Annotated in this window: 53 protein-coding genes (2 of these 53 running past the window's edge); 24 read left to right on the forward strand and 29 right to left on the reverse strand. The window is 32.6% G+C overall.

Translation table 11 applies throughout. The features are described 5' to 3' along the window. From DM444_RS17015 to DM444_RS17050, 8 genes are all read right to left on the reverse strand, one after another. Positions 1-569, reverse strand: the 5' portion of a protein-coding gene (locus tag DM444_RS17015) for an NHL repeat-containing protein (RefSeq protein ID WP_239455703.1). Its footprint begins 439 nt before the window's first position; 569 of the gene's 1,008 nt are visible here — the first part of the coding sequence; it begins with the start codon at positions 567-569; the stop codon falls past the left edge of the window. Positions 570-583: 14 nt separating this feature from the next. Further along, positions 584-1,798, reverse strand: a complete 1,215-nt coding sequence (locus tag DM444_RS17020; RefSeq protein ID WP_111288804.1) for a hypothetical protein — start codon at positions 1,796-1,798, stop codon at positions 584-586. Between the two features lie 153 nt (positions 1,799-1,951). Next, positions 1,952-3,073 (reverse strand): N-acetylglucosamine-6-phosphate deacetylase, encoded by a 1,122-nt coding sequence (gene nagA / locus DM444_RS17025; RefSeq protein ID WP_111288806.1) that lies wholly within the window; start codon positions 3,071-3,073, stop codon positions 1,952-1,954. A gap of 88 nt (positions 3,074-3,161) precedes the next feature. Then, entirely contained in the window at positions 3,162-3,965 is an 804-nt protein-coding gene (locus DM444_RS17030; protein ID WP_111288807.1) for a DUF2490 domain-containing protein, read from the reverse strand. 472 nt (positions 3,966-4,437) lie between these two features. Continuing rightward, on the reverse strand, positions 4,438-5,835 hold the full coding sequence (locus tag DM444_RS17035; RefSeq protein ID WP_111289258.1) for a TolC family protein: 1,398 nt from the start codon (positions 5,833-5,835) through the stop codon (positions 4,438-4,440). Between the two features lies 1 nt (position 5,836). Continuing rightward, positions 5,837-7,189: an HlyD family secretion protein gene (locus DM444_RS17040; protein WP_111288808.1), complete on the reverse strand. Its 1,353-nt coding sequence runs from the start codon at positions 7,187-7,189 to the stop codon at positions 5,837-5,839. Between the two features lie 2 nt (positions 7,190-7,191). Beyond that, a complete protein-coding gene (locus DM444_RS17045) occupies positions 7,192-8,847 on the reverse strand; it encodes a peptidase domain-containing ABC transporter (protein ID WP_111288810.1) in 1,656 nt (551 codons plus the stop codon). Positions 8,848-8,948: 101 nt separating this feature from the next. Continuing rightward, positions 8,949-9,353 carry a hypothetical protein gene (locus DM444_RS17050; RefSeq protein ID WP_111288812.1) on the reverse strand — a complete coding sequence of 135 codons (405 nt, stop codon included), beginning with the start codon at positions 9,351-9,353 and terminating at the stop codon, positions 8,949-8,951. A gap of 353 nt (positions 9,354-9,706) precedes the next feature. Between DM444_RS17050 and DM444_RS17055 the strand changes: the two genes are divergently transcribed. After that, positions 9,707-10,168 (forward strand): DUF1810 domain-containing protein, encoded by a 462-nt coding sequence (locus DM444_RS17055; RefSeq protein ID WP_111289260.1) that lies wholly within the window; start codon positions 9,707-9,709, stop codon positions 10,166-10,168. 394 nt (positions 10,169-10,562) lie between these two features. Then, positions 10,563-11,276 carry an AAA family ATPase gene (locus DM444_RS17060; RefSeq protein WP_111288814.1) on the forward strand — a complete coding sequence of 238 codons (714 nt, stop codon included), beginning with the start codon at positions 10,563-10,565 and terminating at the stop codon, positions 11,274-11,276. Positions 11,277-11,598: 322 nt separating this feature from the next. Here the strand turns inward: DM444_RS17060 and DM444_RS17065 are convergent, their stop codons facing one another. Next, positions 11,599-13,044 carry a glycosyltransferase gene (locus DM444_RS17065; RefSeq protein WP_111288816.1) on the reverse strand — a complete coding sequence of 482 codons (1,446 nt, stop codon included), beginning with the start codon at positions 13,042-13,044 and terminating at the stop codon, positions 11,599-11,601. A gap of 530 nt (positions 13,045-13,574) precedes the next feature. On the opposite strand from DM444_RS17065, the gene DM444_RS17070 reads away from it, so the two are divergent. After that, positions 13,575-14,021, forward strand: a complete 447-nt coding sequence (locus DM444_RS17070; protein ID WP_111288818.1) for a response regulator — start codon at positions 13,575-13,577, stop codon at positions 14,019-14,021. A 12-nt stretch (positions 14,022-14,033) separates the two neighbouring features. Then, a complete protein-coding gene (locus DM444_RS17075) occupies positions 14,034-18,053 on the forward strand; it encodes a PAS domain S-box protein (protein WP_111288820.1) in 4,020 nt (1,339 codons plus the stop codon). Positions 18,054-18,157: 104 nt separating this feature from the next. Here DM444_RS17075 and DM444_RS17080 read toward each other — a convergent pair whose 3' ends face one another. Together DM444_RS17080 and DM444_RS17085 are read right to left on the reverse strand one after the other, a co-directional pair. Then, positions 18,158-18,571 (reverse strand): lipocalin family protein, encoded by a 414-nt coding sequence (locus DM444_RS17080; RefSeq protein WP_111288822.1) that lies wholly within the window; start codon positions 18,569-18,571, stop codon positions 18,158-18,160. 123 nt (positions 18,572-18,694) lie between these two features. Further along, the gene (locus tag DM444_RS17085) at positions 18,695-19,711 is read right to left on the reverse strand and encodes a hypothetical protein (RefSeq protein ID WP_111288824.1); all 1,017 of its coding nucleotides are present in this window, start codon (positions 19,709-19,711) and stop codon (positions 18,695-18,697) included. Positions 19,712-20,064: 353 nt separating this feature from the next. Between DM444_RS17085 and DM444_RS17090 the strand changes: the two genes are divergently transcribed. The 12 genes from DM444_RS17090 (at position 20,065) to DM444_RS17145 (ending at position 29,430) form a co-directional block, all read left to right on the forward strand. Beyond that, positions 20,065-20,253, forward strand: coding sequence for a hypothetical protein (locus tag DM444_RS17090; protein WP_111288826.1), 189 nt, complete (start codon positions 20,065-20,067; stop codon positions 20,251-20,253). Positions 20,254-20,379: 126 nt separating this feature from the next. Then, positions 20,380-22,005, forward strand: a complete 1,626-nt coding sequence (locus DM444_RS17095) for a tetratricopeptide repeat-containing sensor histidine kinase (protein WP_317048485.1) — start codon at positions 20,380-20,382, stop codon at positions 22,003-22,005. Positions 22,006-22,011: 6 nt separating this feature from the next. Next, positions 22,012-22,680 carry a response regulator gene (locus DM444_RS17100; protein WP_111288830.1) on the forward strand — a complete coding sequence of 223 codons (669 nt, stop codon included), beginning with the start codon at positions 22,012-22,014 and terminating at the stop codon, positions 22,678-22,680. A 152-nt stretch (positions 22,681-22,832) separates the two neighbouring features. Continuing rightward, a complete protein-coding gene (locus DM444_RS17105) occupies positions 22,833-23,063 on the forward strand; it encodes a hypothetical protein (RefSeq protein WP_111288832.1) in 231 nt (76 codons plus the stop codon). After that, entirely contained in the window at positions 23,064-23,345 is a 282-nt protein-coding gene (gene yidD, locus DM444_RS17110; RefSeq protein WP_111288834.1) for a membrane protein insertion efficiency factor YidD, read from the forward strand. A 10-nt stretch (positions 23,346-23,355) separates the two neighbouring features. Next, entirely contained in the window at positions 23,356-23,751 is a 396-nt protein-coding gene (locus DM444_RS17115; RefSeq protein ID WP_111288836.1) for a hypothetical protein, read from the forward strand. 3 nt (positions 23,752-23,754) lie between these two features. Then, positions 23,755-25,026 carry an ABC transporter permease gene (locus tag DM444_RS17120; RefSeq protein WP_111288838.1) on the forward strand — a complete coding sequence of 424 codons (1,272 nt, stop codon included), beginning with the start codon at positions 23,755-23,757 and terminating at the stop codon, positions 25,024-25,026. Position 25,027: 1 nt separating this feature from the next. After that, complete coding sequence (locus DM444_RS17125) at positions 25,028-25,927, forward strand: hypothetical protein (protein WP_111288840.1); 900 nt, start codon at positions 25,028-25,030, stop codon at positions 25,925-25,927. 156 nt (positions 25,928-26,083) lie between these two features. After that, positions 26,084-27,151 (forward strand): type I restriction endonuclease, encoded by a 1,068-nt coding sequence (locus DM444_RS17130; RefSeq protein WP_111288842.1) that lies wholly within the window; start codon positions 26,084-26,086, stop codon positions 27,149-27,151. Between the two features lie 82 nt (positions 27,152-27,233). Next, positions 27,234-27,647, forward strand: coding sequence for a hypothetical protein (locus tag DM444_RS17135; protein WP_111288844.1), 414 nt, complete (start codon positions 27,234-27,236; stop codon positions 27,645-27,647). A gap of 9 nt (positions 27,648-27,656) precedes the next feature. After that, on the forward strand, positions 27,657-27,866 hold the full coding sequence (locus DM444_RS17140; RefSeq protein WP_111288846.1) for a hypothetical protein: 210 nt from the start codon (positions 27,657-27,659) through the stop codon (positions 27,864-27,866). 211 nt (positions 27,867-28,077) lie between these two features. Further along, positions 28,078-29,430: a GH1 family beta-glucosidase gene (locus DM444_RS17145; protein ID WP_111288848.1), complete on the forward strand. Its 1,353-nt coding sequence runs from the start codon at positions 28,078-28,080 to the stop codon at positions 29,428-29,430. A gap of 126 nt (positions 29,431-29,556) precedes the next feature. On the opposite strand, the gene DM444_RS17150 is transcribed toward DM444_RS17145, so the two are convergent. The 3 genes from DM444_RS17150 to DM444_RS23900 all read right to left on the reverse strand — a co-directional run bounded on the left by DM444_RS17150 (position 29,557) and on the right by DM444_RS23900 (position 30,922). Then, positions 29,557-29,922 (reverse strand): hypothetical protein, encoded by a 366-nt coding sequence (locus tag DM444_RS17150; protein WP_111288850.1) that lies wholly within the window; start codon positions 29,920-29,922, stop codon positions 29,557-29,559. Between the two features lie 366 nt (positions 29,923-30,288). Next, positions 30,289-30,732, reverse strand: coding sequence for a hypothetical protein (locus DM444_RS17155; RefSeq protein WP_239455704.1), 444 nt, complete (start codon positions 30,730-30,732; stop codon positions 30,289-30,291). Then, a complete protein-coding gene (locus DM444_RS23900; protein ID WP_239455706.1) occupies positions 30,704-30,922 on the reverse strand; it encodes a hypothetical protein in 219 nt (72 codons plus the stop codon). Before DM444_RS23900 ends, DM444_RS17155 begins: the two co-directional genes overlap by 29 nt. 581 nt (positions 30,923-31,503) lie before the next feature. Here DM444_RS23900 and DM444_RS17160 point away from each other — a divergent pair. The 3 genes from DM444_RS17160 (at position 31,504) to DM444_RS17170 (ending at position 35,246) form a co-directional block, all read left to right on the forward strand. Further along, positions 31,504-31,689, forward strand: coding sequence for a hypothetical protein (locus DM444_RS17160; RefSeq protein ID WP_111288852.1), 186 nt, complete (start codon positions 31,504-31,506; stop codon positions 31,687-31,689). Positions 31,690-31,747: 58 nt separating this feature from the next. Beyond that, positions 31,748-33,463 carry a tetratricopeptide repeat-containing sensor histidine kinase gene (locus DM444_RS17165; RefSeq protein ID WP_111288854.1) on the forward strand — a complete coding sequence of 572 codons (1,716 nt, stop codon included), beginning with the start codon at positions 31,748-31,750 and terminating at the stop codon, positions 33,461-33,463. Positions 33,464-33,566: 103 nt separating this feature from the next. Beyond that, on the forward strand, positions 33,567-35,246 hold the full coding sequence (locus tag DM444_RS17170) for a tetratricopeptide repeat-containing sensor histidine kinase (protein ID WP_239455707.1): 1,680 nt from the start codon (positions 33,567-33,569) through the stop codon (positions 35,244-35,246). A gap of 61 nt (positions 35,247-35,307) precedes the next feature. Here the strand turns inward: DM444_RS17170 and DM444_RS17175 are convergent, their stop codons facing one another. The 5 genes from DM444_RS17175 to DM444_RS17195 all read right to left on the reverse strand — a co-directional run bounded on the left by DM444_RS17175 (position 35,308) and on the right by DM444_RS17195 (position 42,129). Next, on the reverse strand, positions 35,308-36,747 hold the full coding sequence (locus DM444_RS17175; RefSeq protein WP_162614990.1) for a TolC family protein: 1,440 nt from the start codon (positions 36,745-36,747) through the stop codon (positions 35,308-35,310). Then, a complete protein-coding gene (locus DM444_RS17180) occupies positions 36,740-39,907 on the reverse strand; it encodes an efflux RND transporter permease subunit (RefSeq protein ID WP_111288858.1) in 3,168 nt (1,055 codons plus the stop codon). Before DM444_RS17180 ends, DM444_RS17175 begins: the two co-directional genes overlap by 8 nt. A gap of 34 nt (positions 39,908-39,941) precedes the next feature. Further along, a complete protein-coding gene (locus DM444_RS17185) occupies positions 39,942-41,024 on the reverse strand; it encodes an efflux RND transporter periplasmic adaptor subunit (protein ID WP_111288860.1) in 1,083 nt (360 codons plus the stop codon). 177 nt (positions 41,025-41,201) lie between these two features. After that, complete coding sequence (locus tag DM444_RS17190) at positions 41,202-41,582, reverse strand: hypothetical protein (protein WP_111288862.1); 381 nt, start codon at positions 41,580-41,582, stop codon at positions 41,202-41,204. A 139-nt stretch (positions 41,583-41,721) separates the two neighbouring features. Continuing rightward, positions 41,722-42,129 (reverse strand): GNAT family N-acetyltransferase, encoded by a 408-nt coding sequence (locus DM444_RS17195; protein ID WP_111288864.1) that lies wholly within the window; start codon positions 42,127-42,129, stop codon positions 41,722-41,724. Between the two features lie 176 nt (positions 42,130-42,305). On the opposite strand from DM444_RS17195, the gene DM444_RS17200 reads away from it, so the two are divergent. After that, positions 42,306-42,869 (forward strand): outer membrane beta-barrel protein, encoded by a 564-nt coding sequence (locus tag DM444_RS17200; RefSeq protein WP_111288866.1) that lies wholly within the window; start codon positions 42,306-42,308, stop codon positions 42,867-42,869. A 41-nt stretch (positions 42,870-42,910) separates the two neighbouring features. Here the strand turns inward: DM444_RS17200 and DM444_RS17205 are convergent, their stop codons facing one another. The 4 genes from DM444_RS17205 to DM444_RS17220 all read right to left on the reverse strand — a co-directional run bounded on the left by DM444_RS17205 (position 42,911) and on the right by DM444_RS17220 (position 47,815). Next, entirely contained in the window at positions 42,911-43,519 is a 609-nt protein-coding gene (locus DM444_RS17205) for a hypothetical protein (protein WP_111288868.1), read from the reverse strand. Between the two features lie 165 nt (positions 43,520-43,684). After that, positions 43,685-45,562 carry a M1 family metallopeptidase gene (locus DM444_RS17210; protein WP_111288870.1) on the reverse strand — a complete coding sequence of 626 codons (1,878 nt, stop codon included), beginning with the start codon at positions 45,560-45,562 and terminating at the stop codon, positions 43,685-43,687. Between the two features lie 287 nt (positions 45,563-45,849). Next, a complete protein-coding gene (locus DM444_RS17215; protein ID WP_111288872.1) occupies positions 45,850-47,430 on the reverse strand; it encodes an NADP-dependent glyceraldehyde-3-phosphate dehydrogenase in 1,581 nt (526 codons plus the stop codon). A gap of 73 nt (positions 47,431-47,503) precedes the next feature. Beyond that, on the reverse strand, positions 47,504-47,815 hold the full coding sequence (locus DM444_RS17220; RefSeq protein ID WP_095929060.1) for a rhodanese-like domain-containing protein: 312 nt from the start codon (positions 47,813-47,815) through the stop codon (positions 47,504-47,506). Positions 47,816-48,193: 378 nt separating this feature from the next. Here DM444_RS17220 and DM444_RS17225 point away from each other — a divergent pair, with 378 nt between their 5' ends. Next, entirely contained in the window at positions 48,194-48,820 is a 627-nt protein-coding gene (locus DM444_RS17225; RefSeq protein ID WP_111288874.1) for a Crp/Fnr family transcriptional regulator, read from the forward strand. A 272-nt stretch (positions 48,821-49,092) separates the two neighbouring features. Beyond that, the gene (locus DM444_RS17230) at positions 49,093-49,878 is read left to right on the forward strand and encodes a sulfite exporter TauE/SafE family protein (protein ID WP_111288876.1); all 786 of its coding nucleotides are present in this window, start codon (positions 49,093-49,095) and stop codon (positions 49,876-49,878) included. 90 nt (positions 49,879-49,968) lie between these two features. Here DM444_RS17230 and DM444_RS17235 read toward each other — a convergent pair whose 3' ends face one another. From DM444_RS17235 to DM444_RS17260, 6 genes are all read right to left on the reverse strand, one after another. Beyond that, positions 49,969-50,355 (reverse strand): helix-turn-helix transcriptional regulator, encoded by a 387-nt coding sequence (locus DM444_RS17235; RefSeq protein ID WP_111288878.1) that lies wholly within the window; start codon positions 50,353-50,355, stop codon positions 49,969-49,971. A 229-nt stretch (positions 50,356-50,584) separates the two neighbouring features. Continuing rightward, the gene (locus DM444_RS17240) at positions 50,585-50,989 is read right to left on the reverse strand and encodes a hypothetical protein (protein ID WP_111288880.1); all 405 of its coding nucleotides are present in this window, start codon (positions 50,987-50,989) and stop codon (positions 50,585-50,587) included. 293 nt (positions 50,990-51,282) lie between these two features. Then, positions 51,283-52,131 (reverse strand): hypothetical protein, encoded by an 849-nt coding sequence (locus tag DM444_RS17245; RefSeq protein ID WP_162614991.1) that lies wholly within the window; start codon positions 52,129-52,131, stop codon positions 51,283-51,285. A gap of 263 nt (positions 52,132-52,394) precedes the next feature. Further along, positions 52,395-53,471 (reverse strand): cytochrome d ubiquinol oxidase subunit II, encoded by a 1,077-nt coding sequence (gene cydB / locus DM444_RS17250; RefSeq protein ID WP_111288884.1) that lies wholly within the window; start codon positions 53,469-53,471, stop codon positions 52,395-52,397. Between the two features lie 2 nt (positions 53,472-53,473). Next, positions 53,474-54,820: a cytochrome ubiquinol oxidase subunit I gene (locus tag DM444_RS17255; protein WP_111288886.1), complete on the reverse strand. Its 1,347-nt coding sequence runs from the start codon at positions 54,818-54,820 to the stop codon at positions 53,474-53,476. Between the two features lie 324 nt (positions 54,821-55,144). Then, positions 55,145-55,735, reverse strand: a complete 591-nt coding sequence (locus tag DM444_RS17260; RefSeq protein WP_111288888.1) for an HD domain-containing protein — start codon at positions 55,733-55,735, stop codon at positions 55,145-55,147. A gap of 204 nt (positions 55,736-55,939) precedes the next feature. On the opposite strand from DM444_RS17260, the gene DM444_RS17265 reads away from it, so the two are divergent. Together DM444_RS17265 and DM444_RS17270 are read left to right on the forward strand one after the other, a co-directional pair. Beyond that, positions 55,940-57,355, forward strand: a complete 1,416-nt coding sequence (locus DM444_RS17265) for an MBL fold metallo-hydrolase (RefSeq protein WP_111288890.1) — start codon at positions 55,940-55,942, stop codon at positions 57,353-57,355. Positions 57,356-57,451: 96 nt separating this feature from the next. Beyond that, positions 57,452-57,671, forward strand: the 5' portion of a protein-coding gene (locus DM444_RS17270; protein WP_111288892.1) for a YeeE/YedE family protein. 344 nt of this gene lie beyond the right edge of the window; 220 of the gene's 564 nt are visible here — the first part of the coding sequence; it begins with the start codon at positions 57,452-57,454; its stop codon lies beyond the right edge, outside the window.

Here is a 57,671-nt window from a genome sequence, read left to right on the forward strand (position 1 = left end):
TTTAAAGTATTTAATTTAGCAATTGGCTTTAAATCCCAAGTACTTGTTTCTGTAATTTGAGTAGCGTCAAGCACTTTTATGCTATTTTCTTTTTCTTTTACAAACACCAATCCGTCTTTGGCAACAACACCAAAAACGTGTACAAAAGTCTGCCACCATTGTCCGTTTCCAACGGTGCTGATTCCAGCATTTGTTATTTCGTCAAAAATAAATAATCTTGATTCGGTGCTTCCAATGTAAATTCGGCCATTATCTACACTAACCGATGTTAAACTCGTTAACGGAATAATAGTTGTACCTTTTGTATATTCTTTAATCGTTTTAATATGTTCAAGGGTTAATGCATTAAAAATTTCTAAAACATTTCCGTTTATGACATATAATTTTTCATTTGATATTGCAATTCCTTTTGGATCAAAAGCTTCTGTACTTCCTGGAATATTTGCATTTGTAATAGAAGCTTCATCTGTTGGATAAAAATACGTGTAATCTTTTGTGGCAACATTATCATCTTTACTGCAATTTGTAAAAAAACAAATTACAAGAATAAGCGGCAAAATATGTTTCATGAGTGATTTATAGTTTAGTTCCATTTTCCTTCACCTTTATATTTCAGCAAAAATGGATTTTTAGGATTAATAGTAAATACTGGTTTTTTATAAGTTCCTGTTACATAACTTGTTTTTGCATAGGTTTTTAAAACCTCTGGATCTGTAAAAGGAAGATCATTTAAATAAATTAAATACTTATAAAAATGAGTCAGCATTTCTTGTTGTCCTCCGCCTTCGCCACTATTGGCTAAATTACTGCTGTGGCTGAAACCAATATGATGCGAATATTCGTGCGACCAAACCGACATTTCTCCAACCCAATGTCCGGTTACATATCCCGATTCCCATTGCGATGCTAGATTTCCTCCGCCCCAGGCAGAATCGCCGCCTACCATTGCCATCCAAACGGTTCTTTTATCTAGATAATTCCAATATATTTTTTCGATTTCTTCTTTCGAATAATAATCATAAACTCCATCGACATCATCAGCATTTCCGTGCCAATTAAAAGCGCCATTTATTTCCGTTCCTGCTGTAGTTGCCTGTTCTTGCTTATATCTATCAAAATTGGTAAAAGTGTCATAATACAAAGGATGGCTCAAAGCATAAGAATAATTGATGATCATGGTTATCGCTTCTTTTGCCAAAGCTGGATTCATTGGTAGAAATTTACCATATTCATTGATGTGATAGCCATCATGAAACTGAACTAAATGTGTTGATTTTATTTTTTTGAATTTTTGAAATAATGGATCATCAGATTCAACAGAAAATTCTATTGCTCCTGAAGAAAATCCTTCAATTTTATCAATCGTTACGGTATTTCCTGTTTCTAACAAATAATCGTTTTTCTGCTCCGTTAAAGGTAATTTATGAAACGAACGATGAAAAGCTGGAACTTTTGAAAAACTGTAAATTAAAAATCGTTTATCATAATTAGGCAGTTTTGCATACACTTTCACATTTGTCAATCCGACTGGAGAATAAAGCGAAACTTGTACAGAATCTTTTCCTTTTTGAATAACTTGAAATGGTTCATTTACTCTAAACCAGCGATCAGCTTTATTGTACATTATTGAAGGATCTTCATCATCTTCAAACATTGCCATTGGATGATTTCCGTCTGGTAAAGCTGTTGCATCAATGCTTGGCAGATAATTTGGCTGGTACGAATCGCTATCGTCACTACAGCCTAAAATTATACTTGAAAAAAGAGCAAGTAAAAAATAGTGAGTGTTTTTTCTCATTGTTAAGTAAGTAGGTTTGGGGTTAATTACGGTACAAAACTATCAATATGCTTTTTAAAAACAAGCATACTGAAAGAAAAGTATTAAACCTAAATATATCCAAAGTAAGTTTTCCTTAACAGAAACTATACTTAACAGTCAGATTTTAAAGCTTTATAAGGTTAAATCTAAAGTCTCGATTTTAGACAAATCAGAATTGAATTGAACAAAACTTGCCGGAAAACCAGATTTAATTTTTCCAACTTTATTTTCCACACCAATTGCAGAAGCTACTCTTGTAGTTGCCATTTTTATAGCTTCATCTGCCGAAACATTTAAATGATTATAAGCATTTTGCACAGCTTCTGTCATTGAAATTGTTGCTCCTGCAAGATTTCCATCTTCATTTCTATAGAAACCATCAACTAAATGAGCATCAAAATTGTCCCATTTGAAATTGGCAACCTTTCGTCCTAAAAATGTAGCATCGCTGATTAAGAAGAATTTTTCTTGTTTTAACTTATATGCAATTTTAGCAGCAGCATAATCGCAATGCATTCCGTCTAAAATTACTGGAGCATAAACTTTTTCGTTTTCAAAAACAGCTCCCACTAAACCTGGTTCGCGGTGACCAAATTGCGTCATGGCATTAAACAAATGCGTTACCAAATTTATTCCTTTCGAAAAATAGTGTTTTGCTTCTTTATGTGTTATCGTCGAATGTCCGATAGAAATTGTTATTCCACTCTCGATCAACATATTCAATTGTTCTTCAGTAAAACATTCTGGAGCAATGGTAATCACTTTTATAACGTCTTTTCCTTTGCTGATAATTTCTTGAAGTTCTTCATCAGTAGGCTTTCTAACTTGATCTATACTGTGCGCGCCACGTCTTTCTGGATTTAAAAATGGTCCTTCTAAATGCATTCCGATCACGCCATTCTGATGTTTTTTCATGTAATCGCGAACAGCTTCGATTCCTTGAAGAATAGTTTCTCTAGAAGAAGAAATCAAACAAGGTAAAACGTGCGTTGTGCCGTATTTCATGCTGGCATCATAAATATCCTGAATCGTTTCTTCGTTTGGAGTCTGACTGAAATAATACTTTTCTCCGCCATTGATCTGGATATCTATAAATCCTGCCGAAAGATGATTTCCTTTTAAATCGATGCTTTTAATATCGTTTGGAATTTCTTTTTGTACCGAGATAATAGTTCCATTTTCTACAATTACAACTCCATTTTCTATTATTTCTTCTCCTGTGTGTACGACAGCATTTATAATCGCTTGTTTCATTTTGTTTATTTCTTATAACATTCCAAAGTTAAATATTATAAGTTTTAACCGAAACAAAGTCGTTTTAAAATCGCCAGAAATAATTTGGTTAATCTGCACCACCATCGACGCTATCAAATGTTTCGCGTTCTTTTGGTTTTACGCTGTATTTTAATGAAACCATTGGTCCGTAGTAAACATCAAATTGGGTTCCGTTTGTACGCAGCTGCATCTGCCCTATTATGCCTGCCAAAAAATGAATATTCGGCGTAATTCCCGCAGTATAATAAACCGATAATCTGAAGATATCAAAATGTTCATCGGCATAATCTTTAGAAGCAAATTTTAGCATCAATTCTGTGTAATATCCAATATTTGGTGCCAGAAAAATTGGCTTTTCTTTGCTTTGTCTTAAATAATGATTGACTCCAAAACGGGCTCTTATTCTGGGTATCGTCTGGTGATTGCCGTTTCTATCATCAAAAAATTTGGTTTCAAAACGCACTTGTTCGAAAATAGATCCTTTTGGCATTTCCTGAGTATAGGTTCCCATAACAATCAATCTATTTTCTAAAGTTTTGTAATTCCCCGCTTCTTCTACTGCATATTTTTGATTGTGGGCATATCCTAACCAAAGCTTCATATTTTTAAACCCAGAATAAATAATCCAAGGTCTTATTACTTTTCGTTGCGTATATTCAAAAGGATTTCCGTTGGTATAAGCACCTTGCGTTACGAGCTGCATATCTGCCTGACCGCTCAAATTCCACTTTTCTATTAACGGAAACGCAACATCAACTTCACTTATAGATGCTGGAATAAATCCTATTGTGTAAGGAGCGCCTTGGGCTTTTAAAATTTGAGACAGAATGATGCAACAGAATAAAAGAAAACTTTTTTTAAATAAACTCATAATCAGTCAATATTAAATTACACGGCTGCTAAATAGGAAAGTCTATCAAATTTAAATAAAGATGTTTTTAACTTTTTAAAAAAGCGGTTTCATGTTATAATTTGAAACCGCTTTTTTAAACATTTCTTCCAAACAAAAAAGCTTTAGAAAAATATCTAAAGCTTTTTTAAAATTTAAATTCTGAAAACTAATAATGCAGACAGGTACAAAGCTGACTGTTATTTTTGTGTACAAATGATATTTCGCCCCTCTGGGGCTATTTTAGAGATCAAACATACATTCCTATAAATATTTCGTCCCGCTGGAACTACCAACATTTCGTCCCGCTGGGACTTTTAAAAACCATCTTATAGCTCTGGAAGAGCGAAATATTTATAGCTAAAAATCTATGCTCCCTAATTTAGAAGCTCCAGAGGAGCGACATATTAGATTCTTCTAAATTTCAACAATTCGATTATAAATCGAAACCTTATTAATCTGGATTTGCCAATATTTTATACAATTCGGCATTCGACAGATAAAACTGATTCTCTAAACTTATTTGTGACAATTTTGCGCTAACCAAATTGTTTTCTCTTGAATTGATTAGGAAAATCGAACTCTCTCCAAATGAAAATAATTTTTCTTCTGAATTCAGCATCGTCATATAATCTTGTACGAGATTGTCGATTACGATTTTCTGTTTTCTTAACGAAGCAATTTCTGTCTGCTGCGCTTTGATTTTATTTTTAAGTTCCAATCGCTGCTGTCCAATATCATATTGCATATCCTGAATTTTCAGTTTAGCCATTTTCAAACTTCCGCGTTCTTTTCTTAAGAAAATAGGAAAGCTGAAATCGATGTTAAACTTATAATCATCGGCGTTGAAATTATTCCAATAATTGGGTTCTGAAATGTAATTGTAGCCCACATTTATTTTCGGAAGCAATGAATTAGCTTTTAGCTGGCGGTTGACTTCCAAAATATCCATTTTAGTTTCTAAAGACTGAATTTTTGGGTGCGAGTCTAACGATTCAACATCGACCATCATAGCATCTGTTTTCAAAGTTTCCTCAATGGTCTGAATTAGGTTTTGTTCTGGTTTTACCAAATCTCCCAATTCAACTGGAACATTTTCAATCCATAAAAAATTGGCTAATTTCAGTTTCGCTTTCGCTAATTTCAAATTTCCGTTTTCAACATTCAGTTCTCTGTTTCTTACGGTAATTTTAGCTTCAACGCTGTCAATTGCTGGCGCATCTCCTGCTGCGATTAGTTTTTTAACCCCTTCAAAACGAGTGCTCGCAAAGCCTAAATAGTTTTTATACAATTCTGCTTCGTTATAACTTCTTCTCCATTCAAAATAAGCTTCGCTCGCCTGATATAAAATTTCAATAGCTCTTAGTTTTCGTTGTGCATCACTCAGTTTTACCTGAAGTTTTCCTTCTCTAACATCGGCCATTCTTTGGTTAATAAACATTCCCTGCCCTAAAGCAACGTTAATTCCAAGCGAAGTTAAACCTGCCTCAGGCGTTTTGTTCTGCGGATTGTAATATTCTCCACTTGTATCGTCAAAACCTGCTTTAATCTCCACTCCATACCAAGTTGGAATTTTGAAACTGCTGTTTAATAACGAATAATATTCTGTGCCTTTAAATTCTTTCTTATTGTAATCTACTTCAAGTTTTGGATCAAATCCGCCTCGTGCCATCATCAGCTTTGCTTGAGCGTTTGTCACTTCAAGATTAGCTTGTTTAACCAAAGGATGATACTTTTTTACATATCCCAAAAACTCGATAAAAGTAAGTTCCTCTTGATTAAAATTCTGACTTTGCAGCGTAGAAAAACAAAATAGTATTAAGAAAGAAAACAGTTTTACTAGATTTCTCATTTTACTTTTTCTCCTTTCCTTTTTCTTCTTTTTCTCCTGAATTGTAATAATTTGGTGGGAAACCATTCAAGTTTCGCCAAATCTCGTACCATACCGAAACGGTTTCTAACAATGCAATACTTTGCGCACCAGCACCAATACTCAATTCTTTTGGCCAGTGACGGTCTTCTCCATCTGGTGAAACTAAAATTCTGTATTTTCCGTTCGGGCTTATAAAATTTTCTATCGCTACAACTTTACCGCCGTAAGTTCCATAAGATAATCCAGGCCATCCAGAAAATACGATTCTAGGCCATCCGTCAAACCAAACACGAACTTTTGCACCACGATGAACAAGCGGTAAATCGATTGGATCTACATAGGTTTCTACCGCAATATCGTATTTAGCCGGCATAATGCTTACTACAGGAGTTCCTTCTTTAATTGTTTCTCCAAGACCAGCCAATAATGCACGGTTTACATAACCGCTTTGTGGCGCTGTTATATAGTACAAACCATTTCTTAATCTGTAGTTTGTATATTGGTTTTCCAATTTATTTACCTGAGCTTCTGTATCGTATTGCGTACTTAAAGCGGTAAACTTATCACTTCTAGATTTTGATATTTTTTCGGCATATTCAGCAGTAATTCTATTGATTTCTACTTTCGCATTAATCAATTCGTTTCTACTGCTCAATAATTTATTTTCCTGAGTGATAATGTATGCTTCAGATTCCTGAAGTTTTAATCTTTTCTGCTCGACATCAGTCATGGGTTTAAGACCTTCTTTGTTTAAGGCAGTCGAACGGTCAAATTGCGTTTTAGCAATTCTCAATTGTGTTCTAACCGCAACAAGATCCATACTGTCGCTTTTTATTTTCAACTGTGCCTGACGAATTTTATTCTGAGCCTGCTGCAACTTCAATTGTCTTTCTGTAGTAAGCGATTGTGCCTGAACATCAAGCGAATTTACTTTATCACCGTACGATTCAGCAGCCATCTTTTTGGCATCAACTTGTTGTTTGGTATTTCCAACCAAATTTGGATCTAAGTAATCTTCTTTTATTTCCGAAATAAAAAGAATCGTATCTCCTTTTTTTACATAATCACCTTCTTTTACAAACCATTTTTCAATTCGTCCCGCAATTGCATTATGAACCGTTTGAGGTCTTTGATCTGGCTTTAAAGTTGTTACAGAACCACTTCCTGAAATATTTTGCGTCCAAGGCAGAAAAAGGCATAAGACAGCAAAAATCAAAAATCCAATTATGACTCTATTTAAAATTTTATAGTGAGGTCTTCGGGCAACGCTTGTAATCGATTTGTATTTGCCCGGCGTTATAAGTACGTTATTATCTTTAGATATATTGAGCATGATTAAAGCTTTATGTCGTTAATAATTTTTCCGTCATCAATCGTGATCATACGACTGCATTTGCTTTTCCAAATATCATTTTTAGAAGTTACAATAACAGTCCAGTCATTTTCTTCAGAAAGTAAAAAATCAACAATTTTACTCGAAGTCAATTCGTCCATTTTATCAACTGGATCTTCTAAGAATAAGATATTTGGCTTACTAACAATACTTCTTGCCAAAAGAATTTTTTGAACATCTGAAGCAGAAAGTTCACGACCTCCGGGATGAATTTGATTTTCCAATCCGTTCTCGAAAGTTTTAATGTACGGTGTAAGACCAACATTATCTAAAGCCCATTTTAAATCATCGCTATTTAATTCTTCATTTCCAAAAACAATATTCTCACGAATTGTTCCTGCAAAAAGTGTATCGCCTTGCAAGTATGTTCCCGCCTGCGCTCTGTATGTATCTTCGCTAAGGCGATTCATATAATTATCGGTCACATACATTGCTCCGCTTTCTGGTTCCAAAACGCCTGAAAGCAGTCGCAATAAGGTACTTTTTCCAGCACCATTTGTTCCTGTAAGAATGATTTTTTCTCCTTGAGATATTTTTAAATTGATATTCTTCAGTGATTTTTTGTTGTGTTGTGGATAATTGTAATTGATACTTTCAGTTTCTATATTGATTCCTTTTTCAGTTTTATCTGAAGTTTGAGGAATGCATGAAATTTCCATATCAGTAACTTGACCGATTTTTTCAACAGAAGTCAATACATCGTAGAAAGACTCTAATCCGAAAATGATTTTTTCTACCGAATTGATTAATAATACAATTACGATTTCAGCTGCTACGAACTGCCCTATGTTCATTTGGTGGTGAATTACCAGAAAACCACCGATCGATAATAAGGCAGCAGTAACAATTACTTTAAAAATAGTAAGCTGAATATATTGTTTCTTCATTACCTGAAAGTGCTTTTCACGGTAATTTACATAGTTGGTTGCATATTTGTCATTTCGTTCCAAAGCATATTCGAAAGCTCCTTTTCGTCGGAAACTTTCTCTGTTTCTAGCAATTTCCTGAAGCCAAGCCGCAACTTTATATTTAAATTTAGATTCGTTCAAACTGGTTTCTAAACCATCTTTGTACGAAAATTTAAAAATTACCCATAAAATCACAATAAAAAGAAGTCCAATAACCATAAAGAAAGAATGGTAAAGAACCAATAAAATAATCCCTAGACCAACTTGAAGAAATGCTGTACAGAAATCTAATAAAAGTTTTGCTGTTCCTTTTTGCACCATCAAAGTATCGAAAAAACGATTTGCTTTTTCTGGAGCGTACTCCGAGTACATTTCTTTAAATTTAATCAAAGGCATTCTGTAGGCAAATTCGAAAGAAGAACGAACGAAAATTCGCTGCTGCAGATTCTCTACAATACGCAGCTGTAAAATCGTTAAAACTCCTCCAAAACCAACTCCAACCGTAACTAGAATCACAAGAATGATCCAAGAAACACTGAGCTGTCCGCTTTGAATAAAATTAATAATAGCTTGGATTCCCAAAGGCAGAGAAAGATTTACTAACCCTGCAAAAGCAGCATAGAAGATAATTTGATATACATCGCGCTTATCGAGCTGCAATAAGTTATAAAAACGTTTAAATGGTGTCATGAATTTAAGTATAAATACAAGATTATTACATAGAATAAATATACGGCAAAAACCGCATTCAGGACGAAGATTTTTTATCCTAATCCCTAAAAAACAAGTATTTATGAATTCACCCGAGGAGGCGGTATATCTATTTTGCCATGAAAACCAAACGAGAATATTGTATTATCAATATATTCTTTCCCTTCTGATTCTATTAAAAAATAAAAATTAGGCATCAGTGATTCTGATGAAATCAAATATTCCATTAAAGGAATTCCTTTTGCTAATTTGGCTGTTTTGGTATCTTTTGTTTTGTAATCGTCCAATTCTTCTGGAATTCCGTCACATTTGAAGATTTTTTTTAGAAAGTTACACGTAATCCCTTTAACCGTGTAGGTTTCAGCGTTTGCATTGATGATTCTGCCTACACTATTTGAGATGTTTAAACTGCTTATTAGAAAATAGCCGACAAGTAACGCCTGAAGGCATTTACATAAAAAGCTATTTCTAATTTTATTCAACATACTCTAAAAAAGGCTTGAAGTTTAATCAAATCACATTAATTTAATTCAAAATCTCAGTGATTTAAGGCGTTTATTACAATTTTTCTGAGCGCGCAATTTAGAGCCAATTTTTTTGTAGAACATTAAAATAACATTAGAATTTAGAATCATTCAAAACTTTAGAATTATATTAACAAGGCATTCTTACAGGCTATCGGAATTATGTAACGACAAATTACAATTCTATAACTCATACCGTTTTTAGCGTTTTACTTTTGGTATTTGAAAAATTTGACAAAGTACAATAAAGAAATATAAAAGTGTTACCTATTAAAGAAACTCCATTTATAAACGATTTAATACAGAATCAAGACATGATTTACGCGAAAAATGATTTGACCCGATTTTTAGATGCTCAAAATAAACTGTATTTAACTGCTTTATCTGAAATTAAAAAAGGTAAAAAAGAAACGCATTGGATGTGGTTTATTTTTCCGCAGATTAAAGGATTGGGGAAAAGTACAATATCTGATTATTATGCTGTAGCAGATTTAAAAGAAGCGACAGAATTTTTAAATCATCCCATTTTATCCAAACATTTAATTGAGATTTCGAAAGTTTTGCTGACATTAAACAAAAAATCGGCTGAAGGAATTCTGGGAGAATTGGGAGCAAAAAAATTACATTCTTCTATGAGTTTATTTGTTCAGGTACAAAATGCGCATCCTGTATTTCAGCAAGTTTTAGATACTTTTTTCTTCGGACATTTGGATCAACTAACTTTAAATTTTACTCAAAAAACTGCTGTAAATTTGCCAATTGCAGTACTTTCTTAATATTCTTAGGACTCTAAAAAAGCGGTTATTTCAAATTGAAATAACCGCTTTTTTATTTTTATACATATCTCCTAATCATTCCGTAGGAATGTTTGATTGGTCTTATTATTAAAATGATGCAAAAATCAAACGTTCCTACGGAACGTAAACATCATAACAATATAATTTTTTCTACCGATCAAATGTTCCTACGGAACAAAAAAATTATTCGCCTTTTATTTTAACGGATTGGCTTTTACACCTTCATTGGTCAAAACAACAGGTTTGATAAAGCCATTTTCGTCAAAAAACATTTTAAAGTATTGAATCTGAGCAGAAACTTTTCCAGAAAAGCTATTTTTGAGAATGAGAACATTACAGAATAAAACTTAATTTTGCAGCAAATTAAACGCTGATGAACCTGAATGATCTTACTGTAATTGATAATGAAAAAATTGCTTTAGACGATTTATTTTTTAGTGCTGAAAATAAAGCTTCTTTGCTTCAAATTATCAAAGAGCATCAATATGTTGACGAATTAAAAAAGTATAATCTTAAAGTTGATAATAAAATTTTACTGCACGGAAGTTCTGGCTGCGGAAAAACGACAACAGCAAAAGCAATTGCCAATACTTTAAATAAAAAAATTATCATTGTCAACCTCAGCACCGTTATCGATTCTAGAATTGGTGAAACTTCTAAAAACTTAAAAGCAATTTTTGATAGAGCAATTCTAGAAAGAGCTGTTTTATTTTTGGATGAATTTGATCAAATTGGAAAAAGCCGAGACAGCGACGATAAAGATGTGGGCGAAATGAGACGTTTGGTAAACACTATAATTCAGCTTTTTGATTATTTCCCTTCTGATAGTTTATTGATCTGTGCAACCAATCATTACGAAATAATAGACAGCGCTTTATTGAGAAGATTTCAGCTTCGTTTGAAATATGAAATGCCTTCAGAAAAACAGCTGGATATTTATTATGATAAAATCTTAGGCTGTTTTCCAGAGCATTTCCAAAATATAGAAAGACGTTACGCTACCTCTTATGCTGAGGCTTTAGATTACATAAATACAACAATGAAAAAACAGATTATTGCTGCTTTAGATTCAAATAAAAATGCATAAAATTTCTCAAAAATTATTTGTTCTGTAAAAACATTTCATCGGTAGAAATTAATATTGTTATCGTTATTTTACGTTCCGTAGGAACGTTTGATTTAATATCATTTTTAAACAATCTGATATATCAGACGTTCCTACGGAACGTAATTGTGCGGTTTCCTTTTTTTACCGATGAAACGTTCCTACGGAACGTAAAATTGCTATGTGAATTTTAATTTTAGCCCCCAGACATTCCTTCGGAATGAAATGTTATTTAATCAAAAAACCCGCTGCATAATACAGCGGGTTTTCATTTGGCGGAGTTTTATATAGAATAGAATGAATATTATAATCCTCTTGTCAGCCATCCTTTTTTGTTTGCAGTTGCAATGGCATAAGGAGCAATCCAGAATAAACTGAAAGTGTAGAAAACACTATAAGAGTAAGCCCAGAAAGACTCTGACAAATTGTATCTTTTTGCGTAAAATAGCATTGAAAATGTTGAGAATATTAAAATCGCTGCTAATGTTGAACTTAAAAATAATACTGGGTGAACTGCAATAAAATAGAACATAAAAAGTATAAACGGATATGTCATTGCAATCTTAAAAAATTGGTTTAAGAATAACATTCTAGCTCCAAATTTTGATCCTTTTCTAAAATCTTTGAAAACAAATTTTGCCATCATAAGATTTTCACGAACGTTACTTCTCGCCCATCTGATAAACATTTTGTATAAACCTTTATATTCTTCAGGAACATTAGTTAATACTACTGCATTTCTTTGAAATTTAACTTCAAAACCTTGTTTCAAAATCATATTTGTTAAAGCGCGATCTTCTCCAATATCTGATGGTTCGCCCATAAATGTCTGGTTGATCCATTCTGGAAGACAGTTGAAAACTGCATCTCTTCTGTAAGCTGCCAATGCGCCTGGTGTACATAATACAGAACCCAATTCGCTTTCGGCAGAACGTTGGTATTCAAAGCTCATTACGAAACTTACATTCAGCATTTTTGGTAAAACTGCCGATTTGTTGTTTAAAACCTGAACGTTTCCTGCAACTGCACCACATTTTTTGTTTACCACAAATGGACTAACTAAGTTTCTTAAAGTATCTTTTTTCACAATAGAATCACTGTCTACCGTTACAAAGATTTCTCCCGTTCCTAATTTAAAACCTCTGTAAAGAGCTTGACGTTTTCCTTGATTTTTAGGCTGTTGAAAAATCGTAACACGATCTCCTAATTTTGCTTTTGCTTCTTGCATCCAATACCAAGTATCATCTTTACTTCCATCGTCGATTGCTAAAAGCTGTAATTTTTCTGCTGGATAATCACTTTCTGCAAGGCTTAATAAAGTGTCCCAAACTAATTTTCCTTCATTGTATGCCGGAACGATAATCGTACAAGTTGGCAACAAATCGTCTGATACAGATTCGATTGGTTTATATCTTAAATACAAATAAGAGCTGTACAAGAAAACTCCCGTTTGATAGAAGAATAAAATTGTTGTGATGATTAAAAATGGTAATCCCCAAGTTGAAGCGATTCTTTCAAAATGAAATTGTTCAAAATCGTCTTGAAATTGAAATACTAAATAAACACCAGAAAGCATCAATAAAAATGTAGCAACAAGAATTGCTAATCCAAATGGACTTGATGGTCTTTCTACGTGTACTTTTTGTGATTTTTCGTTGGTTCTGAAAAATGAACCAGTTAATGTTTTTTCGCTGATAGCTGAACTATTGTTTGCGTAAAATTGTTTTGAGATAATTGTTTCGCTTTCCATGCTTATACTCCTTTTTTTAATTTCCTTATTTGGCTTTTAGTAAAATCTTTCTTTTCTGATTTATTTGCTTCTCCTTTTCGAGAAACAATAAAAAAAACAAACACATCAAAGATTTGACATAAACACAATTTGCAAGCGCCGTGCCAACACGACTTTAGACTGGTATAGAGCTGTTTATAGAAATTGAAACAAAAAAGAGTGTATAATTATTTTACACTTTTAGGATACAGTAAACACTAAAATGGTGAATTTTTCGGATTGAAAAGTGAGATTTCAGAAGGCTTCCAGAAGATTTCTAATTTCTAATTTGAAAAGAAAACCTAATCTCAAGAATAGTTTTGCATCGAAAAAACGATAAGAATAAATTAAACGCAGTTTTTAGCAGAAAATTGCATTTGAGTATGAAAAACATATTTATATGCTATTTTTTTGTGTTTTAAAAAACATTCTTCACAAAAAAGCAGAAAATCTTACGGAAAAAAGTTAAATTTAACCAAACAAACTTAACCCTAAATTGAGGAGACTACAATATGAGTAAGGAGCATTACAATCTTTTATTGGCTGACGACGACGAAGACGACTGCCTTTTCTTTAAAGAAGCTCTCGATGAAATAGCTGTCAGCACTAATCTATCTATGGTTCACGATGGTGTACAATTGATGGATTATCTCAAAACAAATATTTCAAATTTTCCAGATGTTCTTTTTTTGGATTTAAATATGCCCCGAAAAAATGGTCTTGAATGTCTGGATGAAATTAAAAACGACGAAAAACTAAAAAACCTGTCTATTATTATTTTTTCAACTTCGCTCGATAGCGAAATTGTAAACAATTTGTACATAAAAGGTGCTTCTTATTATATTCGAAAACCTGGTGATTTTTCTAAACTTAAAACTGTTATCGAAAAAGCACTAAATGTAGCATCAGAAAATAATTTCAAACAGCCCGAAAGAGCAAAATTTATACTGCAACCTTAATCTTCTTTGGAAATGAACCGCAAAAAAAAGGAACATTATTTTCTTTCCGAAGGTGGCGAAATGGGAAGTTTAATTCGTTCTGCAGATTGGAGCAAAACACCTTTGGGCGATCCTGAAAAATGGCCACAAAGTTTAAAAACAATGACCGCAATGATGCTTGGCAATCCGTTTGGAATGTACATTGCATGGGGAAAAAATTATACTCAACTCTACAATGATGCTTTTAGACCTATTCTTGGGGCTTCTAAACATCCAGAAGCTTTAGGCGGAAGTTCCCGAAATACATTTGCTGAAATCTGGGAAACCATAGGTCCAATGTTTGCCAACGTAATGCAGGGACAAGCGGTAAGTCTTCCTGATTTTAAAGTTTCATTACATCGAAACGGTTATATAGAAGATTGTTTTTTTGATTTTTCATACAGTCCAATAAAAATTGAAGATGGGTCTGTCGGTGGTATTTTAGTGACTGTTATTGAAACCACAGAAAAGAAGATTGTTGCAGATGCTCTAAAAGAAAGTAATGCACGATTTGTAAATAATATTATGCAAGCTCCTATTGCAATGTGTATTTTTAGAGGTGAAAATCATATTGTTGAAATTGCTAATGACCAAATGCTCCAGCTTTGGGAAACAAAAGCAGAAAATGTAATTAATAAATCCATTTTTGAAGTTCTTCCTGGATTAAAGAAACAAGGTTTTGATGAAATTCTGCACAGCGTTTTTACAGACGGAAAAAAAATTAAGACAGACGAACTTTTTGTCCAATTAAATCGAAACGGAAAAACTGAAAATACTTATATCAATTTTGTTTACGAAGCTTTAAGAGAACCCGACGGAACTATTTCCGGCGTTGCAGCAATTGCTACAGAAGTTACTGCTCAAGTTTTGGCTCGCTCAAAAGTAGAAGAAAGTGAACAGAAAATAAGACAATTGGTCGAAAATGCACCTTTCCCTATTGCCGTTTATGTTGGAAAAGAAATGCGCATTGAACTTGCTAATGATTCAATCATTAAAGTTTGGGGAAAAGGTCCTGACGTGATTGGAAAAACATACACTGAAATTCTTCCCGAATTAAAAGATGAACCCATTTTTAAACAAGTCGAAACTGTTTATAAAACGGGACAATCTTTTCATTCTAAAAATACCCGAATTGATCTTGTTGTTGATAATGTTCTAAAAACATCTTATTTCAATTACAGTTTTACGCCGTTGTACGATCTAAATGGTAAAATTTATGGTGTAATGAATACCGCCGTAGATATCACCGACTTGTTCTTGGCCAAACAAAAAATTGAAGAAAGTGACAAACGTTTCCGTAACACAGTTAGACAGGCGCCTGTTGGTATTACCATTCTTCGAGGGCCAGAATATATTGTGGAAATGGCCAATGAAGCTTATCTTAAACTTGTAGATCGAGAAGAAAAAACTTTTATAGGAAGATCGTTGTATGATTCATTGCCTGAAGTAAAAGAAACCGTCAGCGCTTTCTTAGATGGCGTTTTAAAAACTGGAATTCCTTTTCATGGAATTGAAGTTCCTGTTCCTTTAAACCGATACGGAAAAATTGAAACTTCGTATTTTGATTTTCTTTATCATCCATTAAAAGAAGAAAATGGTGCAATCTCGGGAATTTTAGTAACCGTTACAGAAGTAAGCGAAAAAGTTGAAGCCAGAAAAAAAATCGAACTTAACGAAGAACGCTTAAGAATAGTAGTTGAAGCCAGCGAATTGGGAACTTGGGAATTGAATGTAAAAACGAGAATTCCAACTTATTCTCAACGATATCTTGAAATTATTGGCGGTTACACCGAATATGTACTGTTGACGCATGAAGAATTATTAGCGCATCTTCATCCTGACGATGTTCATATAAGGAACAAAGGTTTTAAGGAAGCGCTACGTTCAGGTTTACTAAATTATGAAGTACGGGTAATTTGGAAAGACCAATCGATACATTGGATTGAAGGAAAAGGAAAAGTTTTTTATGATGAAAATCATCAGCCTGAAAAACTAATTGGTACGATTCGAGATATTACCAAAGAAAAGAAATATCAGCAGAAAATTGAGGAAAGCGAAAAAAAACTGCGCAATCTTATTATGCAGTCGCCTGTTCCAAAAGCTATTTTGCGCGGAAATGATTTTGTTATCGAAATGGCCAATTTTGCCCTTTTGAAGAATATCTGGAAAAAAGAAGAATCGGAAGTTCAAGGAAAAAAAATATTGGAATTATTTCCAGAATTGAATAAACAGAAATATGCCAAATTATTAAAGAAAGTTTACGAATCAGGAAAAGTATATTCAGAATCTGAATCCTTACTTTTTATTGATAATGAAAAAGGCAGAAATCAGTTTTATGTTGATTTTGAATTTGCACCGCTTCGCGAAAGCGATAATTCGATTTCAGGACTTAGAATGACGCTTATCGATGTTACCGAAAAAGTCGAAGCCAGAAAAAAAATCGAAGAAAGCGAGAAAAGATTCCGTTCGCTTACAGAAAGTATTCCGCAATTAATCTGGGAAACAGATGCCGAAGGAAATGCACTATTTACATCAGGAAAATGGATGGAATATACTGGCATTGAACCTGGTATTGAAGGTTCGTGGCAAAAAATGATTCATCCTGACGATTTTGAAGAAAATGTCAAAATATGGCAGCACGCGCTCGCAACGGGCGAAATGTATCGCTGCGATGTGAGAATGCATAGAAAAGATGGCTCTTATAGATGGCATACCGTTATTGGCGAACCTGTTTTTGGTCCCGACAATAAAATTATAAAATGGGTTGGCGCTTTTACCGATATTCATACCGAAAAAGCTTTTACACATGAGCTTGAACAGCAGGTTACAGCTCGAACAAGAGAATTAATCCAGATGAATGAATCGCTTCGAAAAAGCGAAGAGCGTTATCATTTAATGGTTGAAGAAGTTCAGGAATATGCTATTTTATATCTAAATGCCTACGGAATTATTGAAAACTGGAATGCTGGAGCCGAAAAAATAAAAGGTTATAAAGCTGAAGAAGTAATTGGAAAATATTTTTCGATTTTCTATACCAAAGAAGATCAGCAAAAGAAACTGCCTGAAAAACTTTTACAGCTCGCAATCGAAAATGGAAAAGTCGTTCACGAAGGCTGGCGATCACGCAAAGATGGAAGTAAATTCTGGGCAAGTGTTGTAATAACTGCAATTCATAATAAGCAAAATGAAATTATCGGTTTCTCAAAAGTGACGCATGATTTAACAGAAAGAAAAAAAGCCGATGATAAATTAAAAATGAATGCACTCGAACTAGAGCAAAAAAACAATGAACTCGAAGAAATGAACAAAGAACTTCAGTCTTTTGCCTACATCTCGAGTCATGATTTGCAAGAACCGCTTCGAAAAATTCAGACTTTTGCTTCGCAGATTATCGAGAAAGAATCTGAGAATTTATCTGAAAACGGAAAAGATAAATTTAAACGAATGCAAAACGCAGCGCAGCGAATGCAGACTTTAATTAATGATTTATTGGCTTATTCGAGAACAAATGCGCATGAACGCACTTTTATAAAAACAGACCTCAGCCAGATTATCGAAGAAGTAAAAGAAGATCTAACGGAAGAATTAGAACAAAAAAATGCGATTATTGAAATTAAACAAACTTGCCACGTCGATATTATTCCGTTTCAATTCAAGCAATTACTTTATAATTTGATCAGCAATTCATTGAAATTTTCAAATCCAGAAATTCCGATTGTAATTAAAATTGAAAGCAAAACTGAATTAGGCAAAGATTTAGAAAATGAAAAACTGATCCCTGCCAAAAAATATTGTCATGTTAAAGTTTCAGATAACGGAATTGGTTTTGAAGCTCAATACAACAAAAAAATATTCGAAGTTTTTCAGCGCCTTCATGGCCGAGACCGCTACAACGGAACTGGAATTGGATTGGCAATTGTGAAAAAAATTGTAGAAAACCACAACGGAATTATCACTGCATCAGGAATCCAAAATGAAGGAGCGGCATTTGATATTTATATTCCTGTCAACTAAAATATTCGTGATATAATTTCATAAAAAAAAAAACGGAAACCACATTAAAGTCGTTTCCGTTTTCCATTTCAAAACAAATTGAAATTATCTCAAAACAAATTTTCTTATCTAGTATAAACTGTAATTACACCAGTTGTTTTGTCTTTTATTTTTAATTCTTTGTTCGTAAGATTCATAATATCGCTTACTGAACTAACGTTCCCAATTGTAATCGTTAAATCATTATGAGATCTTACATAAGTCCCTGTAGTTTCTGTCAAGGCGCAATCTGTACCATCATAATCTCCAATAACTGCTGCATTACTCACTCTTAAATCTAAATAATCTCTGTTACAGCCACTTTCGTTTTCTATTGCGTCAATTAAAACTTCTTGTCCGTTAACAATTGTTCCTGTTTTACTTAAATTGTATTTCCCTTGTATTGGAACTATTGTTTCCCCTTCGTTATCATCATTACTGCAAGAAATTGCAAAAAACCCGATACTTAATAATCCTAATAATAATGCTTTATTTTTCATGGTAGATTTTTGTTTAAAAATTATACTGCTAAATTAAAAGTATAATCCTACAGAAAATTCCATGATTTTAGGAATATTTTACATAAATCGCATTTTAACTTAAAATTAAGAGCTATAAAATCATTATTCGCAAATTTTCCCTTTCAGGTATTTACTAAACATATAGCCAGTCATAGGGTGTAGCGCTTTTTTATTCTCTGGATGCAACCCATTTCCATTATCATTAAAGAAATCTATTCCGTTTGCTGTTTTACCATACCAAACGATAGGATCTCCATTTGTTAGAAAACAAGTTGTAGTATCGCAAGCTTTAATTTTTCTAAAGTCCAATAGATCTTTATCTAGTCGAATTATTTCATTAAAATTACCTTCAATCTTCGAAGAACAATCTACAATCTCATAATGATCTTCTGACCATTGCATGCATTGTTTGTTAAAGAAAGCGAAGTAAATGACTGCAGCAACCAAACCAAAAACTACAAAAGTTACAATGCCTATATGTAATAGCTTAGTTGGTATTATATTTTCAGGCTTTTCTTTATCTTCTTTTACAACAGAAGTTACTGAAACAATTGGCATTGGCACTGATTCTAATTTCTGGTTTTGAATCAGTTCTGATTCCTGACTTTGAATTTGCTCTTGTTCTTCACTTTTTAAATCGGCAACTTTTTCAATTTCTACCTCATCAGTCAAATTATCAGAGAAAAAATCATTTTTCGGAAAATTAGTATCTCTTAATTCTTCAATTAATTTCAAATCTTCTGGATCAATTTCTTTTCTAAACTTATTAAAAGGTCTTGGTTGAAAATCTACTAAAATTGCGGCTAAATCTACAGTAGTAATATTGGCAGGATTTTTTTCTCCTCTATAAAACCCTCCTACTTTTTTAAACTTATCTGTGTATTTAGTAGAAGTATCTTCCTCCGATTTAAAATCAGTTCTGAAAAAATTACGATATACACTCAAATCTTCATCTTTTGGATTTGAGCTAAAAATTTCCCAACACAAATCCCTTAGAAGTGCTTGCGAAGGGTTACTTAAATAATGAGAGTGTTTTCCCTCAGTTTTTTCAATTCTAAACTTATTTCTTATAGCTTCTCTATAATCATTTTCAATTTTTTCTAAAGTATTTTTTCGCATAGGCCTTCAGGATTTTTCGGATTTCTTCTCGGATTTTTCGGTTTTTTTCGGATTGAACTGGAAAGATAGGACATCCAGGAATTCCGTACCAATACAGCTCTAACCCCCCTATATCTTTGCTCCAACAAAATTAGTTAACGTTTGATCTGCAGGTCAAAAACAAATGTACAAAACTAGTTAAGTCAACAAGTGTGGAAAACCGTAAAACAGAGTTTATCTGGGAAGTATAAATAATGTTTTATAGTTCTACACACTTCACTTCCCAAACAAAATTTGGTATTGCCATTCATTAACCAACCTGGAAAAATATTCCGGACAGCAATACCCATGTCCAACTTTTAAAATTTAAAAAAATGAAAACATTATATTTATGGGGAGCGTGTGCCCTGTTGTCAACTACATTATTTTCTTGCGCTGCTGACGAATTAGAAACAGCTGCTGACAAAACTGAAGTAAAAAAAGAAGTTAGTCCTATAAAAGGCGCACAAGCTGAAGGGCCAGAAGATGATCCAGTTGTGGTGCCGCCACCTAAAAAACCATAATTAAAAAAACAGTAAAATATAAATAAATTATTACTATTTTCGGGGAAAGTAACTTTTATGCTACGATCCCCGTTTTTTTGTCTGCTAATGGTTCTCTTCTTCTTTTCTTGTAAAGAAAAAACAACTGTGTCTCCTAAAGTCAATCTTCGCTTAGATGAAGCTTATCAAATAAGAGATAAAGGCATTGCCGATTTTCAAAACAAAAACTACAACAACGCTTTTTACAATTTTAATAAATCTAAAATACTTTCTGAAACTGTAAAAGACAGTTCCAATATTGTTTATAATTTAATTCAAATGGCTTCCATCCAACAAATAAATGGAGATTATTACGGAAGCAAAGAAACCTTAACAGAAGCGTTGCCATTCGTTAAAAAGAAAGATGTTTTCACCGTTTCTATCAATAACTTTTTTGGAATTGCAGACAAAGAACTTTCTCTTTATAATGATGCAATTTATTACTACAATGAAGCAATTAAAGATGCTGAGAATAATGTTTCTAAATTCTCCCCTTTAAATAATATCGCTGTTATTTATATCGAACAGAAAAAGTACAAAGAAGCCATTCAAATTCTAGAATCAATTCTAAAAGAAAAACAAATTTCAAAACAAAGTAAAGCAAGGGTTTTAGACAATCTTGGTTTTGCTTATTTTAGAATTGGCAATAACGAAAAGGGACTTGCATTAATGAATGAAGGTCTGAAAATTAGAACAGAGTCTCAAGATTTATATGCAACTATTGCCAGCAATCTTCATTTGGCTCAATTTTTCTCAAAAACTGATATTAAAAAATCAAATGAATATGCAGAAAAAGCGTATGAGATAGCTACAAAACTTCATAGTATTGACGAACGTTTAAAAGCGTTATCATTCTTAATATCAAATGATTCTGATTCTCAAAATGCTTATGCCCAAAAATTCATTTTCTTAAATGATAGCATTATTAAAATTCGCAACAATTTCAAAAACAAGTTTGCTAAGATTAAATATGATTCGAAAAAAGAAAAAGCCGAAAATGAAAAACTTCGTTTAGAAAAAGCCGAAAATTTAGTTGCTCTTAAAGAAGCTGAAAACGAAAAAATCATCTTTATTGCCGCTTTCACCATATTGCTGTTTTTATTGGCATATTTGAAAAAGCATTATGACAACAGAAACCGAATGGAGAAAATAAAAACAGCGTATGATACTGAAACCAGAATTGCAAAAGACATTCACGATGGTTTGGCAAACGATGTATTTCACGCTATTACTTATACTCAAACCCAGCCTTTAACCAACGAGAATAACAAAGACAACTTATTGGAAAAATTGGATGATATTTATTCGCGAGTTCGAGGGATTTCTCGAGAAAATAATAATATCGATACTGGTGCAAATTATCCCAATAATTTAAAAGAAATGCTTTCAACTTATAATAGCAGTCAAACAAATGTTATTATTAATGGTATTGATAAAGTAAATTGGGATGCGGTTGAGGATTTAAAAAAGATTGCCATCCAAAGAGTTTTGCACGAATTAATGGTTAATATGAAAAAACACAGTGAAGCTGCTGTCGTATCAATAACATTTAATTCAAACTCCAATTCTTTATTTATTGACTACAGCGATATTGGTAAAGGTTGCGAAAAGTCAAAGATTATAAAAAATGGTTTGCAAAATATGGAAAACCGTATTTTGGCTATAAACGGAACTATTACTTTTGACACTGAACCAAATAAAGGTTTCAAAGTAAAAATAACAATGCCTAAATAAGAGCCTATGTTTAAAAAAGTAATTATTGCCGAGGATTTTGAAGAATTCAATTTAGCCATAAAACAAACTTTGAATGATTTCGACATTGTCAATTTTCAGCACGCAAAATATTGTGACGATGCTTTTCTAAAAATAAGAAAAGCCATTCAGGATAATGAACCATATGATTTATTAATTAGTGATCTTTCATTTAAACAAGACCATCGTGAAGTAAAAATTGGTAGCGGTGACGAGCTAATTGAGAAAGTTCGTGAACTGCAACCTAATATTAAAATCATTGCCTACTCTATTGAAGATAAAAATGTTCGCATAAAATCACTTTTCGAAAATTCTGAAATTAACGCCTTTGTGCTAAAAGGCCGAAATAGTATTGAAGATCTTAAAAAAGCGATTACCTTGATTTCGAATTCTGATCAAAAATTTATTTCACCCGAAGTTGCATCTGCGCTTCAGGAAAAAGGCAATTACGAAATTGACGATGTCGATATTAAAATTTTAAAGTATTTGTCTGCTGGAACTTCGCAAGATGAAATCATCGAGATTTTTAAAACTAGTGATATTAAACCGAACAGTAAAAGTGCAATGGAAAAAAGGTTATCAAAACTAAAAGACTTTTTCAAGGCAAATAATACCATTCATTTGGTTTCCATTACAAAAGATATGGGAATTATTTAAATTCTCATCGCATCATTTTCAAGCTCCTTCGGGGGCTTTTTTTATTTCCGAAATTTAAATTTTACGGATTACGGTTTTCCATAAAATACTGGTTTTGATTGGTTTTACTTTTGGATTATAAAACAATTTAATATTAATTAAAACCAAAAATTATGGAATACAAAGTAGTGCCATTTGCAGCTTCAATCGATTTAAAGAAAAACACATCTTCACAAATCGCAGAACAATTAGAAAGTGCTATTAAATATCACACAGAAAAAGACTGGAAATATGTAAGAGTTGAAAACATAACAACTTTTGTTAATGCCGAAATGGGATGTTTCGGATTCGGAGCAAGACCAGCTCAAACACTTTTCACTCATTTAATTGTTTTTCAAAAATAAATGAAAATTTTCATTGTATTAATTATTCGATTGTATTGGATTTTAATTCCTCAATCTAAAAGAAGAAAATGCATTTTTAAAAAATCCTGCTCAAATTATGTTTTTGAAATAACACAAAACGAAGGATTCATAAAGGGATTAAAAGCATTTCAATTTCGATATAAAAACTGTAGAGGAAATTTTTCAATTTTTAAAAATCCAATTAATAACGAAATCCGAATGATTCTTCCTTCTCAACTAATAATTGACAAAGAGGAAATCGCTGATAGACTAATTAACTAAACCCAAAACTATGATAACACTAGAACTAAAAAGTCATTTTTTAAGATTATATCAAATGGCATTATCAGATGATCTATTTGATGTATTAGAGCTTCAAATGCTGTATCATTTTGCAGACGAGAGAGGAATTCCAAAAGAAGAACTGGATAAACTTTTTCTAAATCCTGTCAATACAGAATTTATTGTTCCAGAAGCTTTAAATACAAAAATTGAATATCTGTATGATCTTACCAGAATTATCTGGGCCGATGGAAAAATTACTGATGATGAATTAAATATGCTGAGAAAGTATTGCAGGAAATTTGATTTCATCGAAGAAAATATCAATGATTTATCTGATTATTTAATTGATTGTGTTCAGAAAAACATTGGAAAAGAAGAAATTATTAGTCAACTAAACGCTTAAGATATGAAACCACTTTCACAATTATTTAGTTTAAAAAAATCTGAAGATCCTTCTTTTAAAGTTTTGGAAGAAAATGAAGAAGACAGAGAACAAATTAGAATTACGTATTATCAAAGCGGTTTTGCCGCATCGGTAAAAGCAACTGGAAAACCAATTGTTTTAAAAGCATGTCTTCAAAATTTGTACATGAGTTTTGAAGATCAATGCCGAAAACAAAAAATGGAGCAAGACAGACTCAAACAGCCTTATCGCGAAGAACAGGAAAAAAACAGAACCGAACTTAAAAAATCTGAAACGGCTATTGGTATTTTTGAGAAAAAAGAACAAGATATCAATGAGAATATTGATCAGATAAAAAACGAAATTATAGAAGTTAAACGCAATCCTGATAAATACGGAATTGAAGAAGGAAAAGGTCTAAAAGCCCAATTTTATATTGGTCTTATTCTTTTGCTTCCAATTACATTATATGTTTTGGTATTCTACATTTCCGCTTCTTATTCTGCTTTTTTTAAGGAATTTTCAAATGACAGTTTAACTGCGGCAATCTTCGATGCAGATGCTTTCACAAATGCATTTAAGGCAAGCTGGCTTGAAGGCGTTTTGGTTACGACTATTCCGTTTGTTTTTATGGGATTGGGTTACGTGATTCACATGGTTCAAAAAGGAAAAGGAATCAAAAATATTTTTAGGCTCGCTGCGCTTTTTGCTATTACGTTTTTATTCGATTCTCTTTTGGCTTATATCATTGAGAAAAAAATATATGAGTTTAATAAAACAACAGAATCCTCTCCGTATAATTTAAATATTGCTTTGGGCGAACCAGAATTCTGGATGATCATTTTTGCAGGTTTTGTAGTCTATATCATTTGGGGACTTGTATTTGATTTTGTAATGAAAGAATTTGAAAACATTGATAAGATCAGAGCTTTTATAAGAGGAAAAAAAGAAAATTTACTCAACCTAGAAAAACTAAAAACGGATTATATAAACAAAATCAACGACTTCAAACAACAAACTGTTATTATTAATGGTAAAATCTCCGAATTGCAAGCCAAAATTGACGGTTTTGTTTTTCCTGTAAAAGAATATCTTCATTATCATCATCAATACAAAGAAGGCTGGTTTCAGGCAATTGGTACCGAATTGGCTTTACCATATAAAGAAAAAGAAGAGCTTCTTCAAAGCTGTGAACTTTACTCTGAGGAACATCTTGGAAAATTAAATTTAGTTGATCCTGACTTTCAACACTTGATATATTCTAAAATTAATTAAGATGAAAAACACTCTACTCAAAATTTCAACATCCTTATTATTGGTTTTATTTTTTTCATGCAAAGAAGAAACCAAAACTGAAAACAAGGAAACCTCAACTAAAAGTTCCATTTCAGAAAATTACAATATCAGTATTCTTGTTGATTTGTCAGATCGAATAAGTCTCAAAAAAAATCCGAATGCTACAATGGAAATATACCAAAGAGATTTAGGATATATCAAATCGGTTTCTGAAGCTTTTACGCAGCATTTAAAATCCAAAAGAATGAGACAGATTAATGATAAAATGCAGTTATTCTTTAATCCCGAACCTGAAAATTCTGAAATTAATTCTATTTCAAAAGATTTGAGAATTAATGTTACTAAAGATAATGCTTCAAAAAAATTCCTCAATTCCATTAATGATACTTATTCTTTAAAAACGGCAACTATTTATGAATCTGCAATTAAAGATGATAAATACATTGGTTCAGATATTTGGAACTTTTTTGACAGTAAAGTACAAGATCAATGCATTGATAAGAATTTCAGAAACATCTTGGTTATTTTAACAGACGGGTATATGTTTTATGAAGGAACTCAAATCAAAGACGGAAATTTATCCAGTTATTTAACACCTCAACTTATTAAACAAAATGGTTTAAATACAAACGATTGGGAGAAAAAATTTGAAAAAGAAAATTTTGGTTTCATTAAAACTGATACCGACTTATCCAATCTTGAAGTCTTAGTTTTAGGGATAAATCCAAGTAAAAATAATCCTTTCGAAGAAAAAATTATAAAAGCTTACTGGACTAAATGGCTTTCTGAAATGAAGATAAAACATTTCGAAATCAAAAATGCCGACTTGCCTTCTAACATGGATAAAATCATTAAAGATTTTATTTTAGAAAAAGAATAAAACATCAAACCAATATGTTTTAAAGAGGAACTTCATTGTCCTCTTTTTTCCGTTTAAAAAACTTCTTCTTTTAAAATTCTGTTTCATTACGGATTTCCATAAAATACTGATTTTGATTGGTTTTACTTTTGAATTATTAATTTAAATTCTAAACCTATGGAAATGAATATTCAACTAAAATCGTTAGCAGATAAAATAAATCAGCTGAAAAGTAAAATTGAAACAGAAGAGTCTACTAAGCATGCTTTTGTATTACCTTTTATAAATATTTTGGGATACGATGCATTTAATCCGCTTGAAGTAGTTCCTGAATTTACCGCAGATCTTGGATTAAAAAAAGGCGAAAAAGTAGATTATGCTATTTTCCAAAATGGAGAACCTATAATAATTGTGGAATGCAAAAGCTGGAAAGAAAAACTTACGGTTCATAATTCCCAATTATTCCGTTACTTTCATGTTACAAAAACCCGATTTGCTCTTTTAACAAACGGAATAAATTATCAATTCTTTACCGATTTAGATGATCAAAATAAAATGGATGAAAAGCCTTTTTTGGAATTTGATATCTGTAATCTGAAAGAAAATACAATAAACGAAATTGCAAAATTCCACAAAGCAAATTTTGACGTTGACAATATTGTAAGCAATGCCAGTTCTTTAAAATATATTAAAGAAATAAAAAAACAGATAAGTACAGAACTAGAAAACCCATCTAATGAATTTACAAAACTTTTTGCCAACAAAGTTTACACTGGCAGGCTTACAGAAAAAGTTGTAGAAGAATTTAAAGATTTAGTTCAAAAATCGGTAAATCAATTCATTAATGACAAAATTAACGATCGTTTGAATGCCGCTTTAAGCAAAGAAACTATTAAGCAACAAGATGAAGAAATTATTTCTCTTGAAGATGACAATAAAGTCGTAACAACCGAAGAAGAATTAGATGGTTATCGTATTGTGGTTGCCATTTTACGCCGAAAATTGCCAATTAGCAGAATAGTATATCGCGATACACAGTCTTATTTCGGAATATTATTAGACGATAATAATCGTAAACCTCTATGCAGACTTCACTTAAATGGTGGAAAAAAATATATAAGTCTTTTCAATAATAACAAAAGCGAAGCTAAAATCGCAATATCTTCAATTGATGACATCTATCAATACGAAAAAGAATTATTAGAAACTGCAGCTCTTTATGAAACAGAATTAAATCCCGTATAAGTACTCACTTTGAAGAATTTAATTCTAATTAGATTTATCGCAACCAAATAAGCTTCTAACTCTAACTAAAACCACATCGCCTATGCAAAAAAACTACTCTATTTTACTTTTAATATTCTTTTTATTTTCCTGTAAAAAAGCTAGCGCTCCGCCTCCATTACCGCAAGTAAATTCATTTTACAAACCCGTAATTCAGGCAGAAGATCGAAAAACTATTACGCCGGAAGAAGCCAAAACATATCATGTTAATACGACTTACAAATATGAATATCGAACTGGACATCCCGGTAATTACGAATACAATTATGATGTAAAAGGAATAAACATCAAAGGCGATTCGGTTTTTGGCAATATCAATACACAAGGAAAATATGGAGCTGGAATTTTAAAAACCGACAGCATTCCTGAACTAGAAATCAATACCGAATGGGTTTCGAATGGAAAACTAAAAGCTCTTGACAAAAATGGAAATGAATATCAGTTAATCGTTAAATAAAATTTTTCCATGAAATATATTTTACCTCTACTTTTTATCTTTTTAACTTCTTTCAGTCCGCCAGAAACAAATGTATATATCTGCGGGCCAAAAGGCGCAAAGAAATATCATTATAATGAAAACTGTCGCGGTTTAAGTTCCTGCAGTCACGGAGTTGTAAAAACATCTCTTAAAGAAGCTCAAAGTTATGGTTTAACACTTTGCGGATGGGAAGATTAAACATCTTCCCATTTTCATATTTAATCATTTGATAATAATCACTTTACAATAATTTCACATTAGTTTGTTTAATTTGATATAAAACTAATCGTCATGAAATTATTTAATCTAAATTTTCTAGTTTCTTTCAAAGAATGGCTTTTTCTAAGAGCTATGCAATCTTCTTTCCTACATTAATAAATAGTTTAAAAATAAAGGAAAGTACGATTGAATGAATAAAACTGAAAGCTCATTTCTGAACAAAAACCAATTTGGTGAAGATTTCTTGTGGGGTGTATCAACCGCTGCTTTCCAAATTGAAGGTGCGCATGATTCAGACGGAAAAGGTTCTTCTATTTGGGATGTTTTTACTTCTCAAAAAGGAAAAATAAAAAACGGTCATCATGCCATAACTGCCTGCGATTTCTACAACTCTTATCAGGATGATATTGATCTAATACGCGAATTGAATATTCCGAATTTTAGATTTTCCATCAGCTGGCCTAGAATTATGCCAACTGGTGTGCATCCTATAAATCAGGCAGGAATCGATTATTACAACAAAATTATAGATTCATTGCTTGCTTCTGGAATCGAACCCTGGATTACACTTTATCATTGGGATTTACCGCACGAACTGGAATTAAAAGGCGGATGGACAAGTCGCGAATCGGTTTCTTGGTTTAAAGAATATGTTGAAGTTTGCGTACAGTATTTTGGTGATCGCGTAAAAAATTGGATGGTAATCAATGAACCTTCTGTTTTTACGGGAGCTGGTTATTTTTTAGGCATTCACGCGCCTGGCAAAAAAGGAATTACCAATTACCTGAAAGCCATGCATCATGTTACTTTAGCAACTGCGGCAGGCGCCAAAATAATTCGAAATCGGATTCCGCAAGCCAATATTGGTACGACATTTTCGTGTACACATATAGAACCAGCAACCGACAGCCAGAAAGATATTGAAGCCGCAAAACGTGTAGATACTTTACTAAATAGAACTTTTATTGAACCCATTTTAGGATTAGGTTATCCGCAGCAAGATCTTCCGGTTCTTAAAAAGCTTAATTCATATATTTTAGAAGACGATTTAAACAATCTTAATTTTGATTTCGATTTCATTGGATTACAATGTTATACAAGAGAAATTGTAAAATCAGCAATGCTCATTCCGTATATTGGTGCTGAATTGGTAAGCGCCGAAAAAAGAAATGTAATCTCAACCGAAATGGGTTGGGAAGTTTATCCGCCTGCACTCTATCATGTTCTGAAAAAATTTAATGAATACGAAGGAATTCGAAAAATCATTATTACCGAAAACGGAGCTGCTTTTCCAGATACGGTTACAAATGGAAAAGTTTATGATATAAAGCGAACGCATTATATTCAAGATCATTTGGAACAGATTTTAAAAGCCAAAAACGACGGATTAAATGTCGAAGGCTATTTTGTATGGAGTCTTACTGATAACTTTGAATGGGCCGAAGGTTACAATGCGAGATTTGGCTTAATTCACGTGGATTTTGAAACACAGAAAAGAACCATTAAAAATTCTGGATTATGGTTTAAAGATTTTCTATCTTAATAACTTAACCGCAAAGAACATCTGGTTTAACAGCTACTTTTATAAACGCAAAGTTCGCAAAGCTTTTTCTATAGCTTTACGAACTTTGCGTTTTTCGTTTGCGGTCTTTGCAGTTAAAAAACAGTCTTATTGAAATCTAAATTTGTAATTCTGTTTTAAGATTCCAACATGGATTTTTCCATTGCTTTTTAAGTGAGTTGTCACCATAATATATTTTTCTTCCGGATATTTTATATCATAGCTAAAAGTCGTGTCTTTTGCTTTAACCTGAAGCAGATGTTTTCCCTCATCAGATATTGAAAGATCTATTGTTTCATAAGTTGGCAATTCTTCTGTTGCATTTAAATTAATGTCTTGAACTTTCTTTTTATCCAGAAATACTTCTAGTTTCAACTTATCAAGTTCCATATTCGTTGGCTGTTCAAAAGAGACAACATATTTTTTACAGCTAAAAGTGCATAAAACGATTAAAAGTAAGAGAAGCTTTTTCATAAAAGAGGTTTTAAAACGGATAGTTATTAGAAAATCAAAAATCTATTTAATGTTCGATAAATATAAATAATTTTATTACAATTTGGCTGTTTCGAAAGTTCATTTTCTACTTCAAAATTTATCAAGTTTGAGTAAAGAAATTTTTCAAAAAAAGGTCAAAAAAAAGACTAAAAAATTCATTAATTTATTGATTTTTAGTAGGTTTTACGGATTTTTTTTCTTATCTTTATTATCTAAATAACAGTAAATATATGCCGAAAAACGAACTTTTTAAATGCCAAAATTACTCTTCAAAAAATTATTCTTTTTATCTCTTCCAGCATTTTATTTTTGAAAATGCAATCCAAAATCATTTAGAATTTATTTCTATTCTTTTTTCTTCACCAAGTTTAAACACGCAGAAGAAACAAGCACAACTGCACCAACTGCAACCGTAATTATTTTTTCGGGCTGTATTTTCTGAGCTATTTTTTTAGAAAATTCATCTGCCAAATCAAATAAAAGATTTCCTTTTTTAGGAACTTCTTTCGACTCTTCATTTTCATTTTCCACAAAACTCTTAAATTCTATGCTTTCATGTCTGACTTCAACACTTGGCTTCACGTCTGCCTTACTTTCAAGCTGTTTTGCTTCAACAATTCTATATTTTTTATCGAAATTTTTAAAAGGCCGCGGCTGAAAATCGACCATAATTGCCGCAAGATTTATCGCGTCAATGTTGTGTGGGTCAGTTTCGTTTTTGAAAAAAGTCTCAATCGGTCTGAATTTATCTTTTTGCTCCTTAAACTTGTTTTTTTTTGGTATGGTCAAAATCTAAGCAAAACAAATTTCTAAAAACATTCAAATCGTCTTGAGTTGGCTCATTTTCAAAAATAAGCCAGCACAAATCGCGAAGTTTCCCGCGAGAGGGACTGTATAAATAATCAAAGTATTGTCCTTCTTTTTCGATCTCGTATTTAATTTTAATCGACTTTTTATATTCTTCTAATGTATTAATCATTTTGCCTTTTTTAAGAACTTCATTTGACTCTTTATTTTCATTTTTCACCGAAACAATTTTTTTCTATGCCTTTATTTTTGACCTCTGCTATAAGATCCATATCAGCATTTCAATTTTTGTTCCAAATCTATATTATTTATATATTTTTTTTAAGGGTTCGCAACCAACTTTTGTCGGACTTATTGCATCTATTTATAATAGAGATTTATTTAGAATTAAATAACATTTAATAAAAAAGTTAGGCCTTTCCTGATTTGTTGTATTAGGAATTCTCGGGAATTCATGGGAATCTTAGGAAAATGCAGGAATTCCGGGAATCCCTTATCAACAGTGCTCTAAAAGCGCCTTTACTTTGCATAAGAAATTAGTACCAGTTTTGTCTGCAGACTAAAACAAAAATAAAAAACTAGTTCTAATTATCATTGTGGAAAACCGTAAGACCGAGTTTATTCGGGAAGTATAAATTACGTCTTACAGTTCTACACACGACTTCCCCAAAAATCAATTTTGGTATCGCAATTCCAAGATCTGGATAATTCCCGGACAGCAATACCTATGTCTAATTTCTAAATTAAATTAAAATGAAAAAACTAATACTTTTTATCGCTTTTGCGTTAATATTCACGATATTTTCTTGTACTCCTGATGAGTACGAGACACAACCAGTCAAAAAAATTGAAAAGGTTAAAAAGCCTTTACAAGCTGGTGATCCAAATCCTGATGGTCCTGGTGACAAAGGAAGCACACCACCACCAATAAAACCATAAGCTAAAAATATATTTTTAGTATCTAATTAATTGTTATTTTCGGGGAAAGTAAATTTGTATGTTACGGTCCCCGTTTTTCTATTTTATTATAACTCTTTTTCTTTTCTCCTGCGAAGAGAAAAAGCCTGTTAATCCTAAGAAAGAATCTATAGAAAAAGAGGCGATCATTTTGCGAGATAAGGCTATTGAAAGTTTTGACAAACAAGACTTCAACACATCGTTTTATCAATTCAATAAATCAAAAGCACTTTTTGAAGTCATAAAGGACAGTGTCAATATCTCGTACATACTTATTAGAATTGCAGAAATTCATCAAAGAAATGGAGATTATTATGGTAGTAAAGAAATAATTACCGAAGCATTGCCGTATATTAAAAAAGAAGTTTATTCTGCTAGCGCAAATAATTATTTGGGCATCGCAGACAAAGAACTTTCTCTTTATGATGATGCAATTTTTTACTATAAAAAAGCAGCAGATGAATATACGGATCCACTCTATAAACATGGTCCTCTACAAAATATTGCGGTTGTATATACTCAACAAAAAAAATACGTTGAAGCAATTCATATCTTAGATTCTCTTTTAAAATCTCTTTCAAGCAAACAATTAAAAGACAAAGCTATACCAAGTGATAAATCTATACTTTTAGATAACTTAGGATATGCTTATTTTAAAAAGGGAATGAATGAAAAAGGATTCCAATTAATGACTGAAGGCCTCCAAATCAGAATTGATACTAAGGATACTTATGGAAGCATTGAAAGTTATCTTCACCTTGCTGATTATTATTCTAAAAAAAACGCAAAGAAATCAGACGAAAACGCTCTTTTAGCGTACAAAGCTGCTACAAAACTTAATAGTGTAGATGAAAGACTTGAAGCCCTACAGATTTTAATTTCAAATGATAACAGTTCTAATACTCCCAACTATACACAAAAATATTTTACTCTAAATGACAGTATTATTAAAGTTCGAAATAACTTTAAAAATAAATCTGCTAAAATAAAATACGATTCTAAAAAAGAAAAAGACGAAAACGAAAAACTTCGTCTGGAAAAAGCAGAAAATCTTTTATCCTTACAAAAGGCAAAATATATGCGAATAGTATTTGTAATTGTTTTTATCTTTTTAGTGATTTTAATTGCAATTTTAATTCGTTATTATAAAAATAAGAATAAGGCAATCGAATTTAAAAGTTCGTACGATACCGAAACCCGAATTGCTAAAAAGATCCATGATGAACTTGCCAATGATGTTTTTCAAGTAATTGCTTTTGCCGAATCACAGCCATTAGCTGTAGAAAATACCAAAGAAAATCTGCTCCAGAAATTAGATGATATTTACGGTCGTGTGAGAGGAATTTCTAAAGAAAATAATAAAGTAGAAGTTGGAACAGGTTTTATTAAAAGCATAAAAGAAATGCTTTCGGCTTATAATACCAGCGAAAGAAATATTATGAGTACTAATTTAGAAAGTGTACACTGGGAAACAATTGATGAGATAAAAAAGATCACTATTGGACGCGTTTTACAGGAATTAATGGTGAATATGAAAAAACACAGTAAAGCCAGTCTTGTTATAATAAAATTTGAAAGTGATGCAAAATCAATCTTCATAAATTACACAGATAACGGAATTGGCTGTGAAAAAACGGCTATTTCAAAAAATGGCCTTCAAAACATGGAGAGTCGTATCGAGACGGTCAAAGGAACTATAGAATTTGATACTGAACCAGACAAAGGTTTTAAAGCTAAAATTGTAATTCCTAAATAAACAAAAGCCTTTTTCTTCAAATTTTTAGAAAAGAGTTTAATTAATTGCTACTTTTCGGAAAAAGTAAATCTATATGTTGCGCGCCCAACTTTTTTATTTTATTATGCTTATTTCTCTTTTTTCCTGTAAAGAAAAAAAGAGAATTGATCCTAATATCGAATCTATAAAAAAAGAAGCGCTCAGTTTACGAGATACGGCAGATATAAATTTTGAAAAGCAAAATCTTAATACTGCTTTTTATCAGTTTAACAAATCCAAAGAACTTTTTGAAATTGTAAAAGACAGCCCCAATATTTCGTACGTGCTTATTCGGATGTCAGATATACAGCAAATTAACGGAGACTATTACGGCAGTAAAGAAACAGTAACCGAAGCTATACCCTATGCTAAAACATTTGAAAATCATATAAGTTCCATAAATAATAGCTTAGGCATTGCTGACAAAGAACTTTCCCTTTATGATGATGCCATTTTTTACTACAAAGAATCGATTAAAGGTTCTAAAAATCTGGAAGACAGTCATTCTCCTCTAAGTAATATTGCGGTTGTTTATATGCAACAAAAAAAATATAATGCCGCAATTACTCTTTTAGAATTTCTTTTAAGTCAAAAGTTTATAGAGAAAAAATCTAATGCAAGTTCTAAAGCGAGAATACTGGACAATTTAGGTTATGCGTACTTTAAGAATGGAATGCATCAAAAAGGATTTGATTCAATGAATCAAGGTTTGTTGTTAAAAAATGAAATTAAGGACAATTATAGCAGTATTGAAAGTTATCTTCACCTTGCCGATTATTATTCAAAAAGAGATGCTCAAAAATCAGATGAAAATGCTCTTGCCGCTTACACTATTGCTACAAAACTAAATAGTGTTGAAGAAAGATTGGAAGCACTACAAATTTTAATTTCTAATGATAACACTCCAAATACTAACAAATACATACAGCATTACTTTACGCTAAATGACAGTCTTATTAAGGTTAGAAATAATTTCAAAAATAAATCTGCCAAAATTAAATATGATGCTAAAAAGGAGAAAGATGAAAACGAAAAACTTCGTTTGGAAAAAACAGAAAATCTTTTATCCTTACAAAGAGCCAAATATATGCGGATTGTATTTGTAATTGTTTTTGTCTTTTTAATGATTTTAATAGCGCTTTTAATCCGTTATTATAAAAATAAAAACAAGGCAATCGAATTTAAAAGTTCGTACGATACCGAAACCCGAATTGCTAAAAAAATTCATGACGAACTTGCCAATGATGTTTTCCAAGTAATTGCTTTTGCGGAATCATTGCCATTACCTAAAGAAAATACAAAAGAAAATCTGCTCCAGAAATTGGATGATATTTACGGTCGTGTGAGAGAAATTTCTAAAGAAAACAATAAAGTAGAAATTGGAACAGGTTTTATTAAAAGCATAAAAGAAATGCTTTCGGCTTATAATACCAACGAAAGAAATATTATAACCACTAATTTAGAAAGTGTAAACTGGGAAACAATTGATAACATAAAAAAGATCACTATTGGACGCGTTTTACAGGAATTAATGGTGAATATGAAAAAACACAGTAAGGCCTATCTTGTTGTGATAAAATTTGAAAGCGACAAAAAATCAATCTTCATAAACTATACGGATAATGGGATAGGCTGTGAAAAAACGGCTATTTCAAAAAATGGTCTTCGAAATATGGAGAGCCATATTGAGACCGTCAAAGGAACAATTGAATTTGAAACAGAACCAGATAAAGGTTTTAAAGCAAAAATCGTAATTCCAAGATAAAAAAAAGCCTTTCAGGATTTTACTCCCGAAAGGCTTTTTATCTACAAATTAAGTGGCAATATTATTTCCATCCGCCGCCCAAGTCTCTGTAAACATGGACTGCAGCATTTAATTGTTCTTTTTTAGTATCCACTAATTCCAATTTAGCTTCTAATGCATCTCGTTGAGTCATCAAAACTTCAAAATAGTCTACTCTAGCCGATTTAAACAAATCATTCGAAACATCGATAGATTTATTTAAAGCGTCAACTTGCTGTGATTTTAAATCGTAACCTTTTTGAAGATTTTCGATTTTAGAAAGCTGCGTTGAAACTTCTAAATAAGCATTTAAAATCGTTTTATCGTAATTGTATAATGCCTGAAGCTGTCTTGCATTGGCGCTAGAAAATTCGGCTTTAATTGCATTTCTATTGATTAATGGCGCTGCAAGATCTCCTGCTAAAGAATACAACAATGATTCTGGGAACGTAAACAAATATGATGGTTTAAAAGCTTGAACTCCAAAAGCAGCTGAAATGTCCAATGAAGGATAAAATTCTGCACGAGCTACTTTTACATCTAATTTTGCTGCTACCAATTCCAATTCTGCTTGTTTAACATCTGGACGGTTCATCAGCAATTGAGATGGAACTCCAGAATTTACAACTGCTGGAAGCAAATCTGTAAAATTGGTTTTGTCTCTTTTTATATCCTGAGGATAACGTCCTAACAAAAAGTTGATTTTATTTTCGTTTTCTTTAATTTTCTGAAGAATATCAAACTCTAAACTTTTTGAAGTTAAAACTTCTGCTTGGAATTTCTGAACTCCTAATTCTGTTGCTCTAGCCGCTTGCTTTTGAATTTTTACAATTTCTAAAGCGTTACTTTGTAATTCAATAGTTTGTCTTACAATTTCAAGCTGACTGTCTAAAGCCAATAATTCATAATATGAATCAGCGATTTCTGCAATAAGATTTGTAACAACGAAGTTTTTACCTTCAACAGTTGCTAAATATCTGTTTACTGCTGCTTTTTTAGAATTACGCAGTTTTTTCCAGATATCTACTTCCCAATTCGCGTAAGCGGCAATTGTATAATCTGGCAACGGATCTGGTGTTTCAACTCCCGGTTTAATTTCAGTTGTAGCATCACCCGCACCTTGACTTGTGTATCTACCCACTTTTTCTATTCCTGCTCCTGCACGAACTCCTACAGTTGGCAATAAAGCTCCTTTTCGAACACGAATATCATTCTTTGCAATTTCGATTTCCTGCAAAGTCATATTTAGTTCCTGATTGTTTTTTAACGCAATATCAATCAGCTCTACAAGATTTTGATCTTTAAAGAAATCTTTCCATTTTAGAGCAGACATATTGGTTGTATCCTGCGGTTTTTCGGCACCAAATCCTTCGGGAACCGGAGTGCTTGTGCTTGCAGTTTCAGGCGCAGGAGCTTTACATCCTGCCACGGCAAGACATAAGCTCAATGCAATACTGTATTGATATAATTTTATTTTAGACATGATTGTTATCAATTTCTTCTGTTAATGGATTCTCTTCTTCATGTTTTACCAGTTTGTGTTTTTCGGCGATTTTACCAAAAATGTAATACAAACCTGGAATTACAAATACTCCGCAGATTGTTCCGATAAGCATACCTCCAGCTGCTGCAGTTCCAATCGTTCTGTTACCAATTTTACCTGGACCAGTTGCAAAAGCAAGAGGTAATAAACCAGCGATAAAGGCAAATGAAGTCATCAAAATTGGACGGAACCTTGCTTTCGCACCTTCCATTGCAGATTGTAAAACAGTCATACCTGCAGCATGTCTTTGAATGGCAAACTCTACGATCAAAACGGCATTTTTACCTAATAATCCGATAAGCATTACCATTGCAACCTGAGCATAAATATTGTTTTCTAATCCAGTTAATTTTAATAAAAAGAAAGCTCCAAAAATACCCGCTGGCAAAGAAAAAATTACTGACAACGGAAGAATAAAACTTTCGTATTGAGCAGCTAATACCAAGTAAACGAATCCTAAACAGATCAAGAATACCCAGATTGCTTGATTTCCTTGTGCCACCTCATCGGCAGAAATACCTGCCCAGTCAATGTCATATCCTCTTGGTAATTTTTCGGCAGCAATTTTCTGAATTACTTTAATTGCAGTACCAGAACTATAACCCGCCGCTGGAGAACCACTGATTTGTGTTGAGGTATACATATTATGACGTGTAATTTCTGAAAGTCCGTACACTTTTTCTAACTTCATAAAAGCAGAAAAAGGCACCATTTCATCACGATCATTTTTTACATACAATTTCAAGATATCATCAGGCTGTGCACGATATTCTGGCGAAGCTTGAACAATTACTTTGTAGTTGATACCAAATTTAATGAAACTGATTTCGTAGTTACTTCCCACAAGAGTTGACAAAGTATTCATAGCATTTTCAATCGAAACGCCTTTTTGCTGTGCCAAATCATTATCGACTTTCATCATATATTGAGGAAAACTAGAGCTGTAAAAACTAAATACGTTTGTTAATTCTGGCTGTTTGTTTAATTCGGCCACAAAATCATTATTTACCTGCTCCATTCTCTTATAATCTACAGAACCCGTTTTATCTAATAAACGAAGCTCAAATCCTCCAGCAGCACCATATCCTGGTACAGCAGGCGGTTGGAAAAACTCGATATTCGCACCTGTAATATCTTTACATTTTTCCTCCATTTCATGCATAATCTCAAGCACAGATTCTTTTCTTTCGCTCCAATCTTTAAGGTTAACCAAACAAGTTCCTGAGTTTGCTCCAGTACCTTCAGACAGAATCTCATAACCAGCTAAAGAAGAAACAGATTTCACTCCGTCGATATCTTCAGCAATTTTCTGAACGCGCTCTGCAATATTATTAGTTCTCTCTAAAGATGAACCTGGCGGTGTCTGAATAACGGCATAGAACATTCCCTGATCCTCATTCGGAATAAATCCAGAAGGAACACTACTACTGATAATCCATGTACCAGCACAGAAAACAAGAAGAGAAACAATTGTAACTACTCGTCTGTTAACAATTTTTGCCAATACATTTTGATATTTACCTTGTGCTAAATTGAACTTTTCGTTAAAAGCATCAATAAATCTATTTGCAGGAGTTTTCTTTTTAGGTTGCCCATGATTGTTTTTCAACATCATCGCACAAAGCGCTGGAGTCAACGTTAAAGCAACTACACCCGAAAGTATAATAGCTGTTGCCATAGTTACAGAGAACTGTCTGTAAAACACCCCTACTGGACCAGACATAAACGCAACCGGAATAAATACCGCAGCCATTAAGAATGTAATTGCAACAATAGCTCCTGCAATTTCGTGCATTGCTTTTTTAGTTGCTTTAAATGGCGAGAGATGTTCTTCTTCCATCTTGGCATGGACGGCTTCGATAACCACAATCGCGTCATCGACCACGACTCCAATTGCCAATACTAAGGCGAATAATGTAATTAAGTTCAACGAAATATCGAAGAATGTCATAAATATGAATGTTCCAACCAAAGAAACTGGAACCGCAATTGCTGGAATTACCGTAGAACGCCAATCTCCTAAGAAAAGGAATACTACTAAACCTACCAGAATAAAGGCTTCTACTAAAGTGTGGATTACTTTCTCGATAGAAGCATCAAGGAATTTAGAAACATCATACGAAATTTCGTAATCCATTCCTTTTGGAAATCTCTGTTTAATTTTTTCCAGTTTTGCTTTTACTTCTTCGATAACTTGATTCGCGTTACTTCCAAAAGACTGTTTCAATACAATAGCCGCAGATGGTCTTCCATTCAAATTCGAATAGATATCATACATCGAGCTTCCAAATTCAACTTTGGCAACATCTTTTAATCTTAAAAGCTCTCCATTTGGATTTGCTTTTACTACGATATTCTCGTATTGTTCTTTTGTTGTAAAACGTCCAGAATATTTCAATACGTACTCAAATGCTTGAGAACGTTTACCAGAACTTTCCCCTGTTTTACCTGGAGAAGCCTCCAAACTCTGACTAGATAATGCTTCCATTATCTCATCAGCCGAAATTTTATAAGCCAACATACGGTCTGGCTTCAACCAGATACGCATTGCATATTCACGTGTTCCTAAGATATCTCCAGAACCAATACCGTTTACCCTTTTTAACTCCGAAAGTACGTTGATATCAGCATAGTTATACAAGAATTTCATATCGGTATTTTTGTCTGTACTGTAAAGGTTCACGTACATCAACATACTCGGTACTTCTCGTGTAATTTTAATACCTTCTCTAATTACTAATGGAGGAAGTTTATTGGTAACCGAAGCCACACGGTTTTGAACGTTAATTGCAGCTTGATTTGGATCTGTTCCTAAGTTAAATACCACTTTGATTGTAGCTTCACCGTCATTTCCTGCATCAGAAGCCATATATTTCATTCCTGGAACTCCGTTTAAGGCTCTTTCCAAAGGAATAACAACCGCCTTAATCATCAATTCACCATTAGATCCTGGATAATCTGCGGTAACGTTCACCATTGGTGGTGAAATTGTAGGGAATTGGGTAATTGGTAAGTTTAATACCGATAAGATTCCCAAAAAGACAATTATCAGCGATATTACTATCGACAGAACAGGTCTTTGTATAAATTTATTAAACATTTTTGTATTTTTTAATGATTAAAACCCAGTAAACCTATTCTGCTTTTAAACGTAAATGATTGATTACCTCTTTAGGAGATTCGTACTCAAATTTAATTTTGTCGTTTTCTTTTACTTTCTGAACTCCTTCAAGCAAGATTTTATCATTTTCTGTAAGACCAGTTTTGATTACATACAAATCAGGGATTTCGCCCGTAATTGTAATTTCTCTAGAACTTACTTTATTGTCTTTACTTACTACAAAAACATATTTTTTATCTTGAATTTCGTAAGTCGCTTTTTGTGGAATTACAATAGCGTTTTTAAGAGGAACGTTCATTTGAACTTGTCCTGTTTCACCATTTCTAAGTAATTTTCCTGAGTTAGGGAATCTTGCTCTGAAAGCGATATTTCCAGTTTCATTGTTAAATTCACTTTCGATAACTTCAACATTTCCTTTGTCTTTAAAAGTATCTCCGTTAGCTAATACTAAAGCAACTTTATTATCTGCTCTGTCTTTAATATTAGTTTCATATTGAAGATATTCTGGCTCAGAAACATTGAAATAAGCAAACATCTGACTATTGTCTGAAAGGCTTGTCAATAATTCGCCTTCGTCGATAAGACTTCCTAGTTTTAATGGAATTCTATCAATTGTTCCGTCAAAAGGAGCTTTGATTTCTGTGAATGATAAATGTAGTTTTGCTAATGAAACCTCAGCTTTTGCAGATTGCAATTTTGCTTGAGCTACACTAAGTTCGTTTCTAGAAACGATATTTTTGTCTGCCAATAATTTAGCATTTTGTAATTCGATTTCAGCTGATTTTTGTTCAGCTTGAGCTTTTAGTAATTCTGCCTGATACATATTCGGCATAATTCTAAATAAAAGTTGTCCAGCTTTTACAAACTGTCCTTCATCAACATAAATATTTTGTAAAAACCCTTTTTCCTGGGCACGGATTTCGATATTTCGAACAGATCTAATCTGAGAAACATAGTCTTTTGTAAATGAAGTGTCAATTTTTATCGGATTTGTTACTGTAAACTTTTCCGCTTCTTCTTTTTCTTCTTTTTTTTCTGCGCAACTGGTTAAGCACACCAAGGCCATAAAGCCTGTGAACAAGATAATTCTTTTCATGATTTTAAAATGGAAATTAAGCGATTGAATGCTTGGAATACATAGATTCCTTAAAGATGGTTAGACACCTGAAAGCCCTAGCTTGACCTCAATTTTCATATAAGTGGAAGTAAAGAAATAATATACATCAACAAGATATGCAGATCGCAACTCAGGCAACCGATGTATACTTTAAAATCAAATTCTTAATACGCGTTGAGTAATGTATAAAGGATTTGAATGCCCGAAAACGGGTGTAGAAATTTTAAAACGATTGGAATCATTTACAACAGATTGATCTGATAGTGTCAGATACAAATGGTCTACTAAACTGTAAGTTGTTGCAAAAAATTTATTCGTAAGTCCATCAACATCATCACTTCCTAGAAGATCTTCTTCAATATCAACGTCTGCATCTTCTATAATTGAAGATCCTCGATCTTGACTGGTGAATTTAACTCGATGTTTCTTTTCAAGATTATGGTGTTGAGGTAAGCCAAAAGTATTTGCATTAAGATATTGGCCTCCGCCGAACAGAAGCATATTCATGAATACTAAAAATACTATTAACTTTCTCATTTGGGTGCGAAAGTAGTAAAAGATTATAATATAAAAAATAAAATAAGAAAGTCTTAACATTGCTTTTTTTACGAAAACGTTTTCAATTTAAATCAATGATTTAAAATGCTTAAAAAAAGACCAAAATATTAAATATCAATCACTTAAATACATTTTCCATAATAGTAAATTCCTGTCCCGCTTTGACAAAAGAACTTCCTGTATCGATCATTCCGAACTTTTCATAGAATTGCTTCTTCTCTGTTCTAGCATTGCACCAGATTTTTTTCACTCCTTTTTCTTTCGCAGATTTAAAAATATAGTTCAATAATTCAGATGCAATTCCTCTTCCTTGATAAGCATGTAAAGTCGCTAATTTTCTAAACTGCATCTCATCATTTACAATAAAACAAGAAACAATTGAGACTAATTGATTGTCTTCAAAAACACCATAATGCAATCCAGAATTATCTTCTTCGAGCTGCACAAACTCAAAAGGCTGATCTGGCCACATTACTTCATGCCTAATCTGCCAAGTATCTGATGCTTTAATTGCTTTTATTTCCATTGTAAATTATTTCAAGTGAGTCAAAATTAATTCATTTTGATGGAAATTAGAAAAGCAAAATAAAAAACTGCATCAAACTCACTTTCAAAACTTTACACAAAAATAAATCAGACAAATCATTCAATTTAAATCTATTATGAGTATTTTTATATCACCAAAATCAAATAAATTCGGTTATGAGAAAATTCTTTTTAGCAGTATTTTTATGTATTTGTGCAAATGGTTTTGCGCAGTTAATACAAATTGGCCCTCAAGTTTCAACCAATATTACTTCTGTCAATACAGATAATTTCAGTTCTGATCATACCAATACTGGAATCGGTTTTGCGGCTTTTGCCAGATTAAATCTTGCGCTTTTTTACGCTCAAGGCGAATTTGGCTATGCAAAAACGAATTTCAGTGTTTACCAAGATGGCGTTGGAGAAACAGAATTTAAATTGGCTGGAACAGATGCTACCTTAATTGCTGGACTTAAAATTATTCCATTAGGAAAAGCTGGTAATGTAAGAATCTTTGCTGGGTACAACTGGAAGAATTATTCAGACATTAGTACCAGTAATAATCTCAATTCTATCGCAATAGAAAGAAATAATCACAGTGTACTTGGAGGAGTTGGAGTTGATGTCTGGAGATTGACATTTGACGTGCGATATCTTGCAGGTTTAACTGATATTGATTCTTCTGGCGGTGAAGTTAAAACAGGCGTAACAAACTTGTCACTCGGGTTTAAATTCTTGTAAAATACAATTCATAAAAAAGGGAATCATTTGATTCCCTTTTTTTAGATCTTAACGTAGTAACTTTCTTCGTTATCACTTTTTATTTTTTCTATTCCTTCTTTGGTTTTAACTGCAACGTTAATTACATGCAATACATTTGCTTTTTCATTAATACTGCAATTCCAAATTGTTCCATCAGAAAGTACAATTTCTGAAAATAAAGACACTGTACTATTAGCATCATTATAAATCAAATTTTCTTTTTTAATAAGTTTTCTCGTTTGAGTCTTTTTATCTACTTCATAAAACGAAATAGTATCTTCTTTAATTTCTATAATTTCTTCAACTGCAGATTGATTACTAACAGCTGCATTTGACCAGACTGGCTGATTACCTGATTTTTTCCAAGTTCCTACAGCTTGATCCAAAATTTCCTTTCTCAAAACATCACGTAAAGTATCAACCTTTTTAGCTGCTTCTTTTCCTATTTCATTTTCAGGTTTAATCTTTGCAACTAACGAAAATAAATCAATAGCTTTCACAAAATCCGATTTTTTGTAATACGAAATGGCTAATTCGTATTTGTTTTTTTGAAAAACAGTTTTCTGATCATTCTGCCCATATAATTGAGCGGCAGCCAATAAAACAATAAGAGCAAATGTATTTTTCATTCAAAAATTTGTAGGTTTTTTATTATTTTACAAACATAGTCTTTTTTGCAAAAACTTCTTTACGGTTTTCCATAATTTGTAATATTTTTATTCATTCAAAATAAAAAATGTCTCTTTATGTAATAATAAAGAGACATTTTTAGATATAGTGTAAAAATTACTTAGTTATTTAACATTTAAAACATTGTTTTCTGGCGTTGCATCCATAAAAATACCTCCGTCAAGTTGGATTTGATCAATTTTTTTAGTGCTTTTCAAAACTATTTTTGCCGTTTTTTGATTTTTCTCCCAAATTGCTGGCGTCTGATGAAGTGTTACTTTCGATTTGTCAGCATAAGTAATAATTACATCAAAAGGAATTGCAAAACCTCCAATGTTTTCTACAGTTATAATTTTCTTATCTGCAGAAATACCTTTGACAGCGATATCTAAATAGTTATTGGTAAAAAACCAATTGTTGAAAAACCAATTTAAATTCTTTCCTGTTGTTGCATTAAAGGAATTGAAATAATCCCACGGAATTGGGTGTTTTCCATTCCATGTGTCCATATAAGCGTGCAAAGCTTTTTTAAACAAATCATCTCCTAACATATCTTTCAAAGCCAAATAAGAAAGAGAAGCTTTTCCGTATGAGTTATTTCCATAACCAGCTCCAGAAACCTGCGTAGACATTGTTATAATAGGCTGGTCTTGTTCTGAAGAGCGATCGTAGATATAATGGCTTACTCTAAAGTCCTTATAAAATTTATCTGCTGATTCTTTACCACGCTCTGCAATTGCGATTAGATATTCGAAAGTCGTTGCCCAACCTTCATCCATAAATGCATAACGAGTTTCGTTAATTCCCATGTAAAAAGGAAAATAAGTATGAGCAACTTCATGATCTTGAACCAATTGTGCAAAAACAGCATCTCCCATTTCCGAGTCGTTACACATCATTGGATATTCCATATCTGCGAAACCTTGAAAAGCTGTCATTTTTGAAAATGGATAAGGAACTCCTGGCCAATTATTTGAAAACCAATCTAAAGCATATTGATTGTTTTTTACAGAGTTTACGAAATCTAATCCTTTTACATCATAAGCTGCCTGAACACTTGCACGACGATTTGTCTTTTTATCAACCACAACACTGCTAGCATCCCACAAATAATGATCGCTTAAACCAAAACATACATCAGAAATATTTTTAGCTTCAAATTTCCAGACATTCCAATCGTATTGTTTAGTCACAACGCCGTCTTTCATTTCTTGTTCATTAGCGATATGAAGAATTTCATCTGTTGTATAAGATTTCTTTAAACGCGCTGCAAATTCTGGCTGTAAAACTTCGTCTGGATTTAATAAATCTCCCGTCGCATAAACAACATAATTTTTAGGTGCTTTTACAGAGAAAACGTAGTCATTAAAGTCATTATAAAATTCCTGACGATCTGTATGAGGCAATTTATCCCAGCCATTATAATCATCATAAACAGAAACTCTTGGATAACTGTAAGCCACAAAAAAAGTTGTTTCGTCAATTTGCCCTTCTCTTCCGCTTTCTTTAGACAAAGGGTAATTCCACTGAATATTTAAAACTGTTTTTGAATGAGGCAAAATCGGTTTTTTCAGTTTTACACTTTCTACAGTTCCCCAATTTTTAGCGTCTTCTTTATAGACCTCATTTTCTATTTTTAATGAAGTAATCGTTAATCCGTCGCTTAAAAAATCGTTGCTAACGCCACTACCACGAGGCGAAGAAGGTTTGTGAAGGTTATTTACAAAACGAATAGCAATACTTTTTAAAGTATCCTTGCTATTATTTTCATAAATAATGGTTTCTGTTCCGCTGACCAATCTCGTTTTCGGATCAACTGAAATCTCCATGTTGTATTTTCCGTGATTCTGCCAATAGTTTACTCCTGGTTTTCCGTCTTTAGAACGTGTTCCCTCTGCATAAGCTTTTTTAATATTTCTTGGCATGTAAAGCTCTTGTGCAAAGTTATTTTGAGCAAAAAGAACAAATGCTATTAATGCAAATTGCAATATTTTCTTTTTCATAAATGATTCTTAGATCTTTAAAATTATTTATATAAGACTGCTGTTTGAAGGCAATGTTACAAATTTAATTATTAATTGTAAATTGTTAATGGTGAATTGTAATTAGTGAGATGTAAAATATGAAAAAAACTTTAAAATATTTTTAACTCCTCATTTAACTTTTGATTTTTCACTTTTCATGATCAAAGAAATCTTAGAATCTCAGAACCTTAGCATCTTAAAAAGAAAAACCGCCTGTAACCAAAAGGCAACAGACGGAGTCTACAATTAATATATAACTTTGATGGCTACAAAATATAATCAGTATTAATAAAATTCGATTCTTTGCTGTTAAGCAATTCCTGCAGAATCTCATTATTATAATCGATATCCTTTGAAGCTACAAACGTACGAATTGAGAAAGAACGCAAAGCATCTGGAATACTCAAAGTTCCTACAGCAGAATCTTTTCTTCCTGTGAAAGGGAAAGCATCTGGCCCTCTTTGGCAAGAACTGTTGAGGTTTACTCTACAAACTAAGTTAACTAAAGCATCAATTAGCGGCGCAAGGGTTTTTATGTCTTTACCAAACAAACTTACTTGCTGTCCGTAATTTGATTCTGCCATATCTTTTAAAGGCTCTTTAATATCTTTGAAAGAAAGCACAGGAACAACTGGTCCAAACTGCTCTTCGTGATACACACGCATTTCTTTGTTTACTGGATATAAAACCGCTGGAAAAATATAATTATCAGTGTGTTTTCCACCTTTTTCATTTATCACTTTAGCTCCTTTATGAACAGCATCATCAATTAAACCTTGAATATATTTTGGTTTGTCGGTTTCTGGTAGCGGTGTTAGAGCAACTCCCTTTTCCCACGGGTTTCCAAAAACTAAACTATCTACTTTTTCAGCAAAACGTTTGTTGAATTCTTCTCTGATAGATTCATGGACATATAAAACTTTCAACGCTGTACAACGCTGTCCGTTAAAAGACAAACTTCCTGTAATACATTCTTGAATAGCCAAATCTAAATCGGCATCTGGAAGAATAATTGCTGGATTTTTAGCTTCTAAACCTAAAATCAAACGCAATCTGTTTTTGTTTGGGTGCTGATCTTGTAAAGCAATCGCCGATTTACTGTTTCCAATTAATGCCAAAACATCAATTTTTCCAGATTTCATAATCGGAGAAGCTACTTCGCGTCCTCTACCATAAACAATATTAATTACACCTTTTGGAAAACTGCTTCTAAAAGCTTCTAACAATGGCGAAATACATAAAACACCGTGTTTAGCAGGTTTGAAGATTACCGTATTCCCCATAATCAAAGCAGGAATCAGCAATGAAAAAGTTTCATTCAAAGGATAATTGTAAGGTCCAAGACACAAAACAACTCCAAGAGGCCCACGACGAATCATAGCGTTTACACCTTGTACTTTTTCAAAGTGCGAACTGCGTCCGTTTAATTCTTTATAGCTGGCAATAGTATCGTAAATATATTCTACCGTTCTGTCGAATTCTTTTTGCGAATCTCCTAATGATTTTCCAATTTCCCACATTAAGTATTTCACTACTTCTTCGCGGGTTTCTTTCATTTGTTTCACAAAATTCTCCATGCTTTTAATACGATCGGCAACTTTCATAGTTGGCCATAAACCTTGCCCCATATCGTATGCATTGGTAGCAGCTTCGATAACTTCTGCTGCTTCTTTTTCTCCCATAAAAGGAATAGATCCTAATAAAGTTGGAGTATACTTTTCAGTTGAAGAAATAGTAGAAAACACAGGTGTGGTTTGCCCTGTCCATTGTTTCAATTCTCCATTTACAAGATAAGTATCTTGGTTTATCAGACTAGTAATCTGATATTCTTCTGGTATAAAACTCATAATTTGGTTATTTAATGGTCTGGTAATTCTATTGCCAAAAGAAAAAAGAGGCTTTTGTATGCCTCTTCTTCTTTTATGGTTGTACTGTTTCGCCTTCCCAATCTAGGATTCCTCCAAGCAGATTGTAGGCATTTTCGATACCCAATTCGTTCATGATCTGGCATGCTTTTGCACTTCTAGCCCCAGAACGACAGTATACATAATAATTTTTATTTTTGTCTAATTCTTCGATTTCATAGATAAATGCCTGCCCTTTATTGATATCAATATTAAGAGCATTCTCAATGTAGCCGTCATTAAATTCGTCTTCAGTTCTTACATCAAGTATAACTGCATTTTCGTCAGCTTCTAACTGAGCAACCCAATCTTCTTGTGATAAATTCATAATAAAATGTGTTTTTGTAAAATTACGACGTTTCTATATATAAAAAACGTACCAAATGCGATTTCGATTATTATTCTCAGAAAACGTTTTAGAGAAAGTATTATAATCAGTGAATTACAAATTTAGTTACTATTTTTAAAAATTCAGCCTACAAAATCGATAGAAAATAGGATTTTTTCATTTACATAAAATTAATCTTAAATGTAATTTTATGATAATTTATCCCAAATCAAACTATTATCTTTGCAAACAATTATAATTTTTAATCTCTTTTTGATAAAAAACCAAAGATATTAAAAAGTTACATCTGTCAGTTCGAGCGAAGTCGAGAACCTAAACATCTCGACTCCGCTCGATGTGACAAAAATTATTTAAAAAATGCAGCATTCCTTAAAAACCATATTTCCTAATTTTTCCAACGAACTTGTTGCCACAATTGAAGAAAACGGAAGTCTTCAAGATTTTAAAGCCGGAACCATTTTAATGCGCACCGGTCAATACATCAAGAATACCGTTTTGATCATTAAGGGAAAAATCAAAATCTATCGCGAAGGTGAAGATGGCGGAGAGTTTTTAATGTATTATCTGCAGCCTGGACAAGCTTGTGCGATATCTATGATTTGTACGGCAAAAAGCGAAAAAAGCCAAATTATGGCAAAAGTAGTCGAAGATGTTACCGTGATGATGATTCCGTTGCAATTGATGGACAAATGGATGATGGAACACCGTTCTTGGTACGAATTTGTAATTGAAACCTACCGAAGCCGTTTTGAAGAAGTTCTCGAAGTGGTTGATAATATCGCTTTCCGTTCTATGGACGAAAGATTAGAATTTTACTTAAAACGTCATTCTGATGCTTGCGGTTGTTCTGAAGTAAATTTATCGCATCAAGAAATCGCAACTGAACTAAATACTTCTAGAGAAGTCGTTTCCAGATTACTCAAAAAAATGGAACAACGAGGTCTAGTCAAACTCAACCGAAACCAGATTGAATTATTGAAATAAAGTTTTTTTTCTGCCACAGATTAAAAGGATTAGATGGATTTTTCTATTCTTAATAAAAAAAGAAATCCTAATAATCCTTTTAATCTGTGGCTAAAATATTTTTTGTTGTCAGGCTGAGCGAAGTCGAAGCCTCACAAAGCATTTCGACTTCGCTCAATGTGACAAAGTAATTCGCGAAAATTTGTACAATTCGTGGCGAAAAAAAATCTTCTGTGATAAATGTTACTGTAGGTTTCTAATTTCCGAAGCAACTTTGCATCAAAATAAATGCAATGGAATATTTAGGATTTTTTGCCTCAATCATAATCGGAATCACACTTGGCTTAATTGGCGGAGGCGGTTCTATTTTGACCATTCCAATTTTAGTTTATTTATTTAAAGTAAATCCTGATCAGGCAACTTCTTATTCTTTATTTATTGTCGGATTAACGGCATTGTTTGGAAGTTACAGTCATTACAAAATGGGGAATTTAAAATTAAAATCGGCTTTGTATTTTGCAATTCCGTCTGTAATTTCGATTCTAATTATCCGTGAAGTAATTTTCCCTCAAATTGCAAAAACCATATTTTGCGTTGCATCTTATACTGTCTCAAAAGATTTCCTAATTATGATAATCTTTTCTGTATTGATGATTACCGCAGCAATTTCGATGATTAAAAAGAATGTTCCTGAAATAAAATCGACAGAAACAAACTATTTACAATTAAGCATAATTGGATTTTTTGTCGGAATCGTAACTGGATTTCTAGGCGCAGGCGGCGGATTTTTAATTATTCCTGCTTTGCTTTTTTTTGCCAACTTACCAATGAAACAAGCCGTCGGAACTTCATTATTAATCATCACCATTAACTCATCAATAGGCTTTGCCGGCGATTTATACATTGGAACACCAATAAATTACACTTTCTTGTTAAGCGTTTCTGCTATGGCTTTAATCGGAATGCTTATTGGAAGTCAGTTTTCTAAAAAAATTGACGGCACAAAATTAAAACCACTTTTTGGATGGTTTGTTCTCGTAATGGGATTTTATATAATTGCTAAAGAAGTTTTGTTTTAAAAACAACTTCAAAAAAGATAATTTTAGTTTCACTTGTAGAGTAATCTTTGTCAAAGCTTTTACACTTTGACAAAGATGAAACTAAAACGTTTAAATTTCCCCAAATTTATCTTTATATCGTTCTAGTTCTATTTCAGTTCTATTAAGCAGTTTTTCTAGCAATTGAATTTTGTCTTCGTAAAGTTCCTTTAAAATTGAAGTATTGTCGGCGTTGATTAAAATACTTCCGTTATTATTTCCAGTAATTTTATTGAAACTATTGAAATATTTATCATAATCAAAACTAATTATATCCTCGACACTGACATCCAAAATTTTTCCTATTTCGACTAATTTTTCATAACTCAAAGACGTTTTTCCTTTCTCAATTTTACTGTAACCCGCCTGAGTTACACCTAATCTCTCTGCCATATATTCCTGAGTATAATTTTTTAACTCTCTAATATTTTTTATTTTGTTCTTAATTGTTGTGGCCATAATTCTCTCTGCTTTGGGGTCATGTATAGTTAAAACAGCCAGCCGTCAAATCTAAACGGCACAACTATACTTATTTTTGGGTATTGATAAAGCTACTTCATAATTGGTAAAATATGACTTAGCGTTTCGTTAATTTTTTCTTTTTCGTAATAAAATAACCATATATCAAAGCTACCATTATGAAAAATACATCATAATGGGAAATATCAAATATAAACATCAATTTTTCTTAAGCGGTTCTTTTTATACTTCTTTCAAACTGAAGATCCAAAAAATGATCAATCTGCTTGCCTACCAGAACGCGATCCTTTGCTTTGATTTTAGTTCTTATCTCGTTTTGATAAATATCTTTTACAAAAACGAAATACACAGATTCTTTAGAATTACTGAATCTGAAAACAATAATAAGTGTATAACACAAAATAGCTGGAATTATATAATACAAATCCATTAAGTTGGAAAATATCATACAGTAATAAGTCACAGCAGTTACGGCAATAAAAGCACCGTTTTCTAGAAAATACTTTTTCTTTTTTTTGAGCAGTCCAATCTCTTTAATTTCATCAAATTGATACTGCCAGTTTTTAGATTTGTAACGGAATCTAACCTTGTCGGAAAAAATTGTTAAGGGCATAAATTTAGTAGGTAAAAATAATTTAAGCTTTTAGTAAAAAATCGTTTTCTAAAAATTCTTTAGGGGGAAAAATTCTTAGGTTCGCAATATTAAGCATTAACTCATTTTTTTTCCTACAATTCAAATTATAGAATATAACCTGTAGTTGTAATTAAATCTTTAGTAAATGATTATGTTTATAAAGTGGGCTTATTCAGGACATTTTATCTTTTAATTCTGTCAAGAATCAAAATAAAAATCCGTTTATTCTAAAGGAGTAAACGGATGTTTTTTTAGCTCTAAAATTAAAAAAGCTAAATATCATGTTTCCATGTTTTAGTTTCTTTATCAAATTCTGCACGAACATAACGTATATATTTGACAGGAACTTTGGTTTCAATATGTCTTTTCACCTCCCAATCAACTTTTTTATATAAAGCTATTGCCTCTATTTCAAACTCGTTTAAGGGACGTTTATTTTTTACGCTAAAACTTTTTAAAAGATTAAAAATAGGATCATAAACAAAATCTGGCTCAGAAAAATTCATGTCTACACTTGTAAAAACCGAAATTAATTTACCTTTCTCATTAATATATAATGCTAGCACTACATATGTCTTTTCATAATCTTTAATTTTTCCTGTTTTAAAAATAGAATCAAGATCTGTTACCGGTTTTGTATAATTAAACTCTGATCTTTCTAAATAACTATCTCCATAGATATAATCTTCCAATTTAAAATCATTGCCTTTGTCAAGGATTTTTTGTGTGTATGCATCAATTCCTATACCCCCAATAAACTGAGAATTAGAGCAAATATTACTAAAATGTAACTTTCCTTCTCTTTCATAAGCAAAAATCAACCATTCCTGATATTGGTATTCTTCGGAATAACAAGAGCTTCCTCTCGCATTTCCTTTTTTATAATTCGATGTAAATGATATTTCTTTCGGGATTTTACCTTTTTTATAGCTTTCAAGCACTTTAAATTTCACAGTATAAGTTGCTGAATCCTTACTAAATGTTTTTTTCTTAATTATCCCCTTAAAAACATATTTTGAAGAGTAAAATTCTAAAATTGTTTTTGGAGTATCACAATCACAAGCGCTACAGTTCAAATACCCAAAGAAGAATATGAAAATGGTTATTATTAAATTTTTCATTTAAAAAAGATTAATCTATTTTTTTTGAATTGCCTCCGGCTTTAGCTGGAGGTAAACAAATGTATACAAAAAAGGCTTTAGCCAAAAAAACGCAAAGTTTGGCTAAAGCCCAATTCAAATTAAAACAAAAACCTCCAGTTAAAACTGGAGGCAATTGATTTACATTGATATTAAAATTTGTGTAATTTATAGCTATAAAATCCAACAATAGGAATTCAATTATGTCAAAATAAAAATTCGTGAATTCGTGGCAAACAAAAAACTCAATGCTCCCCATACCCAATATCATCCATTTTCCCGCTGAAAACACGATATTGAATAATAAAATAAATAATTACGAGAAACAAAGCGATAAAAAACCAACTCAAACCGGCATTTAATCCGTATTCGTGAGCAGCGGTATTATAAATCGTTAATGACGGATTCACTTTATTGGTTGATGGCAAAACATTCGGAAAAATTGAAACTGCTGTAGAAGCAAATCCGCCAACTAAAAACAAAGTCGAAAATAGAAATCCGTGACCATCTTTTTTGAAGGAACGCACTTTGAATAATCCCAGAATTCCAACAAAAGTCAAAATTGGAAAAAACCAAAGAATCGGATTTTCAACAAAATTATGAAACGGTTTAGGTTCAATAAAATGCCATACTTGCAACGAAATACAAACCAAAATCAACAAAACAATATTCAAAGCAAAAACAACTTTTTTCAATTTCGGATTTAAAGCAGAATTCGTTTTATAAATAATCCAGTTTGCACCGTGAATCGTCAAAGCGACAACACTCACAATTCCTAAGAAAAGTGTAAACCAGTCAATAATTCCCAATTCATTTGCTTGCGGACTAAAAGTTGGATTCCATAAAGGCAAAAAGAAATAATGCGCTTCCTGCGTAGAAACTCCATTTTGAACCATTCCAAGATTAACACCGCGAACGATATTTCCCAAAGCAATTCCGAAGAAAAGAGCCAAAAGCAAACTTGCAATTCCGAAAGCTTTATCCCAAATACTTTCCCACATATGATTGTGTACTTGTCCGCGCATTTCTAATCCGATGGCGCGGAAAATCAAAAGCCATAAAATCATAATTAGGGGCAGATAAAAACCGCTGAAAGATGAAGCATATAAAGTCGGAAAAGCAAAAAACAAAACGCCTCCCGCCGCAATCAGCCATACTTCATTGGCATCCCAAAACGGACCAATAGCATTGGTAATCGCCTTTTTATCTTTTTCTGTATCAGCAAAAAATAAATGAATAATTCCTGCACCAAAATCGTAACCGTCCAAAACCAGATAAACGGCCAGAATTCCCATTAAAACTACGTACCAAAAAAATTCCATACTTATATTTTTTCTGTTGAAAGTTCCACATTATGAGGACCTTTATTGATAATTTTTCCAACTAAAAGTAAAAACAACATTCCTAGTAAAAGGTATAAACCGATAAAACCAAGCAATGTAAACAAGGTATTTCCAGAAGAAACTGTTGGTGAAGCACCCGATGCTGTTCGTAATAAATTGTAAACCAACCAAGGCTGTCTTCCTAATTCGGCCGTATACCAGCCTGTTGTGTTGGCGATATAAGGAAACGGCATCATGAACATGAGTGACCACAAAAGCCATTTAGTTTCAAATAATTTTCCTCTTATTAATTGAAAAAGAGAAAATACCATTAATCCAATAAAAACAGTTCCTAATCCAACCATTATATGATAGGCATAATACAGTCCTGAAATATTGGTTGGATGCAAATCTTCTTCAAACTGATCTAAACCTTTTATTTCCTGATTCCAGTTTCCGTAAGTCAAGAAACTTAGAATATTAGGAACGGCGATTTTATTATCCAATTTTTTGTCTTTGACATCAGGCTGACCAATTAAGACAATTTCAGAACCTTTTTTCTCAGTATGAAAAATTCCTTCCATTCCTGCAAAAGTTACGGGCTGATATTTCACAACATTTTTAGCCAATAAATCTCCTGTTGGAACAGCAACAAAAATGCTCGAAATCAATCCGAAAATAACTCCTGTTTTTAAGAACAATTTCCCGAAAGAAACATTCTTTTTACTCAAAATATAAAAAGCTCCAATTCCGGCAACAACAAAAGAACTCGTTACCAACGAAGCAGCTTGATTATGCAAATAAGACGGCCATAGCCACGGATTTAAAAATAAAGCTTGAAAATTATTCAATACAAATTTTCCGTTTTCCAAGATTTCGTAACCAACTGGATTCTGCATCCACGAATGTGTGGCGATGATTAAAAATCCGCTGGCCCAAGAACCAATCATGATTAATAATCCGGTAACAAAATGCCATTTATGTCCGAGAAGTTTTTCTCCAAATAAAAATATTCCTAGAAAAGAAGATTCAAGAAAGAAAGAAAACATTCCTTCCATTGCCAATGTCTGCCCGATAATTCCTCCTGTTAATTCGGAGAATTTAGCCCAATTGGTTCCAAATTGAAACTCCATCGGAATTCCTGTTACAACGCCCATTGCAAAATTGAGGGCGAAGATTTTCATCCAGAAATGGGTGGCGTGATTGTATTGTTCGTCTTTAGTTTTTAAGTATTTCCACTTGAAGTACACAATGATCAACGAAAGACCCATTGTAAGTTGCGGAAAAAGATAATGAAAAGTAATCGTGAAGGCAAATTGCATTCGATCATAAAAGAGCATTTCTTCCATAATGGTATTTGTTTATGAAGTTCCACAAATTTAACCATTACAACCCGAATTAACGTCCTTTAAAAAAAGTTTATCTCCTGATATTTGTTAAACTTTTCAACAATTTAAAGGGTAGAAATGACACTTGTCATTTTTTGAGTTAGGTACAGTTTGTTATTTCGATCCCGAGGCTTCGGGATCAAAATGACAAGATTGCGTTTAGATTTTCGTGCGTAACATAGCCCGTGGTTTCAACCACGGGAACGCAATGCATGTCCGATACGTTTCCTGCGATTGAAACCGCAGGCTAGCTATGTTTGATTTCGATTGCGTGGTTATTATTGATTATTTTTCTAAAATCCCTTTTTCAACACTTTCATTAATCAAACCTTCGGCATAATTCCATAAAGATTCTGAACCATTTTTAATGATACTTTTCTTTTCGTAAACTTTATCGTATTTCACTCCAAACTCCTTCCAAGTTCCACCGTTGTTTGATGTGTTCTGCAATAAAGGTTCTAATCTATCCATAGATCTTGCAAATTTGGCTTCATTGGTTTCTCCAGCTTCAAATTCTTCCCAAATGGAAATAAATTCTTCTGCTTGTTTTTTTGGAAGCAAACCAAAAATTCTATTTGCGGCTAAACGTTCTTCGTCTGTATTATCATGACTTTTTACGGTATCATAAATAAAAACGTCACCAGCATCAATTTCGACTATATCGTGTATCAAAACCATTTTTACTACTTTTAAGACATCGATAGGTTCGTTTGAATATTCTGCCAGAACAATTGCCATTAAAGCCAAATGCCAACTGTGTTCTGCATCATTTTCGCATCTATCACTGTTGAATAATTTTGTTTTGCGCTGAATGTATTTTACTTTATCAATTTCTTTTATAAAAGCAATTTGATCTATTAAGTCCTGTGTATTCATTTTCTTTTTTGTTTTGAAATGACATTCGTCATATACAAAATTAAAGCTTAAAGCGTAATTGCTCAACTTAAAATTAATTTATCTCAATCGATTATGACAAACAGCACATTTTTTTATACAAAAACCTAATTTCTGTAACATTAGTCACCTATTTTTTTAAAAAACAAAGTTACCTTTGTAACCCATCATTTTACAATACCTATCATGAAAATAGAACAAATTTACACCGGATGCCTTGCTCAAGGTGCATATTATATCACTTCAAATGGTGAAGCGGCCATTATTGATCCGCTTAGAGAAATTCAGCCTTATCTGGATCGTTTAGAGCGTGATGGAGTAACGCTGAAATATATTTTTGAAACGCATTTCCACGCTGATTTCGTTTCTGGACACGTTGATTTGAGCAAAGAAACTGGAGCGCCAATCGTTTACGGACCAAATGCTGCTTGCGAATTTGACTGCATTTCTGCGAAAGACGGACAGGAATTTAAAATCGGAAAAGTGACAATTAAAGTTTTGCACACTCCTGGACATACTATGGAAAGTGCTACTTTTTTATTAATTGATGAAAACGGAAAAGATCACGCCATTTTCTCTGGTGACACTTTATTTATTGGTGATGTTGGTCGTCCTGATTTAGCTCAAAAAGCAGCTGGAATGACTCAAGATCAATTGGCTGGAATTTTATTTCATTCGTTAAGAGATAAAATTATGACTTTGGCTGATGACGTTATTGTTTATCCAGCGCACGGTGCAGGAAGCGCTTGCGGAAAAAACATGAGCAAAGAAACCGTTTCGACTATCGGGAATCAAAAAGCAACAAATTACGCTTTGCGTGCCAATATGACCGAAGAAGAATTCATCAAAGAAGTAACTGACGGTTTGTTGCCTCCCCCAGCCTATTTCAGTATGAACGTTGCAATGAACAAACAAGGTTACGAAAGTTTTGAAACTGTTTTACACAACGGTATGAAAGCTATAAACGCAAAAGAATTTGAAGCCGTTGCAGAAGAAACGGGAGCTTTAATTTTGGATACAAGAAGCGCAGCAGATTTCAGCAAAGGATTTATTCCGCAATCTATCAATATCGGAATCAACGGTGATTTTGCTCCATGGGTTGGAACTTTAATTGCCAACGTAAAACAGCCAATTATTTTGGTTACTACTACTGGCATGGAAGAAGAAACCGTAACTCGTTTAAGCCGTGTTGGTTTTGATACGATTATCGGACATTTGGAAGGCGGTTTTGAAGCTTGGCAAAATGCAGGTTTCGAAATTGATACTGTTAACAGAATTACTGCAGAACAATTTGCAAATGAGTTTAAATTTGGAGAAGATAAAGTTGTAGATATCCGAAAAGAAACAGAATACGCAGCAGAACATATTGATGACGCTTACAGCAAACCTTTGGCTTATATCAATGACTGGGTAAAAGATATTAATCCAAATGAGCATTTTTATTTGCATTGCGCGGGCGGTTACAGAAGTATGATTGCCGCTTCTATCCTTCAAGCAAGAGGTTTCAGAAATTTCTCTGAAGTTGAAGGCGGTTTTGGAGCGATTTCTAAAACAAATATCCCAAAATCAGATTTTGTTTGTCAAAGTAAAGTATTAAAATAATTTAAAGATGCTAAGCTACTAAGGTTCTAAGGTTCTAAGATTTTCAACCTTAAACTTAGTACCTTAGAATCTTAGCAACTTAGAACCTCAGAAAATATGTTAGAAATCATTAAAGAACCTTGGCCTTGGTATGTTGCAGGCCCTTTGATTGGATTAACAGTTCCAATTTTATTAATTATCGGGAATAAATCTTTCGGAATTAGTTCTTCATTGCGTCATATTTGCGCGGCTTGTATTCCAGCGAATATTTCGTTTTTTAAATACGACTGGAAAAAAGAAAGCTGGAATTTATTCTTTGTTCTTGGAATATTTTTCG

Origin of the sequence: Flavobacterium ginsenosidimutans, from assembly GCF_003254625.1 — a bacterium.
GTDB classification, from domain to species: domain Bacteria; phylum Bacteroidota; class Bacteroidia; order Flavobacteriales; family Flavobacteriaceae; genus Flavobacterium; species Flavobacterium ginsenosidimutans.

Coding starts and splice junctions, on each gene's coding strand:
- DM444_RS23900 (WP_239455706.1), bottom strand. CDS start 30,922: ATGATTAATACATTAGAAGAATATAAAAAGTCGATTAAAATTAAATAC.
- nagA (WP_111288806.1), bottom strand. CDS start 3,073: ATGAAACAAGCGATTATAAATGCTGTCGTACACACAGGAGAAGAAATA.
- DM444_RS17090 (WP_111288826.1), top strand. CDS start 20,065: ATGAAAACATTATATTTATGGGGAGCGTGTGCCCTGTTGTCAACTACA.
- DM444_RS17185 (WP_111288860.1), bottom strand. CDS start 41,024: ATGAAAAGAATTATCTTGTTCACAGGCTTTATGGCCTTGGTGTGCTTA.
- DM444_RS17165 (WP_111288854.1), top strand. CDS start 31,748: ATGTTACGGTCCCCGTTTTTCTATTTTATTATAACTCTTTTTCTTTTC.
- DM444_RS17220 (WP_095929060.1), bottom strand. CDS start 47,815: ATGAATTTATCACAAGAAGATTGGGTTGCTCAGTTAGAAGCTGACGAA.
- DM444_RS17175 (WP_162614990.1), bottom strand. CDS start 36,747: ATGTCTAAAATAAAATTATATCAATACAGTATTGCATTGAGCTTATGT.
- DM444_RS17120 (WP_111288838.1), top strand. CDS start 23,755: ATGAAACCACTTTCACAATTATTTAGTTTAAAAAAATCTGAAGATCCT.
- DM444_RS17100 (WP_111288830.1), top strand. CDS start 22,012: ATGTTTAAAAAAGTAATTATTGCCGAGGATTTTGAAGAATTCAATTTA.
- DM444_RS17195 (WP_111288864.1), bottom strand. CDS start 42,129: ATGGAAATAAAAGCAATTAAAGCATCAGATACTTGGCAGATTAGGCAT.
- DM444_RS17115 (WP_111288836.1), top strand. CDS start 23,356: ATGATAACACTAGAACTAAAAAGTCATTTTTTAAGATTATATCAAATG.
- DM444_RS17020 (WP_111288804.1), bottom strand. CDS start 1,798: ATGAGAAAAAACACTCACTATTTTTTACTTGCTCTTTTTTCAAGTATA.
- DM444_RS17240 (WP_111288880.1), bottom strand. CDS start 50,989: ATGCCCTTAACAATTTTTTCCGACAAGGTTAGATTCCGTTACAAATCT.
- DM444_RS17210 (WP_111288870.1), bottom strand. CDS start 45,562: ATGAAAAAGAAAATATTGCAATTTGCATTAATAGCATTTGTTCTTTTT.
- DM444_RS17230 (WP_111288876.1), top strand. CDS start 49,093: ATGGAATATTTAGGATTTTTTGCCTCAATCATAATCGGAATCACACTT.
- DM444_RS17180 (WP_111288858.1), bottom strand. CDS start 39,907: ATGTTTAATAAATTTATACAAAGACCTGTTCTGTCGATAGTAATATCG.
- DM444_RS17215 (WP_111288872.1), bottom strand. CDS start 47,430: ATGAGTTTTATACCAGAAGAATATCAGATTACTAGTCTGATAAACCAA.
- DM444_RS17075 (WP_111288820.1), top strand. CDS start 14,034: ATGAACCGCAAAAAAAAGGAACATTATTTTCTTTCCGAAGGTGGCGAA.
- DM444_RS17135 (WP_111288844.1), top strand. CDS start 27,234: ATGCAAAAAAACTACTCTATTTTACTTTTAATATTCTTTTTATTTTCC.
- DM444_RS17040 (WP_111288808.1), bottom strand. CDS start 7,189: ATGCTCAATATATCTAAAGATAATAACGTACTTATAACGCCGGGCAAA.
- DM444_RS17245 (WP_162614991.1), bottom strand. CDS start 52,131: ATGAAAAATTTAATAATAACCATTTTCATATTCTTCTTTGGGTATTTG.
- DM444_RS17070 (WP_111288818.1), top strand. CDS start 13,575: ATGAGTAAGGAGCATTACAATCTTTTATTGGCTGACGACGACGAAGAC.
- DM444_RS17190 (WP_111288862.1), bottom strand. CDS start 41,582: ATGAGAAAGTTAATAGTATTTTTAGTATTCATGAATATGCTTCTGTTC.
- DM444_RS17150 (WP_111288850.1), bottom strand. CDS start 29,922: ATGAAAAAGCTTCTCTTACTTTTAATCGTTTTATGCACTTTTAGCTGT.
- DM444_RS17125 (WP_111288840.1), top strand. CDS start 25,028: ATGAAAAACACTCTACTCAAAATTTCAACATCCTTATTATTGGTTTTA.
- DM444_RS17160 (WP_111288852.1), top strand. CDS start 31,504: ATGAAAAAACTAATACTTTTTATCGCTTTTGCGTTAATATTCACGATA.
- DM444_RS17145 (WP_111288848.1), top strand. CDS start 28,078: ATGAATAAAACTGAAAGCTCATTTCTGAACAAAAACCAATTTGGTGAA.
- yidD (WP_111288834.1), top strand. CDS start 23,064: ATGAAAATTTTCATTGTATTAATTATTCGATTGTATTGGATTTTAATT.
- DM444_RS17045 (WP_111288810.1), bottom strand. CDS start 8,847: ATGACACCATTTAAACGTTTTTATAACTTATTGCAGCTCGATAAGCGC.
- DM444_RS17050 (WP_111288812.1), bottom strand. CDS start 9,353: ATGTTGAATAAAATTAGAAATAGCTTTTTATGTAAATGCCTTCAGGCG.
- DM444_RS17225 (WP_111288874.1), top strand. CDS start 48,194: ATGCAGCATTCCTTAAAAACCATATTTCCTAATTTTTCCAACGAACTT.
- DM444_RS17235 (WP_111288878.1), bottom strand. CDS start 50,355: ATGGCCACAACAATTAAGAACAAAATAAAAAATATTAGAGAGTTAAAA.
- DM444_RS17265 (WP_111288890.1), top strand. CDS start 55,940: ATGAAAATAGAACAAATTTACACCGGATGCCTTGCTCAAGGTGCATAT.
- cydB (WP_111288884.1), bottom strand. CDS start 53,471: ATGGAATTTTTTTGGTACGTAGTTTTAATGGGAATTCTGGCCGTTTAT.
- DM444_RS17055 (WP_111289260.1), top strand. CDS start 9,707: ATGATTTACGCGAAAAATGATTTGACCCGATTTTTAGATGCTCAAAAT.
- DM444_RS17085 (WP_111288824.1), bottom strand. CDS start 19,711: ATGCGAAAAAATACTTTAGAAAAAATTGAAAATGATTATAGAGAAGCT.
- DM444_RS17205 (WP_111288868.1), bottom strand. CDS start 43,519: ATGAAAAATACATTTGCTCTTATTGTTTTATTGGCTGCCGCTCAATTA.
- DM444_RS17080 (WP_111288822.1), bottom strand. CDS start 18,571: ATGAAAAATAAAGCATTATTATTAGGATTATTAAGTATCGGGTTTTTT.
- DM444_RS17105 (WP_111288832.1), top strand. CDS start 22,833: ATGGAATACAAAGTAGTGCCATTTGCAGCTTCAATCGATTTAAAGAAA.
- DM444_RS17065 (WP_111288816.1), bottom strand. CDS start 13,044: ATGGAAAGCGAAACAATTATCTCAAAACAATTTTACGCAAACAATAGT.
- DM444_RS17260 (WP_111288888.1), bottom strand. CDS start 55,735: ATGAATACACAGGACTTAATAGATCAAATTGCTTTTATAAAAGAAATT.
- DM444_RS17255 (WP_111288886.1), bottom strand. CDS start 54,820: ATGGAAGAAATGCTCTTTTATGATCGAATGCAATTTGCCTTCACGATT.
- DM444_RS17200 (WP_111288866.1), top strand. CDS start 42,306: ATGAGAAAATTCTTTTTAGCAGTATTTTTATGTATTTGTGCAAATGGT.
- DM444_RS17030 (WP_111288807.1), bottom strand. CDS start 3,965: ATGAGTTTATTTAAAAAAAGTTTTCTTTTATTCTGTTGCATCATTCTG.
- DM444_RS17170 (WP_239455707.1), top strand. CDS start 33,567: ATGCTTATTTCTCTTTTTTCCTGTAAAGAAAAAAAGAGAATTGATCCT.
- DM444_RS17035 (WP_111289258.1), bottom strand. CDS start 5,835: ATGAGAAATCTAGTAAAACTGTTTTCTTTCTTAATACTATTTTGTTTT.
- DM444_RS17140 (WP_111288846.1), top strand. CDS start 27,657: ATGAAATATATTTTACCTCTACTTTTTATCTTTTTAACTTCTTTCAGT.
- DM444_RS17060 (WP_111288814.1), top strand. CDS start 10,563: ATGAACCTGAATGATCTTACTGTAATTGATAATGAAAAAATTGCTTTA.
- DM444_RS17130 (WP_111288842.1), top strand. CDS start 26,084: ATGGAAATGAATATTCAACTAAAATCGTTAGCAGATAAAATAAATCAG.